This window comes from Bacillus rugosus, assembly GCF_023238245.1.
Classification (GTDB): Bacteria; Bacillota; Bacilli; order Bacillales; family Bacillaceae; genus Bacillus; species Bacillus rugosus.
This window is the reverse complement of record NZ_CP096590.1, coordinates 1794945-1852615: the sequence shown is the minus strand read 5'-3', so window position 1 is coordinate 1852615 and position 57671 is coordinate 1794945. Positions and strand designations below refer to the sequence as shown.

The 57671-nt window shown below is 45.3% G+C and carries 21 protein-coding genes and 1 pseudogene (2 of these 22 cut by a window edge); 2 read left to right on the top strand and 20 right to left on the bottom strand.

Going from position 1 to position 57671, the window contains the following annotated elements; translation table 11 throughout:
- From M0696_RS09280 to M0696_RS09215, 14 genes and pseudogenes are all read right to left on the bottom strand, one after another.
- Positions 1 to 7861 carry the 5' portion of a type I polyketide synthase gene (locus M0696_RS09280; RefSeq protein ID WP_248602709.1) on the bottom strand. Its footprint begins 4916 nt before the window's first position, so only the first 7861 of its 12777 coding nucleotides appear in the window; it begins with the start codon at positions 7859 to 7861; the stop codon falls past the left edge of the window.
- Positions 7862 to 7876: 15 nt separating this feature from the next.
- Positions 7877 to 21556: a type I polyketide synthase gene (locus M0696_RS09275; protein WP_248602708.1), complete on the bottom strand. Its 13680-nt coding sequence runs from the start codon at positions 21554 to 21556 to the stop codon at positions 7877 to 7879.
- Positions 21540 to 36674 carry a non-ribosomal peptide synthetase gene (locus M0696_RS09270; protein ID WP_248602707.1) on the bottom strand — a complete coding sequence of 5045 codons (15135 nt, stop codon included), beginning with the start codon at positions 36672 to 36674 and terminating at the stop codon, positions 21540 to 21542. Before M0696_RS09270 ends, M0696_RS09275 begins: the two co-directional genes overlap by 17 nt.
- Positions 36675 to 36719: 45 nt before the next feature.
- A complete protein-coding gene (locus tag M0696_RS09265; protein ID WP_166852772.1) occupies positions 36720 to 37469 on the bottom strand; it encodes a polyketide synthase in 750 nt (249 codons plus the stop codon).
- 38 nt (positions 37470 to 37507) lie between these two features.
- Positions 37508 to 38287 (bottom strand): enoyl-CoA hydratase/isomerase, encoded by a 780-nt coding sequence (locus tag M0696_RS09260; RefSeq protein ID WP_166852775.1) that lies wholly within the window; start codon positions 38285 to 38287, stop codon positions 37508 to 37510.
- Positions 38275 to 39537: a polyketide biosynthesis 3-hydroxy-3-methylglutaryl-ACP synthase PksG gene (gene pksG / locus M0696_RS09255; protein ID WP_166852778.1), complete on the bottom strand. Its 1263-nt coding sequence runs from the start codon at positions 39535 to 39537 to the stop codon at positions 38275 to 38277. Before pksG ends, M0696_RS09260 begins: the two co-directional genes overlap by 13 nt.
- Positions 39538 to 40785: a beta-ketoacyl synthase N-terminal-like domain-containing protein gene (locus M0696_RS09250; RefSeq protein WP_166852781.1), complete on the bottom strand. Its 1248-nt coding sequence runs from the start codon at positions 40783 to 40785 to the stop codon at positions 39538 to 39540.
- Positions 40763 to 41011, bottom strand: coding sequence for an acyl carrier protein (locus M0696_RS09245; RefSeq protein ID WP_166852784.1), 249 nt, complete (start codon positions 41009 to 41011; stop codon positions 40763 to 40765). The genes M0696_RS09250 and M0696_RS09245 overlap by 23 nt, the downstream gene beginning before the upstream one ends.
- 78 nt (positions 41012 to 41089) lie before the next feature.
- Positions 41090 to 43372, bottom strand: coding sequence for an ACP S-malonyltransferase (gene fabD, locus M0696_RS09240; RefSeq protein WP_248602706.1), 2283 nt, complete (start codon positions 43370 to 43372; stop codon positions 41090 to 41092).
- Positions 43369 to 44343 (bottom strand): acyltransferase domain-containing protein, encoded by a 975-nt coding sequence (locus M0696_RS09235; RefSeq protein ID WP_222142859.1) that lies wholly within the window; start codon positions 44341 to 44343, stop codon positions 43369 to 43371. The genes fabD (M0696_RS09240) and M0696_RS09235 overlap by 4 nt, the downstream gene beginning before the upstream one ends.
- A gap of 518 nt (positions 44344 to 44861) precedes the next feature.
- On the bottom strand, positions 44862 to 45728 hold the full coding sequence (gene fabD, locus M0696_RS09230) for an ACP S-malonyltransferase (RefSeq protein ID WP_222142858.1): 867 nt from the start codon (positions 45726 to 45728) through the stop codon (positions 44862 to 44864).
- Positions 45725 to 45996 (bottom strand): annotated as a pseudogene (locus tag M0696_RS09225) (hypothetical protein). Before M0696_RS09225 ends, fabD (M0696_RS09230) begins: the two are co-directional and overlap by 4 nt.
- 111 nt (positions 45997 to 46107) lie before the next feature.
- Complete coding sequence (locus M0696_RS09220; RefSeq protein ID WP_222142857.1) at positions 46108 to 46785, bottom strand: MBL fold metallo-hydrolase; 678 nt, start codon at positions 46783 to 46785, stop codon at positions 46108 to 46110.
- Positions 46786 to 46970: 185 nt separating this feature from the next.
- Positions 46971 to 47588 carry a TetR/AcrR family transcriptional regulator gene (locus tag M0696_RS09215; RefSeq protein WP_222142856.1) on the bottom strand — a complete coding sequence of 206 codons (618 nt, stop codon included), beginning with the start codon at positions 47586 to 47588 and terminating at the stop codon, positions 46971 to 46973.
- 120 nt (positions 47589 to 47708) lie between these two features.
- Between M0696_RS09215 and M0696_RS09210 the strand changes: the two genes are divergently transcribed.
- Positions 47709 to 48266, top strand: a complete 558-nt coding sequence (locus M0696_RS09210; protein ID WP_222142855.1) for a hypothetical protein — start codon at positions 47709 to 47711, stop codon at positions 48264 to 48266.
- Positions 48267 to 48412: 146 nt separating this feature from the next.
- The gene (locus M0696_RS09205) at positions 48413 to 48868 is read left to right on the top strand and encodes a regulatory YrvL family protein (protein ID WP_222142854.1); all 456 of its coding nucleotides are present in this window, start codon (positions 48413 to 48415) and stop codon (positions 48866 to 48868) included.
- A gap of 494 nt (positions 48869 to 49362) precedes the next feature.
- Here M0696_RS09205 and mutL read toward each other — a convergent pair whose 3' ends face one another.
- The 6 genes from mutL to M0696_RS09175 form a co-directional block, all read right to left on the bottom strand.
- Positions 49363 to 51249 (bottom strand): DNA mismatch repair endonuclease MutL, encoded by a 1887-nt coding sequence (gene mutL / locus M0696_RS09200; RefSeq protein ID WP_248602705.1) that lies wholly within the window; start codon positions 51247 to 51249, stop codon positions 49363 to 49365.
- 15 nt (positions 51250 to 51264) lie between these two features.
- On the bottom strand, positions 51265 to 53841 hold the full coding sequence (gene mutS, locus M0696_RS09195; RefSeq protein WP_166852812.1) for a DNA mismatch repair protein MutS: 2577 nt from the start codon (positions 53839 to 53841) through the stop codon (positions 51265 to 51267).
- A 132-nt stretch (positions 53842 to 53973) separates the two neighbouring features.
- Positions 53974 to 54519 carry an outer spore coat protein CotE gene (gene cotE, locus M0696_RS09190; RefSeq protein ID WP_003221022.1) on the bottom strand — a complete coding sequence of 182 codons (546 nt, stop codon included), beginning with the start codon at positions 54517 to 54519 and terminating at the stop codon, positions 53974 to 53976.
- Positions 54520 to 54780: 261 nt separating this feature from the next.
- Entirely contained in the window at positions 54781 to 55212 is a 432-nt protein-coding gene (ricA, locus tag M0696_RS09185; protein WP_166852830.1) for a regulatory iron-sulfur-containing complex subunit RicA, read from the bottom strand.
- Between the two features lies 1 nt (position 55213).
- The gene (gene miaB, locus M0696_RS09180) at positions 55214 to 56743 is read right to left on the bottom strand and encodes a tRNA (N6-isopentenyl adenosine(37)-C2)-methylthiotransferase MiaB (protein WP_248602704.1); all 1530 of its coding nucleotides are present in this window, start codon (positions 56741 to 56743) and stop codon (positions 55214 to 55216) included.
- 144 nt (positions 56744 to 56887) lie between these two features.
- On the bottom strand, positions 56888 to 57671 hold the 3' portion of the coding sequence (locus tag M0696_RS09175) for a glycine C-acetyltransferase (protein ID WP_222142851.1). Its footprint extends 395 nt past the window's final position; the window shows 784 of its 1179 coding nt (coding positions 396-1179); its start codon lies beyond the right edge, outside the window; its stop codon occupies positions 56888 to 56890.

The window sequence follows — 57671 nt, the reverse complement described above, 5'->3', positions numbered from 1 at the left end:
CCGCGATCTCAATCGGATCTCCTAATGCGGTGCCTGTTCCGTGCGCCTCCAAATAACTGATAGTTCGAGCAGGAATGTTGGCGCGCTCAATCGCTTCTTTAATCAGCTGTGCCTGTGCATGAGGATTAGGAACGGTATATCCATTTGTTTTCCCTCCGCTGTTAATCGCACTGGCCTTTATCACCCCGTAAATATGGTCGCCGTCTGCTATAGCTTGCTGCAACGGTTTTAACACAATGGCTCCTACGCCTTCTCCATCGACAAATCCATCTGCGTCATCGCCGAATGATTTACAAGTATCACTTGCAGAGAGCATATTCATGACAGATAAGTTCTGATAATGGACCGGGTCGACAACTAAATTGACACCGCCGGCAATGGCGCAATCGCTCGATCCGCTATAAATGCTTTCCAGCGCTAAATGAATCGCTGTCAGAGAAGATGAGCAGGCAGTATCGACTGCAAGGCTCGGGCCTTGGAAATTCAGCAAATAAGATATTCTATTTGCGATTGACCAATAACCGTAGCCGGTCGGATAATTTTTGTTCATGACTCCGGCAAATACACCGATTTTTCTGCTTGTACAGAGCGTGTTAGGTGTGTATCCCGCATCTTCAATGCTTGCATAAGCGGTTTGCAGAAATAATCGCTCCTGAGGGTCCATTCTTTCTGCTTCGAGCGGAGAAATTTGAAAGAATAATGGATCAAACTTGTCCATATCCTTGATAAATCCGCCCCATTTCGTATAAATCGACCCTTCCTTTCCTTTTTCTTTATCGTAATAGGTTTTCCAATCCCAGCGTTCTTTCGGGATTTCCTCAATACAATTTCTTCCTTCTTTTAGGTTGTTCCAAAAGTCTTCTGCTGTTTCTGCCTGAGGATAACGTCCGGAAATGCCGATAATGGCAACGTCACGGCTGGCAATAGCGTGTGCTGGCGTTTCTTTCTCCCTGCTGAAGCCAAACTTGCGATAGCGCCTCTTTCCTTTAGCCGCATGTCCAGACTTCTGTGAAGATTCATTCTTGCTTGTGACCGGTGTCTGTTGTTGAACTTGACGGTCAAGACCTGTCAGTTTCATCAGCGCTTCTGTTTTTGTTTGGATTAGATGCTCCACTAATGCGTCAATGGTCTGGTACTCGAAAAATAAAGTACTGCTTACATGGTCGAATTCTTTACGCAAGGTATTTGTCAGCTGGACAACAACGATAGAATCAATCCCGTACTTTTCAAGCGGTTCAGATGACTCAATCTTGCTTGCAGGGATTTTCAATGTTTCTCCGATTAGTTTTTTCATATATTCTGTGCTTTTTTCTCTGAGGAGAGTATGATTTGATTGTCCGGTTTTCTCCGAATCTATGGTTTGTATATAGGCTGGCTCCTTATCAGACGCTGGAGACACATCCTTCTCTGGCAGGATCACATTTTTCATCATTATACGGCGAACCAGCCCGTTGCTTGACGCTCCGACAATCTGGTGACTGAGATCATGGTCCGCTTCGGCCGGGAAGAATACAGATTCAAAGCCTTCACTTTCTAGTGCCTCTTTCCAGTTATCGGGATATAATCCTGGGCAGCCAGGAATCCGTACTGCAGGATCTTCGTACAGCCACCATCCTTCCAGGAGACCAAAGGTGATGTGAGGGAACAGGCTGTTTCCCGCCATTTCATTCAGCAGCAGCATTCCGTTGTTTTTCATCACAGCTTTTGTATGCCGCAGGGTTTGACGGATATTTTTTGTCGCATGAAGGACATTAGCGGCAATGACGACATCATATCCGCCAGCCTCGATTTCCTGCTGGTCAATCGGTTTTTCCACGTCAAAAAGCTGATACGTCAGGTACGGATTCTCCGCCCCATATTCCTTTTCTGCATGCAGCAAAAATGCTTTAGACAGATCTGTATAACAGTATTCTTTGATATGGTTTTGATAAGGTTTCAGTTTTTGAAAGATTCCGGCACTCGTACCGCCTGTGCCCGCGCCTATTTCCAGAATGCGAATCGATGCCTCAGGATCGTGTGTCAGCCGTTCATCCAGATAAGCGATTAATGTATCGGCAAGCACTTTATTAAAATAGTCTGCCACTTGGTTATGCTTATAAATGCCTTCCACCAATTCCATTGAGGAATGCGGGAACATGATATCTGTGGCAGGCACTTCCCCTGTCAAAATATCCGGTAATGCTTTCAGCATGGTTTCTGCTAATACAACCATCGCCTTTGTATCGCTGTCTTTGAGCCATTTTTCTCTTTTCGCATTCCATTCTTGCCAAAGCAGCCCGATATCCTCTGCTTGATCCTTCCTTATCAATGAATCTCCATCTTTCTCAAGGTAATCATGCTGCAGAAGGAATTCACTGCTTTGCTGAAGCCATTTTTCATAAAATTCGCGAGTCTTGTATTGTTGAAGGCGTTCAACTGATAATCTATGACCATCAAACAGCCCGGCCGTTTGAAGCTGGCCTAATAACAGCCTGTAAAGAAGATCGTCCAGCTCTTCATGTGTAACTCTTTGTACTTGTCCTGTTTTCGGCAATCGTTCCTTCAAGCTTTCAGTGTCTGCTGACGGGTGCTCGGGATAAAGGGTGATGAATTCATTCTGATTCACGCCTTCGACTGCTACAGGTTTTGTCGTATGAATGAAAGCCGTTTGGCTGACTGGCCCAGAAAGCAGTGCTTCCAGCGCCTTCATGCCTTCCGCAGGCTCAATTAATCCTAGGCCAATTTGATTCATAAGCTGTACATACTGTTCATCCTCGGCCGCTTCACTGTTTCCCCAATATCCCCAGTTCATGACTTTTACAGGACAAGCCCAGCTTTGGGAAAGCTGGTGAGCAAATGCATCTGCAAATGCGCAGCCAGAGGCATAATGGCTTTGCTTTACGTTTTTGATATGAGCTACAAGCGAAGAGAAGAATAGAACAAAATCCAAACGTTCATATTGAAATACTTGGGCCATACGGACACTGACATCCACCTTGGCCGTCAGTCCGGATTTAAACTCTTCCACCGTCATTTTTTCCAGGCTTTGTTCAGATAAAACCATTGCAGAGTGAACGATCCCATGAATATGAGGATGACGCTTTTTCACTTGATCATAAGCCTGCTGCAATGAATGCATATCCGCTGCATCGGTAGCAATATAGTAAGGTTCAGGGCCAAGCGCGGAAAGACGGTCTACTTTTGCCTGGATGACATCATTGATCTGACTGCGTCCAATCCAAACAATTTGCGCCTGATAACGGCGGATCATGTACTCGCTCCATGCCTCCCCGATGTACCCGGCACCTCCGATGACCACATACACTCCGCCTTTTCGATATAGCGTGTCATCTGACGGTGAATGGCGGTATGGGATCAATTGCTGCTGATGCCATTGCTGATTCCGATAGGCCCAAGTGTGGCCGAGGCGATCAGCAGGGAGCGTAAACATTTGTTTTACTGGCCATGTGCAGCCTTCTTCGAGATCAAGAAGACGGATTTTCCAATTTGGATATTCCTTTGCAATTGTGCCGGCGAGTCCATGAATGCTTGCATGAGCTGGATGGATAGTTTCATGTTGCGTAACCGGCTGCGCTTGGACGGTCACAAGAGACCATTCTAGCTGATTCTCACCATAGCCTAATTGAAGACATGCCTTCACAAGCTTAAATGCCAGAAGAACAGCCTTTTCTTGTCCCTCACTAAACATATTCTCCGAGTATGACGGAGCAATCCACAATACATGGTCAATGTTGCCGCACGCTTGCAGTTTATCTGCTATTGCATCAATGTCATCTGCAGACCGGATATCGATAAAGGAAACCTGAGGATGATACTGCTTTATTAACGCCCGTTCACCTTCTGTACCACCGCATAAAACAGCACGCGTACCGATAAATGAGACATCGCTCTCCTTATTTGGAGAAACCGATTCCCAGACAGGGATCATCATCGTATGCCCTGTCAGCGAAGAATCAGCTGCTGTTTGAGGCTTGGTCAGCTGCTCTCTATCAAGTGCCCGCATCGAAGCGCCCTTCATTCGAACACAAACGTTCCCGTTCTCATCGCATAAATCAATATCATACTTTCTGACTTTGTCCTCTGCTTTGCTGTCTGGGCTGTATCGAATATAAGACCATATCTCCTCTGGACATGGGCTGAAAATGTCTAGCTCCTGCAATGCAAACGGGAGAGACAGCTGATGAGCTTGTATGTCAGCATTAACTGAGCTGACGATAAAACCGACTGTGGCATGGAAGGCAGAATCCATCAAACTCGGGTGAAGCATAAAATGCTGCTTGCCGTCTTTTAGAGAATCGGGCAAAGAGATTTTGGCAAGCAAATGATCTTGTCCGACAAGCACTTTTTCAATCCCTTGATAACCCTCGCCATAGTCAAGCCCAATCTTTCGAAACACCGTATAGCATTGTTCTGACATCACTGTATCCAGACTGCATGCTGCCTGGATTGATGCAAGGTCTACATCAGGAATGGCCGCTTCAGCTGAAATGACCGCACGTCCTTGACTGTGTATTATCGGGGTTTCTTCTTTATTTTCTGAATTGCTATAAATGTCAAAAGAAATGTCCCCATTATCCTCAGGATAGAGGCCAATATGTATTTCTTGTGGTTCACTTCCTATCGTGAAAGGACGAATCCAGACGATGTCCTTAAGCGACACAACTCTTTGTTCACCTTCCAAATCACCTGCAGCTTTTTCTGCTGCTTCCCTTGCCATTTCTAAGTAGGCAACGCCTGGCAGGGTTTTCTGCCCCTGCACAACATGATCAGATAGGAAAAATTCCTTGCCTGTAAAAATTGAGCTAAAGCGCTGCTCAGTGAAGTCTGACGTATTGCGGTGCACCAGCGGATGTAAGGTATGATCTACAGTGCACGTTTTTGTTTCAGGGGTCGGTATCCAGTAGCGTTCCTTGGCAAACGGATAGGTCGGAACACTGATTTTAATCGGCTTGCGATCGCCGTACAGCTCGTCCCAGATAATCCGATTTCCTTGAACCCATGATTCAGCCATTTTCTTCAATTCGCTGTCTGTTGATGTTGGCCCGATGGCCTCCTGATTCTCCTTGGCTTGTCCGGACCAGCAGCCGTCGATCTCTTCTTCACCATTTGCAAACGCCCGAAGTTTAGCCGTTAAATCCTTTATGTCCTTTACGATGAAGGCTGCCCGTTCCTCCATTTCCATCCGGCCTGTTTGTAATGTATAAGCTAACGCTACAAGATTGACGTCCTCGCTAAGAAAATCAAGGAGTTTAAGAGCGTAAGCCTGCAGCCTGTCTTTGTTTCTCGCAGACAATGGAATCATTACTTCTTTATTTTCCGCTAAAACCGGCTCTGAATGGCTCTCTGCCGGAATATATTCCTCCAAAATAAGATGTGCATTTGATCCTGAAGCGCCAAACGAACTTAAACCGGCGCGGCGGGGATATGTGACGTCCATGCCGTTTTCTGTCAATGAAGGCTGCTCCCATTTTTTCGTTTCATGCTGGACAAAAAACGGGGTTTGATCGAGCTGTAAATACGGATTTAGCTCTTCAGAATGCAATGACGGTACCAATGTTTTATGATGCAGCTGCAGGACAGTCTTAGTTAAGCCGCTGATGCCTGCTGCAGATTCGGCATGGCCAATATTTGATTTCACAGAACCGATTGAGCAGAATTGCTTGTCTTGTGTATTGCGGCTTAAAGCCTTCACCAATCCTTGTATTTCAATCGGATCCCCTAATGAGGTGCCAGTGCCATGGGCTTCAACATAGCTGATGGTGCGTGGATCAATTCCTGTTTTCTCCAAACACGCTTCGATAACATCAGCTTGAGCGACCGGGCTTGGAACTGTAATTCCGCTTACTTTTCCTACATGATTAATGGCACTGCCTTTGATAACAGCATAGATCCGGTCGCCGTCCTGTTCAGCTTTTCGGAGCGGCTTTAACAATACTGTTCCGACACCTTCTCCAGATACGTAGCCATCCCCGCCTTTGCCGAATGTATGGCAATAGCCGTCACTCGAATGCATCCCCACACTGCCGTAGCTGATATATTTAGCCGGATGCAGTGACAAATTGACGCCTCCGGCAAGCGCGGCCTCGCATTCTCCATTCCGGATGCTCTCTATAGCAAGATGAACCGCAGTTAATGAGGAAGAGCAGACCGTGTCCACCGCCATGCTTGGGCCGTGGAAATTACAATAGTAAGAGACCCTGTTGGCAATTTGCGCATAATTGAGCGATAAAGGAAATGGATTGTGCTCTGATAGAGCCTCCGCTCCTATAAGGGAGTAGTCTTTATGCATAACACCTGCAAATACGCCGACATGCTGCCTATTATTTTCCCCCTGCCGTGAAGAAATTGTTTCTGGTGTATATCCCGCATCTTCAATAGCTTCCCAGCACGTCTCTAAAAATAAGCGTTCCTGAGGGTCCATGGTTTCCGCTTCACGTGGTGAGATCCTGAAAAATTGAGGATCAAAGCAATCAGCATCCTCGATAAACCCGCCCCATTTCGACATTGGCTTGCCTGAAGGTGAATCCAGCCCATTGTTTTCCTTCCATTCCCAGCGTGAGTTGGGGATCTCTGTGATGCAGTCGGTACCTGCCTTAAGATGTTCCCAAAATTCCTGTATGTTTTTTGCCTTAGGGTAACGTCCAGCCATTCCGATAATCGCAATATCCTCCCCAATCTTTGGTGAAGTGGGAGAGACGGCTGAAGAATCCCGCATTGGAGCAGGAGACTGGCGGACTGCATCGTCCGCCTCTCCCATTGAATAGTGATCAGAAAGATGCGAAGCTAGTTCTGCAATTGTTGTATATTCAAACAGCAGCGTTGGAGAGAGATCTGCTCCTATCTTAGCCCCTATCTCCTGAACCACATTAAGCAAGGATGGTGAATCCAGCCCAAGCTCATAGTATCCGGCGTGGATATCCATCTGTTCTGCAGGCCTATCAAGCTGTTCAGCAAGCAATTGACGCAAATACGTTTCAATTGCGGTATAGTCCCGGCCGGGATTCTGTAAGACAGCTTGTCTTTCTTCTTGAATTTCTTTTGCAGAATGAAAGGCTGCCGTATCCCGTACAGACTTGCCTGCAAACTGTTTTAGCTCGGCCACTTTTTGTCCTGATGAATTAAAATATTCAATCGTCATATAAGTGAGTTCTTTCTTCTGGCACAAAGATGAAGAGAGGATCCGCGCTGTACATCCTTTTTGCAATCGTTCTGAAGCTGAAAACGATTCATAACACAATGGCAGATACATCGTTTGATCTGAGAGCAGGCAGCTTGAACTTATGCCGCTGCCGTCAATGAGAGTCGGATGAAACAGAAACGCTTCGGAATGAATCAGCGCTTCTTGTCCGACTGCTAAATCAATCAAAGCACCCTCCTTGTTTTCAAAAATCTGCCCTTCCGCCTTCATCATGCCGGTATGCACTAATTGTTGAGAGCGGCATTGTTCATATATTTCATCCAAATTCAGGATCCTGTCAGCTGTACGTTTCCACTGATTAAGGTCTATTGTTTCCGCAAAAGCAGTCCGCTCTTTACGATACATGTCAGCTGTCACATATTGTTTTTTGTCCGATAGCAACTCGCCATGCTGTTTTTGTCCGTCGATGATGATGGACCATGTCCCTTTCTTGCTTTCAGACACGTGAATGGTCAGCGCAATGTCATATGATTCATCTGCGATCAAAGGATAATAAATGGTCAGGTTTTTCAATTCAAGCTCTTGATATGCATAACCATGTTCTTGGAATACTTGGTAGATCAAATCTATATAAGCAAGGCCGGGTAATAACGCTTGTCCATATACCTTATGGTTGGACATGATAGGATTATTTAATGAAATGGTCAGTTGTTCAGTTATCATTTTCCCACTCCTCTCTTATTTGAAAGTTTTCCAAAACATTTCTTTAGGAGCTCCCATGCCTGAAAGCATTGTTTTCTGCACGGTCTGAGCTGATGGTTCTAATAAAACGGGCTGCCGATTTAATTCCGGCAAAGGCAGAGGTTTTCTTCTGATTGCACGCTCAACCGAGTCTTTCCAGGCTTCTACAATCAGATGGGCATTCGTTCCGCCATCGGCAAAGCAATTGATTGCCGCAGCTGGCATTGTCTCCTTCCACTCGGCTTGCGATTTACAGAAATACAAATCTGTCTCTTCTATATCAAAATGCGGCATGTTTTCGTCGCCTGACAGGAATGGAACCAGTTGTCTATGTTTCAGCATTAAAGCGACTTTAATCAGGCTCGCTATTCCTTCTGCACATAAAGGGTGGCCGATGTTAGGTTTCACTGATCCCAGCCCTAATGGCGCCTTTAATCCAGAGCGGTAAATGGCTTGAATCGCCTTTAGTTCAAGTAAATCTGTTACTGCTGATCCCGAGCCATTCGCTTCGAGATAACTGACCTCTTCAGGCTTTTTGCCGCTTTTTTCAAGCGCTGTATGCATGACATCCTTTTGCGCCTCGAGATTCGGTGAAGACGGGCCTGCCGTTCTTCCGTCATTGTTAATAGCGGCGGCTTTAATGACTGCATATATGGAATCTCCGTCTTCCAGTGCTTGGCTGACGGTTTTGACGAGAACCATGCCCACACCTTCTCCTAAAATGACACCGTCTGCCCGCTTATCAAAAATATGAAATGACGGTTTTTTACTTAAAAGTCCTCGCTCCTGAAACATTTGATGCGCATCAGCGTCAAGCAAGCTGACACCGCCCACAACTGCTGCCTCAATATCTCCGCTCCGCAGAGCCTGAATGGCCATATTCAGCCCAACCAGCGCAGAGGAACAAGCAGTATCCAGCACAATACTCGGTCCCCTTAAGTCAAAAAATTGTGAAATGTTAGCTGCTAAATAGTTTTGTCCGCCAGCCACAATCGGATTTTTTGCTTTTGAAAGACTGGACGGATCAGGCTTGTGCTGGCTGCGGCCTCCTATATAAACACCAGCGCTCATGCCTTTCACTTCTTTCTCTGTATAACCGGCGTGATACCACAGTTTCAGACTTTCCTCCAATACGGCCAAAGCTTGAGGGTCCATCGCTCTGACATCGTTCTCTGACATCATGAAGAAATCATGATCAAATCGGTTCATTTCATCAATGAGACCTGCGTAATTTGAACTGGAGTGCCCGAATCGCTCAAGCGGTACAGGTTTAATCGCAGACCGTCCATCACGTATTAAATCCCAGTATGCCTCAAGCGTTTCCGCACCAGGGAACCTGCAAGTAAGACCGATGATGGCAATATCTTCTTCAAGACCCGCCGTTTTCACATGACTTATCTGTTCTGGCATTGGCGTCTGTTTCATTGCTGATTGCGCCTTGACAGGTGTCTGTTTCTCAGGAACAGATCGATGTAAAACAGCTGATACGTCATATTTCGATATAAGCCAGTTTGCAAAAGATTCTATTGTCGGATATTCAAACAATATTGACGGATCAATATCTCCATTTAATGTTTGGTTCATCTGCTGTACCAGCTGAGCCAATATAATCGAGTCGATTCCGTATTCTTGGAATGGCTCATCCGTTTCAAAGTCTTCAGGCGCTATCTTCAGTTCATCTGAAAAAAGAGTTACAAGCCAGTCGACTGTTTCAAGGTACAGGTTGTGAGTGTCTGCTTGCTCTTTCGTCTCAGGATCAGAGAGAGCTTCAACAGGCAGTGACGGCTGTATAAGCTTGTCCGGCTTCCATACATTTGTATCTGGGATCGCTGGCAGCACAACAGCATGCTGTATATCATTTAGAATCTGATCCAGCAGCTGTAACCCCTCATCGTTTCTCAAGCTCATCAATCCCGTCTGTTCTAAAGCTTTGCTGCGAACCTCACCTAAACCGGTCTCCTTCCAGTTAGGCCACTGAATGCTGACAATTGGACATTCATCTTTATGGGCCTCTGCAAAATAATCCATAAAAGCATTCGCCATCGCATAATCAGCTTGTCCGGCTGCAAGAACAGAAATGGCCGCTGATACTGATGAAAACAAGGCAACAAACGCCAATGGTTCGTCTCTCAGCAGTTCAAACAACGTTTGCAGGCCTTCGACTTTCGGTTCAAGCACCTGTTCGATCTCTTCGAGTGATTTTCTGATAAATGCCGGATTATGTTTGTTCACCTTCCCGGCACAGTGGATGACTCCGCCAATCGCCCCCATTGTTTCGTGTATGGTCTTCAGGCTCTGTTCGACGGCAACCCTGTCGGTCAGGTCCAGTGAAAGCACGTGAACTTCCGCACCCATGGCTTCTAGCTCTTGAATGGCTTTTATTTTCTCCGCAAGCGAGGCAGTTTTTACTGAATTCCACTGGTCACGCGGCGGCAGTTCTTCACGGCCGATGAGCACCAGATGCTTAACGCCGTATGTTTTCACAAAATGCCGCGCACACAACGAACCGAGACCTCTTGTCCCGCCAGTAATGAGCAGGACCTTGTCTGCTGAAAACGATACTTGCTTTTGATAAGGGGCGGCAGCATCTGTTGGCTGCTCTGCCAAATACGCGCGATAACGCTTGCCGTCTCGATAACAGACTTCTGATTCTGTGCTATTGGCATAAAACTCGTCTGCAATCAGTTTGGCCAGTTCCTCACGAGAGGCTCCACAATCCATATCTGCGTGTCTTGATGTAAGGTGGCTGTACTCGCTTTGAAGCATGCGATATAAACCGGCCCGTGAAGCACCAGACAAATGAACAGTTTTATTTTCGAAAGACTCCAGCCCTTTCGTTACACCCAAGATCGTCAAATGATGCTTGCTTGTACGTCCTTGCTCGATCAGCTTTTGGAGCCAGTTTATCCAGCTTATAGACTGCTCATGGCTCGTTCCGCACCCGATCAGATCAACTGCTCCAGCAACATGTTCTTCGTCAGCAGCAGATACATGATCGAGCTCTTGACTGTCAAATATACGGTAGTTCGAAAAATATTTCGAAAGCTCTGCCGCCAATGCCATTGTCTCCTCGTTTGCTAATATGGCAACGGTTTGGTTCGTACGTGCTGCTGGTTCAATCGGACAATGCTGCCACTGTTTGTGCAAAAAGCAGCGCTTCGTAATCGGTTCGGAGTGAGACAATGCTGAACCAATGTATTCGGGCTTGTCTTCTTGATTTGGCAGCCAGTAATACTCTTTTGCAAACGGATAAGCAGGCAGACTGATTCGGCGAGGCATGTGATCTTCATAAAGTCCGTTCCAATCGATCTGCAGCCCTTTCACCCATAATTCCGCTACTTTCTCCAGCCTTTTCTTCTCTATCCATGTTTGCAGCAATGCTTTGGCATCGTAATCTGTTTCAAACAGCTTGATTTCGCTTTTCTTCGTTTTCACGTGAGCGGCAAATATGCTGCTGTGTGGCACGTCCGCTAAATAATCACCTAAAGCTTTGATAACCGCTTCTATCGAATCCGCTAAAAACGCCATCCGATAATCCATCGCTTCCCGGCCGGTCTGGAGTGTATATGCCATATCCTCCAGATCGATGTCTTCAAGCGAACTTGCGAAATCTTTCATTGCTTTTGCATAGGCCTTCAATTGCTGTTCTTTTTTCGCTGAGAGCACAAATAATGTTGAATGCTGCTTTGTTAATCGATCATTCCTTTTTTCAGGCTGATATTCTTCTATAACAATGTGGGCATTCGTCCCGCTATATCCGAAAGAGCTGACACAGGCTCTCCTCGGTTTTCCATCGGCCGATTCCCAAGGCTTAAGCTCCGTATTTACATATAAAGGAGAATGCTCAAATTGAAAATGCTCATTCGGTGTTGTGAAGTTCAAGGTTGGCACCAGTGTTTTGTGATTCATACACAATAACACTTTTTGAACACTGGCTACTCCGGCCGCCGCGGATGTATGTCCAATGTTGCTTTTAACTGAGCCGATTGCACAAAACTGTTTTTTGTCTGTTTTTTCTTGAAATACGGTGGACAAAGCCTCTAATTCAATTGGATCGCCTTGTTTTGTTCCGGTGCCATGCATTTCTGCATAACTGATACTCTCAGGATGTATGCCGTATGTTTCATATATGCCTCTTTCCAGATCCATTTGGCTTTTCGCACTCGGTGCCGTGATTCCGTTTGTTTTCCCGTCTTGATTAATGCCAGAGCCAATGATGATGCCATAAATATGGTCACGGTCCGCTTCCGCATCTTTCAGCCTTTTCAGTACCAGCGCACCCGCACCCTCGCCGGGCACAAAACCATTCGCGCCATTATCAAATGCTTTACATTGTCCATCAGGTGAGAGCATGCCAGCTTCACACATACTGATGTAAGATTCCGGCGACAGGTATAAGCTGACACCGCCAACCAGCGCCATATCAATTTCTTTGTTTATGAGTGCCTGTCGCGCTAAATGAGTGCCCACCAATGAAGATGAGCATGCGGTGTCAATAGGAATAGCAGGCCCTTTTAAATTAAGAAAATACGGAATACGCGCCGCGGCGATCGCAAAGCTGTTCCCGGTGGCGTTTGCTCTTGCCTGCCGATTCAGCATAACCCCATATTCATTGCTCATAATGCCGAGATATACGCCGCATTTTTTCTCATTTAATGTTCGGGCGTTATATCCAGCGTCCTCAAAGGCTTTATAGCCTTCCTGCAAAAATATCCGATGCTGCGGGTCCATCAGTTCAGCTTCTGACGGCGGAATATTAAAAAACAACGGATCAAAATGTTCAATATCATCAAGCATCCCCATTGATTTACAATAGACTTTCCCTTTTTTGTTCAGAGCAGGATCATAGTATTTGTCAACGTCCCAACGTGATGTTGGAATGTCCCGAACGGCATTTCTCGCATGAACCAGGTTATCCCAATACTCTCTTACATTACTGGCACCCGGGTACCTTCCCGACATCCCGACAATGGCTATCGCATCCTCCCGGTGATCTTGATGAATAGGAGCCAGTTTCTTCTCATGTTCTTTCTTTATTGGGGATTGAACAGACTGAAGCGGACGCTTTGCCGGCTCTGCCTCAGGCAGTGCGGCCGGCTGTTTATCAGCTGCAGAGGCCTCATGCTGCTCTGTCATTTCTTGTTTTCTATTAAGATGCGTTCCAAGCTTAGACTTTAGCATTTCGGCAAAGTCTTGTATCGTTGGATAATCATACACTTTGGTGACTGAAAAGGACGTGCCATATTGCTTATTCACCGCTTTTATCCATTCAAGCCCAGTAATCGAGTCCATTCCGATATCAATGAATGCTTCGTCAATATCCACCTCATGCGGCTCCATGAATAACACATCTGCTATGCTTTCCCTCAATTCTTCATGCAGCGATTCAATTGTCCCAGTATATTGGCTTGATGCAGATATTTCAGCTGCTGCATATTGAATGGTTGCTGAAGCTTCTTCCTGCAACGGCTGATGATGCTCTAACGGCTGCAGGGAGATATTGTCCGGTTTAGCAGCAGGTGCTGCTGTTTTCTGTTTCATCGGCGCGTACATCTCCGTTTGGTTCGGAGCATCGCTTTCTGATATTTTCTCTCCGGCTTGTGCACTTAACTCATGTGCTAAGTAAACAGCGAAATCACGTGTTGTCGGGTAATCATAAACCTTGGTGACATTTAGTGATGTGCCATACTGTTTGTTTATTGCTTTTATCCATTCAAGCCCGGTAATTGAATCCATTCCGATATCAATGAATGCTTCGTCTGGGTCAACCTCGTTTTGTTCCATGTACAGCACTTCCGCTAAGCTCGCCGTCAGCGCATTGCACAATTCTTCCGCCGAGATCGTCTCTGTTTCTGTATCTGATGGATGCTGAGATGCTGTACGCTGCAAACGCTCCTGATGGGCCGGTAAAGGCTGTAACGTGATATTGGCAGGCTTGCCGCTGGCTTCCCTTACTATAGATGGCTTTTGTATGACCGGCTGTACTGTAAGAGCTGGTTCCACTGTTCTTTTTTCCTCAGCCTTTGTTGCATTGACTTCTATCCAATAGCGATCTCTTGCAAAAGGATAGGCGGGCAGACTGATGCGCTGCGGTTTTTGATCCTGATAGAGCGTGTTCCAGTCGATACGCAAGCCTCTTACCCAAAGGTCTAAAACCTTCGCGTACTTTCCTTTTTTCATCCATGCCTCGATTGTTTTTGACATATCTTCATCAGCTGTAAAAGCAGCAATGGATTCTTTGTTGCGCTTCACTTGTCCTCGATAGACAGATTCACGATTTTCTGTTTCGGAGATACATTCATTCAACTTTTCTTCAAGCTCCTGCATCGTTTCAACAACGAACGCCAGGCGATCATTCATCGCTTCACGTCCAACTTGCAGCGTATAGGCGATTCGGTGCAAATCTGTTTCAGCATATCTTTGTTCACGAATGGCATGCAGCAATCGTTCCGCCCGTTTCTGAAGTTTTTCCTCATTTTTTGCTGAGAGCACAATGACAGCCGGCTGTTTCCCTGCTAGAGAACGTTCCTGCTCAGGTTCCGGAACATACTCTTCTATTAAAATATGGGCGTTAACTCCCCCAGCGCCGAATGAAGAGATGCCTGCGATTCTAGGATATTCAATGTCTTTACCATTGACAGAAATGATCGGCCTCTTCCATTCTTCTAGCTCTTGCGGAACTTTAAACGGTGAGTTAAGGAAATCGATATTCGGGTTCAGCACATTTGAATGCAGGGAAGGCGCCAGCTGCCTGTATTTCATTTGGAGCAATACCTTCGTTAATCCTGCGATACCTGCTGCACTCTCACAGTGCCCGATATTTGATTTGGCTGAACCTATTGCACAAAATTGTTTGTCATTCGTTTGTTGCGTAAACACTTTGGATAGCCCTGTGATTTCAATAGGATCTCCGAGAGACGTTCCCGTGCCGTGTGCTTCGATATAACTGACTGCCCGCGGGTCAACCTTTGCTTCCACAAACGCCTTTTTGATCACATCAGCTTGGGCATTCGGGTTTGGAACTGAGTACCCGTTTGTTTTTCCTCCGTGGTTAATGGCTGTCCCCTTAATGATTCCATAAATGTGATCGCCATCTTCTAGAGCTTTAGACAATGGCTTAAGAAGCACTGCTCCAACGCCTTCTCCCGGCACATAGCCGTCTCCGCCCTTTCCGAAGCTTTCACATCGGCCTTTGCTGGACATAAATTTGTTCTGCCCAAGCATCAAATATTTATTTGGGTGGATTGAAACATTCACGCCCCCCGCGAAAGCCGCCTCACACTCTCCGCGCTGCAAGCTTTGGCAGGCCAAATGAATCGCAGTTAAGGAAGAAGAACACATGGTATCCAAAGCAATACTCGGCCCATGAAAATCAAAATAATAAGATACCCGGTTCGCGATGGATGATGGATTCCCTGTTAAAGCCAGAGACCTGCCACGCACCTGCTCTTGCGCTCCGTACAGCTGGTATTCTTCGTACATGACACCTACGTACACCCCGACGCTTCCGCCAAGCTCTGAATCACGCTTACGGCCGAGATGCTCCCTTGTATATCCTGCGTCTTCCATCGTTTCATACACGCACTGCAAAAATAAACGCTCCTGAGGGTCCATTAATTTTGCTTCACGCGGCGAAATATGGAAAAACGTCGGATCAAATTTGTCTACATCCTTCATGAAGCCGCCCCACTTGCTGTAGGTTTTTCCAGGCTTGTCCTTATCTTCATCATAATAGAGACTATGATCCCAGCGATCTACAGGAATTTCCGTAATACAGTCTCGTCCATCCCTCAGGTTTTCCCACAATTCATAGATGTTGTCTGCCTGAGGATAGCGCCCTGAGATACCGATAATCGCAATTTCCTCTGCTTCCTTTTCTCTAGGCTGCTTCTTCCCTTGTTCTTGCAAAGGAAAGAATCCAGACTTTCTTGGGACAACAGAGATTTCTCTCTTTTCAGGCTCTGAGTCTGTTTTTCTATTTTCCGCAGCTGAAGGTTTGTCTGTTTCAATTTCCAAGATGTCCAGCAGCTTTTCTCGGTGGAAATCGGTAAAATACCGGGTTAAGGACCGAATATCCTGGTACTCAAAGAACAATGTTTTAGACAAAGATCCAAATACTTTTTCTAATTGACCCGTTACATGCATGATCATAATAGAATCGATCCCATAATCCTCAAGAGGAGCTTCAGCGTCAATCTGGCTGGCTGGCAGCTTGATAACCGAAGAAAGCACTTGTACCATATAATTCTCCGCTTTTTCTCTCAATGTCTCTTCATCGACTCCTAGGACAATGTCTGCTTTTTCTGTATCCTGAATGTCATTTCTATTTTTCCTAATGCGAGATTGGCCTTGACCATGTCCTGTTTCATCTAAAAATGCACGAATCTGATTGGCAACACCTGATGCCACCAACAGCTGCGGCTTTCCTGACGCCCAGCCATGGTATAATGCCTGGATCCCATGCCCTGTTTCCATGGCCACCATGCCTGTTTCTCTTGTCAGCACCCTCGCAGTTTCATCATCAATACGCATGCCCCCGTCTTTCCACAGCGGCCAGCACACCGAAAGAGTTTTCCCGTAACGTTTGTGCAGCGCTGCTTGGCCATTTCGATATTCGCTGAATGCATTCATAAATGCATTCGCCATTGCGTAATCAGCCTGTCCCGCACTTCCCACTGCCCCGGCACCAGAGGAGAAAAGGATAAAGAAGTCGAGCGGAATATCTTTTGTTGCTTCATCAAGATGAATCAGACCGGCTACCTTTGGAGCGAGCACGGTATGAACTTCTTCTTTCGTTTTCTTAATAATGAAATTATCTTTTATCATACCGGCGCTATGAATAATGCCGTCTAAGCCTCCGTAAACGTTCTGGATCTCTTCTAATAAGGCATCAACAGCTTGTTTCTCTGTCAGATCCGCTTGTCTGTAAACCGCTTGGACGTCAAGTTTCTGTAAGGCTTGAAGCTTCGCCTGCTTCCTTTCATCGAGCGGAGAGCGTCCTGTCAGGATCACGACAGCATCCTTCGTTTGGTTTGCGATTTCATTTGCAAAGATGAAGCCAAGACCGCCTGCACCGCCTGTAATCAGATAAACACCTTTATCCTTCCATGGCATGTCAGCACTCAGGTGCTCACCAGACATTTCTTTCCAATTGCTTACAAACCGTTTTCCTTGCCAGTAGCGGATATGCGTGTCACGAGGACAGCGTCTGTTTTCTTCCAATATTTCAAACAGCTCATTAGCAGACATCCCGGTGTCCAATTCAATCAGCTGCCCTGTCAGTTTTGGGTTTTCTAGTTCAGCCGTTTTGAGCAGTCCGGTTAAGCCGCTTAATAGCTGCGGCTCGTTTAATGCAGGCACCGCCACTTGAATGAATGTATGTCCCCCTGTTTTCGAGTGCAGCAGCTGCTTAACTTCTTCAAATAACTGTACGGCGTATGCTTCAAACCGTTCATCAATTGTCTCTGCATAATGCTGCAGTACTGTACAGTCAAGATCATTTCGGATGTTTTCTTCTCCAAAATCACAGATAACGATTTTATGTGTCTCGTATGCTGTAAAATCATTCTTCTCGGCAAGACCGTTTTCTTCCAATACGTGTTCAAATAGCAGCGTGTCAATTGTCTCAGAAGGATTTTTTGCATCTTCTATCACTCTTGCAGAATAACCCTTCATTCGCACGCAAATCTGCCCCTCTTCATTGCACAAATCGATATCAAGCTTCTGCATACGTTCCCCAGCTCCACTGCCCTCGCTGTATGTGATCCGCACCCACATAGACGCCTCGCAGCCTTTGAAAATTTGGACATCCTGTAATGCAAAAGGCAGCATGGCCTTTGTGTTTGCTAAACTCGAATCGTCTCCCAGTCTCAAACCGATAGATGCTTGAAATGCCGAATCTATCATGCTCGGATGCAGAACATAATGGTTTTGCGTACCGGAGATCACAGTCGGCATCGTCAATTTCGCAAGAACTCCGTTTTTGCCGGCATATATGCTGTCGATCGCTCTATGGCTATCACCATAATGAATGCCCATTTCTGCATAAGCCTCGTAGCAATCGGAAGGTGACAGAATCCGCTCATCATTATTTGCCTTCAGTTCTTCAATGTCTATGAGCGGAGATTCATCAGCCTCACAAGGCACTGCACTCCCTTGTCCGTATACAACCGGCGCTTTCTCTGCGCTTTCAGTCTCCTGGCAGATTTCGAATGCAATCTCACCATTGTCCTCAGGATATAAACGTATGTGTATGTCTACTTGCTGTTCTGTGACGGCAAACGGCCGAACCCAGACGATATTCCGGAGCCGGAATCCTGTTGGGAACTGATCTGCAGCTGCCTTTTCCACGGCTGCACGAACCATTTCCAATAAAGCTGCACCGGGTAAAACACGCTCGCCATTAATGACATGATCCTTTAAGAAAAATTCACGTCCGGTGAACGCTGAACGGAAGCGGACTCCCGACATGTCGGACACATTTTGATGCAGAAGAGGATGCAGGATGTGTCCTTCCTGCTTTGAACGATCTGCCGCCTCTGCTTTAGGCACCCAATAACGCACCTTCTCAAAAGGATATGTCGGCAAACTGATCCGTTTTGGTTTCTTTCTTTCATATAGAAGCTTCCAATCAACTGCAGATCCGTTCGCCCACTGCTCCGCAATCTGATAGAGTTTTCTTTGCTCCAGCAATTTATGTACCGTTTCTGCAGAAAGCGATAAATCGCTTCCTCTTGATAATCGTCCCATCCAGCAATTCTGAATGGATTCGTGCCCTTCTGCAAATGCCTTCAATTGACCTGCTAATTCTTGAATTCCGGCTGCAACAAAAGCAACTCGTTCTTCCATCGGTTCACGACCTACCTGCAATGTATAAGCCAAATCTCTAATCTGAATCCCTTCATGAAGAAAATCCAAGAGACGTTTTGCATATACACGAAGACGTTCTTGATTTCGAGCAGAAAGCGGGATAACAACAGGCATGTCAGAATCTGACGGCGTTGAAACGTCATGCTCATCTGTTTGAGGAATGTATTCCTCAAGGATAATATGGGCGTTTGAACCGGTCGCCCCGAAGGAACTGATACCCGCCCGGCGCGGATAAAGGATGTCTTCCTCTTTCTCCTTGATAACAGGCTGCTTCCACGTTTTTGTTTCATGCTGGACATAAAATGGAGACTTTGCAAAATCCACGTACGGATTCAGTTCTTCTGAATGCAAAGAAGGCACGAGTGTCTGATGGTGAAGCTGAAGGGCAACCTTGCTTAAACCGCTGATACCCGCGGCGGATTCAGCATGCCCGATGTTTGACTTAACAGAACCGATCGAACAGAACTGCCGATCCTCTGTATATTGACGGAATGCTTTCACCAACCCCTGTACTTCGATCGGATCTCCTAAGGACGTTCCGGTTCCATGCGCTTCCACATAACTGATCGTCCGCGGGTCAATTCCCGTTTTCTCCAAGCATGCCTCAATCAGATCAGCTTGAGAAACTGGACTCGGCACTGAAATGCCGCTTACAGTGCCCACATGGTTCACAGCACTTCCTTTAATCACAGCATAAATGCGATCTCCGTCTTCCTCCGCCTGGCGCAATGGCTTTAATAAAACCGCACCGATTCCTTCGGCCGGCACATAACCGTCTCCACCCTTGCCAAATGTACGGCAGTGCCCGTCAGTGGAAAACATATCCCAGACCCCGTATGTCATATATTTATTAGGATGCAGGGACAGGTTCACTCCGCCCGCTAACGCGACATCACACTCACCGTGCCGAATGCTTTCCAACGCCAGATGTACAGCAGTCAGAGAAGAGGAGCATACCGTATCGACCGCCATGCTCGGACCGTGGAAATTACAAAAGTAAGATACACGATTGGCAATTTGCGCATAGTTCAGCGAGAGAGGAAACACATTTTCCGCTGATGATTCTTCAGCGCCGACTAATGTATAATCCTTATGCATGACGCCCGCAAAAACTCCTACATGCTGCCTTTTGTTCCGTCCTTTAGGCTTGGCCAAAGTCTTTGGTGTGTAGCCTGCATCCTCAATCGTTTCCCAGCAGGTTTCTAAAAACAACCGCTCCTGAGGGTCCATGGTCTCTGCTTCTCTCGGCGTGATTCTGAAAAATTGAGGATCGAAGCAGTCTGGATCATCAATAAATCCGCCCCATTTGGAAATGTCCTTACCCGAAGGAGATGTGATTCCGTCAAAGCGCCGCCAATCCCAGCGCGACTCAGGAACCTCGCTAATGCAATCTTTGCCCTCTTTCAGATTGTTCCAGAATTCATGAATATTATTTGCCTTCGGATACCTGCCCGCCAAGCCGATAATGGCAATGTCGCCTGCTGTCTCAGAAGGTACACGAGAACATTCTTTACGTCCGCTTGTCTTCCGGCCTTCGGCAGCCTTATCGCCGATTATGCTATCGGAGGTGTGCTCTCTTTCATTTTGATCAAGGGAACCAGCGGCACTAAAATGCTCAGCATATTCCTCGGCAAGAAATGCTGACAACTCGGCAATGGTGGTATGCTCAAACAAGAGAGTCGGCGAAAGGCTCTCACCGATCTTGTCACTGATGGTTTCTACCACTTCAAGCAAGCCTGATGAATTCAGTCCCATTTGGTAATAGCCGACCTGCTTTTCAATCTGTTCGATCGGTTTATTTATTTTGTCTGCGATTAATTGGCTTACGAACTGTTCAGCCTCGCCATAGGCCCCCATACTGCCGGATGGAGATACCGTTTCAGCAGCTTGAGTATGCTCGGCTGTGTCCTTTCCCGTCTCTTGTTTCTCCTCTACATCCTGTTGCTTTCCGCTAATCAGCTCCGCTTCACGCACTAGTTTGCTTGTGAAGTTTTTCAGTTCAGCCACTTTTTCTCCGTAAGCATTGAAAAATTCAAGTGTTACATAAATCAGCTCTTTTTCCTGACGGACGGAGGAGCGCTTTATTCTCGTCATGCAATGTGTCTGTAAAAGTGCTGAAGCGGTAAAGGATTCATAGAACAGAGGCAAATACAGCCTCTGTTCTCCTTTAAGCAAAGATGTGAGCAAATTGTTGGCACCTACCCCGCTCCCGTCTATGAGAGTCGGATGAAACATAAAGCCTTCTGCGTGATGCATGGCTTCCAAGCCAAGAGAAAGATCAAGAAGGACGCCGTCTTCCTCTTCATAGATGTGACCGCTGGCTTTCATATATTCGCTGTGCACTAACTCCTGACGTCTGCATTGTTCATATACATCATCAAGCTTAACAACGTTTTGCGCAGCTGCTTTCATCTGATTAAGATCCAGTGTTTCTTCAAATACAGCCGGAGAGTGGGCGTGCATGTCAGCCTTCATATAGAGCTTTTCTTCTGAAGCTTTATTCCCATCACGTTTTTCAAAGCCTTTAGCTGTGATTTGCCACCTTCCTTCTTTTTTCTCCGTACATTGGACATTGAGAATGATCACCGCATTCTGTTGCACAGTCAGCGGCTGATAGATGGACAAATTCCGCAGCTGAAGCTCTGAGCAGGCGTAGCCGTTTTCTCTGAAAATCTGGTAGATCATATCAATATAAGCCAATCCCGGCAGGACATTTTGTCCGTAAACCACATGGTGATAAATAAACGGATTTTTTAACGATAATGTGAGTTGTTTCGTTATATTTTTCACGTTAGACCTCCACCTCATAAGTATCCCATATGTTTGCCGCATCCACTTTTAAGGTCTCCGCTTCCGGCTTTGACTCGCCAGGCGAAAACGCCCGTTTCTTTAATTGAGGAGGCGATATTGGACTGCGCTTGTTGGCACGTTTTTCATCTTCTTCCCACGCCTCTACGATGACATGAGCATTCGTCCCCCCATCGGCAAAACAGTTGATGGCCGCTGCTGGCCGCGAATCTGTCCATTTTTCCAGCGTTCGGGTGAACGTGATATTCGCTTTTTGTTGATCGAAATGCGCCATCTCTTTTTCACCTGATAAAAATGGAACAAATCGGCGCTCTTTCAGCATCAGCACAACCTTAATAAAGCTGGCGATCCCTTCAGCACATAGCGGATGCCCGATGTTCGGCTTGATTGAGCCGAGAGAAAGAGGCGATGAGTGACCGGAGCGGTACACCGATTGGATCGCTTTCAGTTCAAGTAGATCGGTTACCATTGAACCTGACCCGTTTGCTTCAAGATAGCTGATGTCCTCTGGTTTTTTTCCGCTTTTGGCAAGCGCGTCTTTCATGACTTCCTTTTGCGCCTCCAGATTAGGTGTGGCCGGCCCTGCCGTTCTTCCGTCGTTATTGACCGAGGCCGCTTTCACGACAGCATATATGGTATCCCCATCTTCCATCGCTTGTTTTACCGTTTTTAACATGACCATTCCGACACCTTCACCCAACACAACTCCATCAGCACGCTCATCAAACACATGGAAAGATGAATGCTTGCTTAAAATGCCGCGCCGGTCGAACAGTCTGTGAGAAGCATCTGAGCTTAGTAAGCTGACACCGCCGACTAAGGCAGATTGAATATCTCTGCTGCGAAGAGCTTGAATGGCCATATTCATGCCGACCAAAGCTGACGAACAGGCTGTATCTACTACAACACTCGGGCCGCGGACATCAAAAAATTGTGAAATATTAGCCGCTAAATAATTTTGGCCGACTGTCACGATCGGATTCTTAGCATGATCAAGACTCTCTTCATTAGGTTTGTGCTGGCTTCTGCCTCCAATATAAACGCCGACTGGCTTTCCCTTTATTTCCTCAGGTGTATACCCAGCGTGATACAAGAGTTTCAGACACTCTTCCAATACGAGTAATGCTTGCGGGTCCATCGCCCTTACATCATCTTCATGAAGCAGAAAGAAATCAGGATCAAAGTGGCTGGCGTCATGAATCACGCCGGCATAATATGGCGTTTTACAGCCCCAGCGCTCTGCCGGAACCGGACCGATTGACGAACGTCCCTCAGATAGTAACGACCAATAGGTTTCCAGCGTATCTGCTCCCGGAAAGCGGCAAGACAGCCCGACAACGGCTATATCTTCAGCATGAGAGTCCGGTGCAAGAGGCGCCGGCGCCTGTATCTGGGCGGCAGGAGCACGCTCCTTCGCAGTGGCAGATACGCCTGCCTCCATTTTGTTCTCCACAGCTGATGATGTATCCGATATCCTGCTCCCGAATAGAGCCGACAGCGTTTCGGAATATGAGCCGAGCAGCCAACCTGCAAATCTTTGAATTGTCGGGTATTCATATAGAATAGATGGATCGAGCGCTGCTTCTAATTTGCGGTTTATACGCTGAAGCACCTGCGTCAAAATGATCGAATCCACCCCATAATCTTGAAATAATCCGTCAATCTCAAAGTCTTCATGATCAATTCTCAGCTCTTCAGTAAACAAATCAACAAGCCAGGACTGTGTTTCAGATAATAGCTCCTCACTCTTGGAAATTGCATCGATCTCTTCGTTATCTTTCGCCTGCGGGCTTTGCAAATTCGATTCCCGCAAACCGTCCTCATGCCGCTTCCTCCGCTTCATCAGCAGCTCCGGCTCCCAATTTGTTTGATTCGCTATCGCAGGGAGAACAACTGGTTCGAGCGATTTCGATAAGATTTGATCTAGAAAACGTAAACCTTCTGTATTCGTAATGCTCAGCAAGCCACTTTCTCGATATGCATCATTTGTCACTTCACCCATACCAGTTTCTTTCCAGTTCGGCCACTGAACACTGATGATCGGGGTATTTCTCTGATGTGCTGCCGCAAAATAATCCATATAGCTATTCGCCATAGCATAGTCAGCTTGTCCTGCCGAAAGCTGCGGAATAATAGCTGAAACAGAAGAAAACAATACAAAAAACTGTAATGGCTCGTTGCACACGTGGCGATAAAGCGTTGTAAGACCTGATACTTTCGGCTCCAGCACCCGCTGAATATCATCGGCCGTTTTTCGGATGAACGCCAGCGTATCCATATCCGTCAGACCTGCACAATGAATGACACCGCCAATCGGCCCTAAAGTTTTCCTGATATGTTGCAGCGTTTGCTCAACATGAGCATCATCAGACAAAGTAAGGGACAGCATTTGCACTTGCACACCCTGCGCTTCCAGCTCCCGCACTGCCTGGATTTTCTCTGCCGCGGAAGCGTTTAATGTCTCAAAACGAGCCCACTCTTCTCGTAGAGGAAGCTGCTCTCGTCCGGTCAGCACCAGCTTTTTCACTCCATAGCGCTCCGCAAAATGCCGGGCGCATAATAATCCGATGCCTCGCGTCCCGCCTGTAATGAAAAGCACATGATCTTTAGGAAAGGTCATCCTTTGTTCGGCCCCCTGATCTGTTTCAGGATGCGCTTTTAGAAAAGCCTGATACCGCAAACCGTCTCTGTAGCAAACCTCCGAATCGTAAGAATCTGAATAAAACTCATCTGCGATCTGCTTCGCGAGACGATGATGATCAATGACCTCCTCTGCATCCATATGCCTTGATGTAAGGTGACTATACTCGCTTTGAAGCATCCGATACAAGCCAGCTCGTGAGGCGCCCGCCATCCGGACAGATGTGTTTTGAAACGATTCAAGCCCCTTCGTCACACAAAGCAGCCTAAGTCCCTCTTTATGTCCGAATTCAACCAGTCTTTGCACCCATTCAATCCAATCCAGCCTGTCTTCATCATGTTCACTGCAGCCGATGACATCCACAAGGCCGTCAAACTCTTTCCAATCGATGTCTGACTGATAACCGTCTATCCGGCTCACGTCTATTAAAAGATGGTTCGGAAAATACACAGATACTTTAGCTGCCAAATCTGCTGTCTCTCGATTGCTCAGGATGGCAACCGTTCGTGTCCCCGGCACTGTTGAGACAACCGGGCTCAGACTCCATTGTTTTGTCAAAAAACACGCGGTGCGCTTTTCTCTAGTAACTAGTTCTATCTTGTCCGGTTCTGAATGTTCCTTTGCCGGTACCCAATAGTGATCCTTCGCAAATGGATATGAAGGGAGACTGATCAGGCGCGGTTTGGTCTCACCGTATAATGTATTCCACTGGATCGCCACGCCTTTGACCCATAAATCTGCAAGTTTGGCGTATTTTCTTTTTCTGATCCAAGCATCAATTGCCATTGCCATATCCTCATCTGCGGTAAAAATGGCCTGGGTTTCTTTATTTCGATGAGACTGTCCCCGGAAGAATTCTTCAGTTTCTTCCTTACCGTCAACAAACGCCTGCAGTTTCTCTTCAAGTTCCTGAACCGTCCCCGTAATACACGCAAGACGTTCATCCATTTCTTCTCGCCCAACTTGCAGTGTGTAAGCGATGCGGGGCAAATCTTGATCTGTATATTTTTTCTTGCGGATCGCCTCCAGTAATTGCGAAGCACGATCCATGAGCCTGTTTTTATTTTTTGCCGACAGCACAATCACGTTTGGCTGTTCTGATGCCGTTTGTTCTGAATTGGCTTTTGGCACATATTCTTCAACCACAATATGTGCGTTTACGCCGCCAATCCCAAACGAACTGATTCCGGCGCGGCGCGGAAACTCGTTTCCGTCACGATCTGTGACAGTCTTCCAATCCTGTTTTTCCTGAACGATGTAAAACGGACTGTCAGCCAGCTGAAGATAAGGATTAAGCGTCTCGCAATGCAGGCTTTTCACTAACGTTTTATGTTTCATTTGCAGTAGCACTTTGATTAGGCCAGAGATACCTGCGGCAAGCTCTAAATGGCCGATATTACTTTTAACTGAGCCGATGCCGCAATGATGATTTGGAATGTCCAGCTCGCTGCTGTCTCTGTTATTGGTTAGTTCCTTAAAAGCCGCCTTCAGCCCGTTTATTTCAATCGGATCCCCCAATTCAGTCCCTGTTCCATGTGCTTCGATATATGTGACCGTGCTTGGGTCTATGCCTGCTTGGCGATATGCACGCACTAACAGATCAGCTTGGGCTTTTGGATTAGGCGATGTTAGGGTATTGGCTCTTCCGCCGTGATTTTCCGCCGTCCCCCGAATAACGCCATAAATGTGATTCCCAGCGCGCTCGGCATCTGACAGCTTTTTCAGCATGACCATTCCGACACCTTCGCCTCTGACATAACCATTCGCATCGGCGGAGAAAGTTTTACACCTGCCGTCTTTGCTGAGCATGCCCGCCTTGCTGTAGCTAATGTGCGCCTCTTCGGTCAGGATCGTGTTTACGCCTCCTGCAATTGCCATCTCACAATTGCCGCTTTGCATCGCAGTCACAGCACGGTGAATGGCTACAAGAGAGCTGGAACAAGCTGTTTCGATTGGCTCGCTCGGACCGTGGATGTTTAAAAAATAACTCATTCTATTCGGGCCGACCGAAGGAATCATATGACCTGTAGCCGCATGGCCTTCAATCGGAAGATTCGCTCTATGGAATAGATCTTTATAGCCTGTGTTGCCTGTGCCGATAAAGATACCCGTCCCTGTACCAGAAAGGCGTTGCGGCGAGCACCCCGCATCTTCGAGTGCCTTCCATACATATGTCATTAACAGACGCTGCTGCGGGTCGACATAATTGGCTTCTCGCGGCGATATACCAAAAAACAACGGATCAAACTCTGCTACACCATCAATAAACCCGCCCCATTTGATGTCGGTTTTATTGGCTTCTGTGTCAGGGTTTCCATAATGCTCACGCCAATCCCATCGGTCTTTTGGAACTTCTGTGATACAGTCTTTGCCTTCCTCAAGGTTTTTCCAAAATTCATCTATATCCAAAGCGCCAGGGAAGCAGCCGCTGATGCCGACAATCGCAATCGGCTCAAAATCGACAGTCTGTTTTTTGTTTCTTTCTTCTTTTGTAATGACAGGCTGTGTAAAGCGGTGCTTTCTTCGCGCTGTCATTTTCGGAACTTCAGAGGATATTGTCTGCAACTCTTCTTGCCCCGCTGATTTTTCGCGCTCCTGTGTAAAAGATTCCTTGTGTTCATCTATCAAATATTCAGCCAGGCTTTGAATGCTTCCATATTCAAAGAAAATGGTCGGCGTTAATTCCAATTGATATGCCTCGTTAATCTGATTTGTAAAGACCGTAAATGTAACCGAATCAAATCCGTATTCACTCAGATCTGTATTGACATCAATATCTTCACTATCTACTTTTAAAATCGCACTGACCATGTTGCTTAATGATGTACTCAGGCTGTTTAAACTGTGCAATGAGCTTGACCCTTCTTCTGTGTCATTAACAGCAGGATCTCGATTCCATTCACCCGGATACGTGGCAATTACATATTCAGCCAGGCTTTGGATGCTTCCATATTCGAAGAAAATGGTCGGCGTTAGTTCAAATTCGTATGCTTCATTGATCTTGTTCGTAAAGACAGTGAATGTAACCGAATCGAATCCGTACTCACTCAGCTCAGTATTGACATCGATATCATCAGTGTTTACTTTTAAAATCGCTCCAACCATTTGAATCAAAGACGCTTCTAATGTTTGAGTTTGACCGTGAGCCTGATCTGCGTTTTTCTGCCCCTTTCGTTTGGCTGTCGTTTCTGCAGAAAGCAGTTTTTGCTTCATTTTCGGAAGCTGTCCTTCCATCACAAACACTTGCGGCTTTTCAGATGCTATTCCTTGATAAAATGCCTCCAAAGCGCTATTTGTTGGCATCGGGACCATTCCCATTGTTTTCAGCATTCTCTGCTCAACTTCAGCGCCGACTTGCATACCGCCTTCTTTCCATAGCGGCCAGTTGAAGGAAATGGTTGAGCCGAATCGCTTCTTCGATACCACAAGAGAACGGCGGTATGCAGCAAATGCATCCATAAACGTATTGGCTGCCGCATAATCGGCTTGTCCAGCGTTTCCTAAACATCCGGAAACAGATGAGGATAAAATGAAAAAGTCCAATGGAAAATCCTTGCTGTATTCGTCTACATGTAACAACCCGCTCACTTTTGGCTGTAACACTTCTTGAAACTCTTCATTCGTCTTATGAACGATGAAGTGATCTTTAATGCTGCCTGCACCGTGAATGATTCCGTTAAGAGTGCCATGCTCTTCTTTGATTTCCTTCATAAGACGACGAACCGCCTGCTGATCACTTACATCAGCTTCCCGATAGACGACCTCTGCTCCCATGTCTCGAAGATCCTTCAGCTCGTTTTCCTTATGCTCACTCAAAACAGAGCGCCCCGTCAGAACGATGGTGGACCGAACGGTTCGATTGGCAATTTCCTTTGCAAATAGAAGGCCTAAGCTTCCTGCTCCGCCTGTAATCAGATAAACACCCTCGTCTCTCCACGGCATATGAAGCTCCTCAGCTGAAGGCAGCGCCGTTTCCCGCCAGCCTTTCACAAAACGGTTTCCATTCTCATATCGAATCTGTTTATCTCCAGGCCTCCAACTATCTTCTATCAGCTTGAGATGAAGGTCATTCATCTCTTCAGGTTTCTCGATCTCGATGACCTGAGCTGTAAGTTTGCTAAACTCTAATTCAGTTGTTTTAAGCAAACCGGAAACACCGGCAAACAATTGTTTCTCTTTTTCCAGCGGAACGAGGGCTTGAATGATGATACGGCCGGCAGAATGCTCACGGATCTTTCTTTTCATGAGCTCAAACACGTTCTGCGCGTATAACTGATAACGTTCTGCAATATGCCCTTCAGCTTCATTCAAAGTTATGACACGGGCATCCTTCATGTTTGATACAAGGCTGTCTTTAACACTTCGTTCAGTTTCAAAGAGAACAACGATATGCTCTGCGAATGAAAGATCATCGTCCACAAATCCGCCATTCTGTTCTCTCCATACCGGCTCGAGCATTAAGCGTTCATGCCGCGGTGAAGGCTTTGATGAATGAACCTCCCCTTCCAGCACTCTCGTGGAGAACCCTTTAATTCTGACACATACGTCTCCGCTCTCGTCAATGAGATCGATATCCGCTCTCTGAACAATATCCCCGGAGTGATGGCTGTCACTTAAGTGAGCATAAGCCCACATAGAAGACGAACATCCTTTGATTACCTCAAGCTCCTCAAGCGCAAACGGCAAAATCAGCTTTTGATCCGTCAATTCCTGCATGATGCATATTGTTGCCGTCTGCAAGGCGGAGTCCATGATACTTGGGTGCAGCACAAACTGTTCCTTCGTTCCAGAAACGATTTCTGGAAGCTGCAGCTGCGCCAAAACCTCTCTGTTTCCTATATCCACATTCTTAATTCCTTGAAAGGCCGGACCATGGAACATCCCTCTGCTTCTGCCTTCTTCGTAAAATTGATCAGGCGACATCTTTCCTTTGACGCAACGGCGTGATATTTCCGCGAGATCTGCGACCGGCGTTTCGGCTGCAGATACCAGCTCCGCACTGCCTTGACTATGAATAACCGGGTCGGCCCCGTCTTCCTGTGTACTGTAAATGTCAAAAGTGATTTTCCCATCTTCTTCTGGAAATAGACCAATATCCACTTGAGCCGATTGTTTATCAACCACAACAGGCTGAACCCAGACTGTATGATTCAATCTGATTCTGCCCCCTCGGCCAGTATTGCTTCCTGTCGCCTGCTTGATAGCCGCGTGCGCCATTTCAAGGTACGCAACACCTGGTAGCACCGGCTTTCCTCTTACCACATGGTCTCTCAGAAAGAATTCCTCACCAGTGAAAACCGAACTGAATTTCTGTTCAGAAAAATCAGATGTATTCTGATGGAGCAGCGGATGAATGGAACCGATCTCTGTCAGATTTGCGGATATGTGACGTGACGGCTTACGGTCATCCTGCGACGGCCAGTATCGTTCCTTTGCAAATGGATATGTCGGCAGACTCATTCTGTATGGGCGCTCACCTTTGTAAAGCTGCATCCAATCCATATGCGCCCCCTTGCTCCAAATTTCCGCAAGCTTGTTTACTTTTCCTTTGGCCATCCAATTTCGGATCAGTTCCGCACTATCCTCGTCCTCCGTCAGCCATGACATCTCCCTGTCATGGTTCTTACTTCCTTGAAAACAGCCTTCAATCGCTTTTTTTCCATTGATAAAATCTGTGAGCTTTTGTTTTAACTCATTCACATGATCGGCAGTAAAAGCAACGCGATGCTCCATCGCTTCCCGCCCGACCTGCAGGGTATACGCAAAATCAGGCAGCTGACCGTCCTCAAGCCCTCTTCTTTCCAAATAGGCCAGAATATCTTGCACATACTCTTGCAGCCTCTCTTTATTTTTGGCCGAGACCGGTATGATGCAGGTCCCGTCTACCTTTTTCTTGTCAGCATCCCTTTTGTATTGCTCGAAAATCGCATGCGTATTTGTCCCGCCAAGACCGAACGAGCTTAGTGCGGCCCTGTGTGTTTTACTATCACGGCTTAACGTTTTCTTTTGATCAACGACGTAAAAAGGAGAGCTGGCTAAGTCTGTATTTGGGTTCGGCTCCTTATAATTAAGGCTCGGTGCAAGCTCCTGATGGTAAAGACTCATCACGACCTTAATGCAGCCAGCCAGACCGGCGGCCGTATCTAAATGTCCGATATTGGTTTTCACCGACCCAATGCCGCAGAATTGCGTTTTATTTGTGTATTGCCTGTAAACGTTCGTTAAAGCTGCCAGCTCGATTGGATCGCCCAGCTTCGTTCCGGTTCCGTGCGCTTCCACATAGCAGATGGATTCAGGCTGTATCTTCGTTTGATTCATGACCTGTTGCACCACGTCAGCCTGCCCTTTGACACTCGGAGCATAAAAACCGACTTTGTCAGCGCCGTCGTTATTTACACCTATGCCTCTCAGCAAAGCATAGATATGATCCCCGTCCTTTACAGCATCAGCCGCTTTTTTCAGTAATACTACGGCAACACCCTCACCGCCTATCATTCCGTCAGCTGAGGCATCAAAAGCTTTAATATGTCCATCACTCGAAAAGTTCAGTCCCGGCTGATGCATATATCCGATATTTGACTCGGTGTGCAGTGTTGCACCGCCTACTAAAGCATAAGCAGATTCCCCTGACATCAGGCTTTTAAAAGCAGAATGCAAACCAATCAGGGACGATGAACAGTTGGCATGGACGAAATAGCTTGGCCCTTTCAGCCCGAGCTTATGAGAAATCATTGTTGGGATCGTCCCGCTCTGCGCAAGCACCCACGAGACATAGCCGTCAGGCGTTTCCAGACTCTCTGTTGTATCGGACGGCAGCAGCGCGCGGTAAGAATTATTGCTTGCCGACATAAAAACACTGGTTTGCGGAATCTGTTTCGCAGCATAACCCGCATCTTCTATTGCTTTCCATGAGTGAGTCAGCAGCATCCGAAGCTGCGGGTCCATAAATTCAGCGTCTTTAGGAGAGATTTGAAAGAAGCCTGGGTCAAACCTGTCTTTCCCGTCAATTGATGATTTAACCGGGACATAGCTGGCATTCTCCGCGATCTCCTCCGAAATACCAAAATGCTGAAGCTCTTCTTTACTGAAAAACGTGATGCTTTCCTTGCCGTCTCTGAGGTTCTCCCAAAACTCATCATGGTTTTTCGCCCCTGGAAATTCACATGATATGCCAATAATCGCCACACTATCCTCATAATAATCCGGGAGATCGCTCATCCGGGTGGACTGATCAATATGAGCTGCCGGCTCTGTCGTCATAGGGACACTTGTATCGGCTATCCGCTGTTCAACGATGTATTGGCTGATATTTTTGATCGTCGGGTACTCAAACAGGTCTGTGACAGAAAACTCACAGGATAGCTCTTGTTTGATGCGATCAGCCACAGTAACCGCGAGAAGCGAATCGCCACCAACATCAAAAAACCCGTCTTCCCATTCAATGTCACTCATTTTCAATACATCCTGCCAAATGGCGAAAACCGCTTCCTGAATGTTCAAAGGAGAGATCTCCCTTTGCTTTGGCTGCTTTGCAGTTAATTCGTTATTCTTAAGACTGTTTCTGTCTATCTTTCCGTTCGGTGTCAACGGCATATGGTCAAGCTGAATAAAATAAGAAGGCACCATATAGGCAGGCAAAACGTCTTTTATATAATGACGAAGCTCCCTCGCCGCAAGAGGTGCATTTGCATCTTTAGTTGTATAATAAGCAGCAAGCTTATCCATTCCATTCTCCTCAGCTGCGACAACGACGCAGTCCTGAACGCCGGGATGCTCACTGAGCCTGCTTTCAATATCGCCAAGTTCAATACGGAATCCGCGTATTTTCACCTGATTATCGATACGGCCTATATATTCAATTCGGCCTCCCGGAAGCCAGCGCGCCGTGTCTCCCGTTCTATAAAGCTTCGTTCCAGGCTCAAAAGGGCTGTCAATGAATCTCGAATTCGTTAATTCTCGCTTTTTGAAATAGCCCTTCGCCACGCCGTCTCCTGCTATGCAAAGCTCACCGGGAACGCCCACCGGTACTGGCGCAAGCTGAGAATCCGTAATATATATTTGTGTATTGGCGATAGGCCTTCCTATCGTGGCATGAGAGCATTCATCGTTTATACGCTGAACCGCTGACCAGATTGTTGTTTCGGTTGGCCCGAACATATTCCAGGCTTCGCTGCCCGTATGTAAGAAATATCGTTTTAATGTCTCCGGCAACGCTTCGCCTCCGCATAGAATTTTTACTCTTTCTTCATTTTCCCAGCCTGAATAAAAGAGCATCTTCCATGTAGCTGGGGTTGCCTGCATCACTGTCGGTTTGATCGTTTGGATGTCCCGTTTTAGTCTTTCAACGTCTTTTGTATGCTCCGTTTGACAAATATGGCAGTGTGCACCCTTTATCAATGGCAAATATAACTCCAGAGCTGCGATATCAAAACAATAGGTTGTGACAGCGAGCATTTTATCTTCTGGCGAAAGCCCCGGTGTTTCTCCCATTGAAACGAGAAAATTTGTCAAAGCTTTATGCGGTATCATGACGCCTTTTGGCTTTCCTGTGCTGCCGGATGTATAAATGACATATGCCAAGTGTTCCGGCGTGACAGTGCGTGTCAGCACTTTTCGATCAGAGGCTGTTTGTGCGATCTCATCCCAGTCTTGATCTACCAAAGCAGTCTTCACACCGTTCCAATTCAACGTATTTACTAATTCTGATGTCGTCAGTGCAATGGAAACTTCACTGTCCTCCAGCATGTATTCCAGTCGCTCAGCCGGATAGGACGGATCTAACGGTACATATGCTCCTCCTGCCTTGAGAATTGCCAATAATCCCACCAGCATATCCAGCGATCGATCCACATAGATTCCCGCCAGACGGTCAGGTCCCACTCCATGCGCCTGCAAATAAATGGCCAGCTGTGTACTTCTTTCATCGAGCTCCCGATACGTCAATGTGTGATTTTCATAGCTGACAGCCGCTCGATCAGGCGTCTTTTTCGCCTGCTGCTCAAATAATTCATGAAAACATGTATATGGGAACGTTTTGTCAGTCGTGTTCCATGTTTTGAGAATCATTTGCTCCTTAGCTTTAGGTAATAAAGAATACTCTTTTAAAGGCTGAGAAGGATTCAACATCACTTGTTCTGTCACACAAACAAAATGATCGAACATCGCAGTAATGGAAGCCGCATCAAACAGCGCAGTATCGTATTTGATGTTCAGCTCCATTTTTTCTTCTGTTTCCCACAGTTCAAATACTAGTTCGTATTCGCCCTCTTGATGAATACGCTCAACGAAATCGACAGAAAAGAAGTCAGCATAGCCGCTCAATAAGTTTTGATAGCTTCCAGATTGAAGAAAATTCTGATAGAAAAAAGCGGTTTGAAATATTGGTGAACCCGTTTGGCTGCGAGGAGCATTCAAATCCCTCACCATTTTCGGAAAAGGATAAGCTGCATGATCAAGCCCATCCAACATCGTTAATTGCAATTTTGAAATAAATTCAGAAAACGTGTCTGCCTGGTTCAGCTCACTTCGAATCGGGAGCATATTGAGAAAATGTCCAATAGAAGTATCAAATCTTTCTTCCGGTCTTACCATCGCCGGCATGCCGACAATCTGTTCCTTTTGGCCGGTATAACGGCCCAGCAGCATCATATAGCAGCTCAAGAATACCGTCGAAACATTCACAGAATGCTCTTCCGCAAACGTCCTGACCCGCCTCATGAAGCCGCTTGACAGCTGCCGGGTGTATGTATCCTCTTCAAACTCAGAATCAGCTGAACTTGTGCTGACCTTAGGCAGCTGAAGATTCGGCAAAGTTCCCGATAGCTGTTTCTGCCAGTATGAACGATGCTTCGCGCCGTCTTCTCCGGCTAATATGTTCTGCTCCCATGCCGCAAAATCATGATACATGGCAGGAGAAACTGACACTTCCGGCTGACGTCCTTCTAAAAGAAGCGTATAGCTGTCAAACAGACTTCGTATAAATGTTACAGATGAAACCCCGTCAAAAATCATATGGTGAATGACAACCAGTAACAAATGCTCTTGCTCAGATCTGGAAAAACTCATAACACGCATTAACGGGCTGTTTTCCTTTACATACGGTTCCTTAACTTTCTTTCTAAGAAAAGAAGGAATGGCAGACTCGTTCATTCCTGAGATGTCTTCTGTCTTGATTTCAAATGAAAGCGCTGGCTCATTTTTAAGAAATGGCACTCCGTCTTTCTCTTGGATGACGTGCTTTAAGATCGGATGCTGATTCATTACAAGGCTGAAAGCCTCTTGTAATGCTTCAAGGTGAAGCCCTGATGAAAATTTAAAACAGAGAGGTACGTGATATGCACTTTTTTCTGGTGACATTTTTTGCAATGTCCATAATCCTTTTTGAACCTCAGATAGGGGCTGAAAAGATGCCTGACTCTTTTCCGGTTCCGTTTTAGTGTCAGTACCCTCCCTGTCAGCAGACAAGCTGCTGATGTCTTCATGTTCAGATAGAAAGTGAGCCAAGCGTTCAATCGTAGGATACTTATGTATCTCTCTGGCTCTGAGTTTGATACGGTATTTTTTCTCGACCGACCGAATAAGTTTCATCATCTTGATAGAATTCACGCCAAGGCTCTGGATATTTGCTTTTGGCTCCACCCAATCGCGGGAAACGTACAGCTCCTCAATCAAACAGGTGAGCAGGTGCTCCTGTATCTCTTCTCTTAGTCTTTTCACATGGTCTGCTTGCTGAATCTCCCCGTCCTGAACCGTACCGTTCATCCGGTTGGATTTATGAAGCAAGTAGTCGAACTCACCATTTTCAAATGACGTTTTCAGCTGGGTGCGTTGAATCTTTCCGATAGCCGTTTTCGGAATCTCTTCTTTTTGGACCGGCAGCAAATATTCTGGGGTGACTCCGATCACCTGTGAGACATGGGATTGTATGTTTCTAAGAAGCTGAGACATCTGCTCGTCATTCATTTTTGCGGAAGCAACAAAGAAGATAGCCAGCTGATCCGTTGAATTCTGATCCACGCGGACTGCGCATGCAGCAGTATAAGAAGTTTCGATGTCCGGTAATTCTTCAACAGCAGACTCAATCGCATGACTGTAATAATTAATGCCATTAATGATAATTGCATCTTTCGTGCGCCCCGTTATGGTTAAGCGTCCGTTTCGCAAAAAGCCAAGATCTCCGGTTTCAAACCATCCATCTTCTGTAAACACACTCTCATTTAAATCTGGGCGCCGGTAATAACCGCTTGTAACGGAAAGACCGGAGACTTGAAAACGGCCAATCTCGCCTTCCTCAACCAATTCATTATGGTCATTCACAATTCTCATAGAGAAGCCAGGGATTGGGGAACCAATTTCGACAAAATGATCATCATCACTTGTTGAAGCCCGGGTAAACTCATGAGAAAAAATAACGCCCGATGAAGTTTCGGACATTCCCCACGCAGGTCGGATGGCATCAGCAGGCAGTCCATAAGGCTCTAAAAGCTCAAGCATTCTGCGGCCTACCTTGGCTACCATTGCTTCACCGCCATTGAGCATGTAACGCATTGAGGACAGATCCCATTTCCTGTTTTTCATTTCTTCTGCAAAATCAGTGACCAGACCGAACGCAAAATTCGGCGCCCACGTAACAGAAGCACGGTAATGATCAATCCAATCCAGCCATTTCAGCGGCTCCATTAAGATCGTTTCACTTGAGACGTTAATTTCTTGGCAGCCAAGATAGACATCCCGCAAATGCAGCATCCCGATGCCTCCGACATGATCAAACGGCATCCAGTTAAACGTGATATCCTCTCTGGTGAAGCCCTGCATTTGAATAATCCCTTTCACCATACTCATAATGTTTCGATGATTCAGCATAACTGCTTTGGGCGTTCCCGTACTGCCTGAAGTCAGCAATAATAGCGCTAAGTCTTCTGGACTGGATTGATGCCAATCCGTCTCTGCTTCAGCACTGATCAGATCCTCTAAAACAATTGCACGAAATCCTTCAAGGCTATGCTCTTTTGCCCAATCGAGCATTTCCTGGTGCATGTCCCGATCCGTAATCACCGCCGGCTTATCAAGAAGCGTCCATGCGTCTTTCAGCTTTTGAGTCCCGCTGCTCGATTCAGCATATGTTGGCGGAACGGCTAACGGAGCCGGAACAATTCCTGCTAAAACACACCCCCAGAATGCAGGGAGAAGCTGTGAATTGTCGCCAAGCTGCAAAATCACGTTTTGTTTTGCTTTCAGGCCTGATTGGCGGAGCCCCTTCACGATACGCAACGCATCATTCCACAATCGTCCATATGATTGGTACACTTCAGTTCCATCCGGCTGCAAATAAATGATTCCCTTTGCATCCCCAAGCTCCGCAGCCGTTCTGTATAAAACTTCAGGTATTGTTGCCGGCTGCTCTTCAGATAGATGTAAAGGCTCACCATAGCTGACAGAAGGATTAGCTAAAATGCGGGTATTATCATTATTTCTCATCGCGCTGCCTCCATTTCACCTGCAAATTTTTATGTAGACTCTTAGTTAATTTCCATACAAACCTTTGATTCTCGTTTTGACTTCGTCTTGATGAAATGTTTTCTCATGCATCATCAATTCCTGTTCTATGACGTGCGGCAGCTGCTCACGAAGCGGGGCCACCAAATGATTTTTTAATGTAATCAATGAGTTTCTCGGCTTTTCCGCCAGTTCATGCGCCAGCTCCACTGCATAATCCACTACTTCCGCACGGGGCAGCACTTTAAAAGGAATCCCTCTTTTTTCAAGATCTGCTCCGCGATAGCTGCCCGCATTCATTAATATTTCCTGGGCCAGGCTGAATCCCAGTTTTTTAGGAACGATAAAGGTAGCGCCCATTCCAGGCGTAAATCCGTATTTCATAAAATTAGCTGTATACACACTCTCTCTGCTCAGAATGACAATGTCAGCAAAGAGCCCCATGACAAAGCCGCCTCCAATTCCGTGGCCCTGCATAGCCGCAATAACCGGAATCTCGCAATCCAGCGCCAGAGAATAAAGATTGTCATCCGTGAACTTGGTCAATCCCTGCTGAATTCGAAGCAGTCCTTCTTGCGTTCCCCCTGAAGCAAAATAATTATCATACCCTGTCAAAATGACCGCTTTATAATTGGTTTTCTGCCGAATAAATTCAAACGCTTGAATTAAACCATCTGTCAGTTCTTGTGAAAACGCGTTTTTATGAGTGCGGTCATGCATCTTTACCTGAATAATGGCGGGCTCAATTTCGATGAGCTCTACAACAGAATGCGTCATGATGTCCTCCTAACGGTTCTGATTGACATCTTTTCAAATTACTGATTCTCCCATGGGAATTGCCCTGTTTCAACATACCTGATGATTCCCATTTGGTTTTGAGGATCTGAAAACATGTCTTGGTTTGCAGTCAAGGCGATGGATTTCGAACGGCTGACTTGATGATCAAGCGAGCTCATAAACTGTTTATAACGCGCGATTCCCTTTTTATTCAGCCTGCGCAAACGCAATAAATGCTTTCTCAGCAGCACCTCACTTTGAGCCTCAAAGGCATCTATTAACCCCCATTCACTGGCTTCCTGAACGGAAATCGGCTTTGTCATAAGTGTCATATAGTGTGCTTTCTGCCAGCCGATCCGGCGGACCAGAAACGGTAAAACACAAGCCGGATACAGACCGAATAGCAGCTCAGAGAGACTGAATGAAGCCGTTTCATCAGCAATGGCAATATCTGTGGCCGAAACGAATCCAAGGCCGCCGGCATTCACTTTTCCCCTGACATGCGAAATTGTGACATAAGGACCGGTCTGTAACTTTAGCCACAAATCATAGAGAGGCTCCTGGGAGCTTGCCTGTTTTCTGCCGCTTTTCATTTCCTGATAGATTTCATTAAAATCCGCACCGAAGCAAAATACCTCGGGAAGCCCTTCTAAAACGACAACCGTAACCGATGATGTCTCACATTGGTTTAACACTTGCAAACATTCTTCTATGAGTGTGTCATTAATCGTATTATTCGCTTCAGGGCGGTGAAATGTGATATAGCAAACCGACTCTTGAAAGCGGACCTTTATCGTTTGATAGGTCACGAGATCCACCTGTACTTCCGATGGAACTCAGAAATTTCTTCTAAAAACAAGCGCGGCTTCTCTTGAGTAAACTGCACGATGTCCGGTATCATCTCAAAATCTAGCTTTACATTCCGCGTCCCGAACCGCACCATCCCGTTTCCCTTAAACAGCAGCTCATACTCTTCCATGGAGAGCCGATACCTACGATCTAAATGCTTCTCAATGCCAAATGAACGCTGGCGTTCCTGACCTTCCGGAGTTGTAATTCCGCTGTAAAATTCAGAACAGCAGCCTGATCCGTAGGAAAAACAGCCGATTCGTTTAGGCGAATCAAACCGCCCTTGGTCTATCGTGCTGGCCAATGCCAGAAACAAGGCAGCTCCCATAATATTTCCAACTCGTTGACAGTAGTTTAAACCTGGCTTTACCCGATTTAAAAAATCCGTTTCAATCTCAGCAGTTTTCACCTTCGCCACCTTACGCATCATTGTTCGGTGTGCGCCTTTCACCATCCCCCCAAAAGGCGTATGGTAAGCAAGGTATTGAAACGTGTCCTGATAACTGGCACCGGGTACACGTTTTTGGTATTCCAGAAAGGTTTGTTCGCAGCAATCCAGATAGGACATTAAAGACAGGTCAGAATCTCCCGCTTCACTGTCGGGAATGGGACGGCAGGTATCCATCACTTCATAGCCGTAATAGCCATTTGCTCCGGGATCTATTTGAAACACCTCGGGATTTTCGCCTACTAAAATAGCCACCGCCCCAGCTCCAGCGCTCGGTTCGGCATAAGACCAGTCTTCACTTAAAGCGTCTCCGCCCTCAGCGATTAAAAAACGTGAAATATCACTGGCGATAACCAGTGCTTTGGCACCCGGAGAGGTCTGGGATAATATAAAATTCACTGCCATCTGAAATCCTGCCGTTCCTGAATAACATGCCTGCTTAATCTCAAACAAACGGCAGTTGCGGTTAAGCCCTAAATATTCATGGATATATGTACTTAACGATTTCCCAAAGTCAATCCCGGATTCAGAGCAAGTGATCAGTAATTCAATCCGGTCCTTTTCTGCTTCGGATAAAGCATCAATAATCGGCTTAGCAGCATTGACTCCAAAGGTCACCGGATCTTCATAAGGCAGTGCAACAGCTTTTTCTTTCATTAATAAGTTTTCAAATCTAGCAGTATCTAAGTGTCTATATTTGGCCAGTTCCATGACATCAAGGTATGCCGTTCCGCCAAAGACATTCATCGCTTCTATTCCGGCTGAAACCATTTATGATTCGCCTCCACATTTCTCAATGTTTTGTATACAAACCGCGGTGTTCATTCCGCCAAACCCCATACTTAAGCTCAGCGCATTTTTGATGCGGTATGAAATCGATTTCTTATTTACCCAAGGAAAGGAATCATCGATTGGATGATCCAAGTTCCGGCTCGGGTGAAGGGCAGATTCTCGCATTTGCAGCAGAACAGAAACAATCTCTACGATTCCCGCCGCGCTAAGGCCATGCCCGGTTATCGATTTTGTTGAGTTAATATAAGCATGGGATAGCCGGCATGCATGCAGCGCCTTTAATTCAATTTCATCACCAATAAAAGAACCTGTGCCATGGGGATTAATATAATCAATCTCTTCTGGTGAAAGGCCGGCACGCTCCAGCGTCTCCTGGATGACATGAATCTCACCTTCTAAAGAAGGATCGGGATTACGGTTCCCGTCTAGTTTGATTGACCATCCGGACAATGCTGCATAAGGTTTGACACGTCGGTGTACGGCCGTCTCTTTTCGTTCGATCACCAATGCGCCGCATGATTCTCCATAAATAAACCCGTCTCTGCTCTGATCGAAGGGACGGCACGCTTTTTCAGGCTCATCAGCATATTTGTCCGTTCCCATAGCGCCTAAAGCCCTTAGCGCCTCGCATTCCATATAAGAAAGATCCATTAGAGCACCGAGTGCTATGCAAATATCAACCTCGCCAGACAGGACTTGCTGAATCGCATGAATCACCGCTAACTGGCCGCTGGCGGAGGCTCCTCCCGCCGTATAAGCTAGGCCCGTGATGCCAAACTGATCTGTGCAAAGCCCGCAAAGGTCGCTATCCATAAAAGACAGGCCATACGCCGGCGAAATAAAGCCAGAGCGATCTTGATAACTTTCATAAAGCTGTAAGGTTTCTCTCTGCTGAAAATTTGATCCACCGACTACCAGTCCAATACGTGCGGAATCGGTATCGTCTAATTGAGCCTCCTCCCAAGCTTCTGAGAGAGTTACCAATGCAGCACGGCTGGAAAATGACGCTTTTCGCAACAATTTTTTAGAGAGGCGGTCGGGATAAGACAATGACGCAATTTCTGCTCCGATAAACCGGCTGTCTTTTTGTCTGCCCGGACGCTTCATGACATCAAAGGCATGCCTGCCGGAAAGCAGCGAAGAAACAAAGGCCTCTTTCCCTTGACCGATGGCTGCCGTGACGCCTACACCGGTCACCACCACCTCAGACAGATTGCACTTTGTCATAAAGCACCTCAGCTAATTCGCCGATGTTTTTCACCCCGGACAGCTCAATACGGGGAATTTTTAATGATAAATCCTCAAGCACCATTGTGATAATTTCTGCTCTGTCCACAGAGTCAGCTCCTAACTCGACTAACTGATCTTGAGGCTCAAAACTGTGTCCATCTAATTCAGGAAGTACCTCGCAAATATTGGTGACTAACACTTCAAAGATTCTCTGTTTATCCATAACGCGCTCTCTCCTTCAAGGGATCATTTTATAGGTATATTTTCACAATATTCTAACTATTGCTCTTCTGCTATCTGATTAATACGAAGGTTGATACATTGATTGCATCCGTTCATGAAGCAATGCTGCCGTTTCTGTCATTAATGTTCTTCCGATCTCATCCACATGGCGATTGCGCCAGTTTTCTAATTCCGATCCTTTGACCCATTGATTAAAAGCTCCTAAAGCTGGACCGCAGTGAATTTGATAATCGACCTTCGAATGTTCGTCTCCGCTTATTGCCAAGTTGGAGGTGTATCTGAAGTACCACCTGAAAATCAAAGCCATTTTATGCTTCGGATTTCGTTCGGCCTTCTCAATTTCTGCCGCGGGATAATGCCATGTAATATCTTTATATATGTCTTCTATACTGCGTTTGAAGTATTTCTCCTCAAGCTGGGTCAACATCTTTGCATCCAGCTCACGTATTGACCTATATCGCTGGTACAGTTCGTATAACTTGCTTGCCCGCGCTGGAAAGAATACGCCTTTCTTCAGCACTTGCACTTTGCTGCCCGCTTCAAACATATCACCCGCAGGCGCATAGGCTGTATCTTGTACATTCATCTGCTGAAGCAAATCCTTTACTTTATCACTTGTCGCCGCCTCAACCGTACATTGATTGATTGAGCCTGTCACAATAAAATCCGCACCAAGCATAAAAGCTGCCACTGCTGCATCAGGCGTTCCAATTCCTCCAGCTGCCCCAACTCTTATTTTTTTCGGATATTGATATTTTTTCATCATTTCATCTCTTAATGATGTCATTGCAGGCATCAGGCTGTATGCCACACCGCCATCTGTATGACCGCCCGAATCAGCTTCAACACAAATATCGTCAGCCACCGGAACGGACCGCAATAATTCAGCTTCACTCACTGTGATTTTATTTTCTCCTAAAAGCTTTTGCAGCATATTCTCAGGCGCAGGACTCAGAAATGATTCTGCAACTTCCGGCCGTGATAGTTTCGCAATGATACGATTTAAGCATATAATTTCACCATTGGGGTTTCGTTTCACTCCTTTTGCGCGATACCTTACCAATGCCGGAGTGACACTTAAAAACGCTGAAGCTTCCACATTTCTCACTTGATGCTTTAATAAAAGATCAATCATTTTTTCTTCTGATTCAGTATGTTTCATATTGTGGACGAGATTGATGCCATAGGCTTGTCCTTCCCCTAACTCTCCTTGAATGGTGAGGATCGCATCTTCAACCTCATTCAGACTCAGGCCGCCTGTGCCAAAGAACCCCATCATACCCGCTCTGGACAGCTTTACTACCATTTCTTTCGAAGCAATGCCGCGGTACATTCCTCCTGCAAGATAAGCATATGTAAGATGATAATCCCGTTTAAACTCAGCACTTCCTAAAGACTCTGCCGTAATCCCAGCTTGAACATTAGGCCGATGGACTGCAGATTCGGAATGACTTGAAGCAAGTTTCTTTTCGGGTGCATGTGTTAAGGGTTCTGCTTCATTTTTAATCCGATGGATGAGGCCGGTTAGAACAGTTCCAGGCCCGATCTCTTCAAACTCCATTTCTCCTCTTCCCATCAGAAAACGTATGCTGTCCGTCCATTTCACTGTACTGTCCATTTGTTCAGATAATGTCTCTTTTAATCTGTCCTGATGATACGGTTCTGCATAGACATTCGAGATAACCGGGATAGTCAAAGGCGAAAAATGGAATGAATCAATAAATTGCTTAAATTCCTGTTTTGCTTGTTTCATATATCTGGAATGAAAAGCTCCGCTTACGTTTAAAGGATGAAACAGCTTTACATCCTTGGTGTTTTCAAAAACCGTTCGGGCTTTTTCGATCTCTTTTTTCGGGCCGGAAATCACAATTTGCCGGGGCGTATTTTCATTTGCCACATCAATGTCATGGAGATGGTGCTCTTCTAAAACGGCCGTAGCTTCTTCCTTATTCAAGCCAATCACAGCAGCCATTCCGCCTCCTGTAATTCGTCCCATCAGTTCGCCTCTTTTTTTGACGAGTCTTAATCCGGTTCCAAAATCAAATGCACCCGCTGCAAACAGCGCATTGTATTCTCCTAAGCTATGACCGGCCGCAAAATCGGGTTTTCTGCCTGTCTCTTCCACTCTTTTCAAATAATTGAGTGCATTGACGACGTACAAAGCCGGCTGCGTGTACTGAGTATGGTTTAAATCCAAATAAGATTTTTCGATACAGAGCTTTTCTATTGAATAGCCCAATATTTGATCTGCTTGGTCAGTCAAATACTGATATTCTTCAAATAGCCCTTGACCCATCCCCTTTTGCTGGGAGCCTTGCCCTGGAAAAACATATGTAATCATCCTGTAAACTTCCTTTCTGGTTTACGGAAACACTCAACCGTATTCAGATTTTTCAGCTCCTGATGAAATGGTGTCATGATCGAGCAGCAGCGGTTAGCTGAATCTCCCGAGACCAACTGTTTCGCAAAAGCAGCTAAGGTGCCGGACGGACCTAAATCTATAAACCGGCATGTATGCTGGCTTTCCAAATATCGAATTGCATCGCGAAATCTCATTGGCTTTCTGACCGCATCCCAAAGGAAATGCTTGTCCATTTCGTGAAGGCAGCCTCCCGTTAAACTCGATACAACCGGTATTGACGGGTTTTTAAAAGAAATTGATCTTAAAAATTCTGCATACTCACTTTCTGCTGGATCAATAAGCGAAGAATGAAAGGCATAGGACACAGGCAGCAGTTGGCAAAGAATCTGTTTCTCTTTTAGAGCCTCCATGATCTGCTTTATGTTTTCTTCTTCACCAGAAATGACGAAGTGCGAATCATAATTGATAGAAATGAGTTCACTATTTCCAAACAGCTGCGGATAATCATTCAGTAATTGCGGTTTATCAAGAATGGCAAGCATTTTCCCTTTACCGCAAGATTTTTGGATGATTATAGCCTGTTCAAGTATACAATCCAGTATATTCTCTGCGTCTGATACACTTGAAACAGCGGCCGATGTGAATTCTCCCAGACTTGATCCCAATACATAATCAGGATAGATTCCCCTATCTTCCAACACTTTGTATAAGGAATACTCAACCATAAAAATGGCAGGGTGGGAAAAAAGAATGCTGTCGAACGGATCCGACACACGTTTAGCAGGATGATAAATTTCTTCAACAATGGATGTACCAATTCGCCGCGCTGCAATTGCATCCATTTCCAGCATCGATTGGCGAAACACAATACTTTCCTTAAATAATTCCTTCCCCATATGATAGTACTGGGAACCTTGTCCGGAAAACATAAAAACGAGCGGTTCATTCATATGCATAACCTACTTTTTTTATATTTATGACGGCTATTTTGATTGTTCATCTCAATATATGCTGTAAAAGATACACAGCAGCGAGTGAAATCAATTTATTTAATGAAAAGACATAATGCAAATAGAAATAAGAAGAATCAACTTTAGGAGGATTGCTTTTGATGCTCTGGATGCGGCTCTTTTATGAAGTGGATCGTAGATGTATGTTGATTTCTCAAAATTAATATAACTTGATGACAGGATCAGCAAAGAACATCGACTCTATGATTGCTTGGTGCGGTTAAATTGAGGCTATCTAGATGTGAGAGTGATGGTATGGCATACCGGCTGAAATAGTCCTAATGTCTAATAAGGTGCAAACATGTTTTACAGCCTCTTTATGTAACAGTATATAAAGTTATTCATTTAGAAACAGTGTCATTCGAACGATTGCATCTCTAAAGCTTAATACCTTAAATGTAAGGAAATCTGATCTTATCCCTGCTTTATGCGGTGCATGGCCATAGGAACAACCATTTTTAACGGGGCGTTGGTTCCGCATCTTTCTTTATGCGATGAATTAACCCTGTTAAAACATTTCCAGGTCCTATTTCCTCAAACTCCATTTGGCCTTTTTTCAGTAAGTAGCTTATGCTATCAGTCCATTTCACTGAATGATTGATTTGATCTGCCAGCGTCTGCTTTATGTATTCGTATGTATACGGTTTGGCATACACATTAGAAATAACCGGGATAGACGGAGGCGAAAAATGAAAGGTATGAAGGAACTGCTCGAATTCTTCTTTTGCTTTATTCATGTATCTGGAATGAAACGCGCCGCTTACGTTTAAGGGGAGTACCATTGTAACTTCAGTCATCGTTTCAAAAAGAGATGCGGCTTTTTCAATCTCATCTTTTTTTCCTGAAATCACAATTTGATATGGGGCGTTCACATTAGCGATATCAACAGCGTGTAAATGGTATTCTTTCAGAGCCTTTGCAACCTGCTCTTCATTTAATCCCATAATAGCGGCCATACCGCCATTGCTCACCATACTCATCAGCTCGCCTCTTTTTCTGACAAGTTTTAAACCTGTCTCAAAATTAAAGGCTCCAGCTGCAAATAACGCATTGTATTCACCCAAGCTGTGCCCGGCGACAAAGTCAGGCTTAGCTTCTGCTTCCCTGATTTTTTTCAGATAGCTTAATGCGTTTACCACATATAACGCCGGCTGGGTAAATTGCGTTTTGTTTAAATTGGAATACGGATTTTCCAGGCAAAGACGTTTGATTGAATATCCTAAGATCTCATCTGCCTGATCCGTCAGTTCTTTAAATTCATCGAATAGATCGCTTCCCATTCCCTGTTTCTGCGAACCCTGACCCGGAAAAACATATGTGATCATTCTCTCAAACCCACCTTTCGGATTAGTAGATGTGTTTTACTTCTGTATGATTTTATAAAAAATAGTGATGACCGGATAAATAGTAGCATGTTCATGTTGATGGTAACCTCTGTAAATATTATCCGTCAAGTTAATTTTTCCTACAGTTCACTCGATTGTTTTCCTGCTTTTTTCAATTGAGGCATAAAGGATCAGGGGATATAGCAGAACATAAGAAAAATGACCTGCATCACATATAGGGCGCGGATATGATCAGAATACGCTTCATCTTATCTCCTGAGCCTAGTTCGAAATAAATAAAATCGTTCTATATAACCATTTTAAAAATGACTAATCATTTAGATATTCGAAGGAAAATAGGAGAATAGATTCAGAAGGCTTATTTAAAATCAAAAATACCTTTTTGGTTTTTACGAGTGCGAAATTTCACAAAATATTCTTTCTTATCAATTTGAAAATAAATATTATACTGAAAAAGATCCTCTATCGTATGGCCGGGCGCTTTTCCAAACGAGTGACCAGGATAAACCCGTACATAGGGGGAAACCTCTGACTTAATCCTTTGAATGCTTCTGAACATCTCTTCTGCAGAACTGCCATCACCCTCACATATGCCGCACCCTTCTGTAAATACCGTATCTCCGGTAAACATACTTTCAGAAAACAAATAACACATTCCGCCGGCTGTATGCCCCGGTGTAAGGAGGCATTTTGCTCTTGTGTTTCCTATGCTGATCGTCTGATGATCATGCAGGCCAATTAAATTTCGGCAACGGAATTGATAATAATCAATTTCTTTTTTTGACATATAAACTTGGGCGTTAAACATCTTCGTCAGCGGCTCTACCAGGTTTACGTGATCATAATGAGAGTGTGTCAATGCAATTGCTGTTAATTCAACTTCCAGTTCGGAAAGTTTAGTTGTTATTTTATTCAGTTCCCATGAAGGATCAACAACTATCGCAGATCTGCTTACAATATCCTCAACGATATAGCAATAATTCGTCCAGCCCTGATACCTTGTTTTTATGGGATGTACCTTATAGGTAAGATTCATTTACACCATTCCTATCATGTAAAGTTCTTTAATGATGGGCAAACTGTTCCACCCACAGTCTGTCTTTCATTCCACTTTACCAAACAGCATCATCGTTTTCCATTTTTTTCAGAGATCCTTCTACATATAAAAAAGCTATTCTTTTGGAAGCATGTCCAACGAGAATAGCTTTTTAGCACTATATCTTAGGGATTTCTTTCTTCTGTCTCATATGTTTCTTCCACGCAAATTGATTTTACATGCTGCGTGATGACACGTTTGATCCTGTCTTTATTCACTCGCACAGGGTCAAGCATCGCATGTAAAGCCAAACCGTCAATAAGCGCGTAAAGTCTCTCAGCTTCAATGTCTTTATCAGCATTCTGCTTCAGTAAATCGAATTCTTCTAAATAGGCAATCAGATTCCGCATGCCGCTGTAAATACCGTCATGATTCGCATCAAACATACTTTTTTTATGTCTGGCGTAAACCGTAAAAGCAAACCACACCTCCATCTCTCTAATCGTTTCTTCATTCGTTGGGACAATTTCAAGCAAAATATGTAGCACTTTTTCCTTAGGAGGCAAATCCCTCATTGTAATGTCCTTAATTCGGGCCATCGCCTTTTCTTGAACGAGTTTCATTGCAAAAACAAGCAGTTCATCCTGAGTAGAAAAATAATGGCGCAGCGCACCTAATGACAATCCTGCTTCGTTTGCTATGTTTCTGGCTGAGGCTCCCTCCATCCCCCGTTCTAAAATCACACGCCACGTCGCTTCTGCAATTTGTTTTCTTCTTTTCTCATGGTCAATTTGTTTCGGCATAGCTTTATTGTAACAAGAAAAAAATAAGAGAGCAATTTTTATAGTACAGTTGTGTTGCAAAAACAAAGGTGGTAACATATAATTTAAATAATACAACTGTATTGAAAAGAGGGGGATGGATTGAACGGTATCGCATGGATGATTGTCTTCTGTGAAATTGCGTTTTGGGTTGTCATTGTTTTAGGGCTTGCTGTACGCTATCTATTCAAAAAACGTACATTAGGACTGCTATTCCTAGCATTAACCCCAGTTATCGATTTAATCTTATTAGCGGCAACTGCCGTAGACCTTTACCGCGGAGCCTCAGCGACTGCAGCCCACGGGATTGCGGCTGTTTACATCGGGATATCGATCGCCTATGGAAAACAAATGATTCAATGGGCGGATGAAAAATTTCAATATTATGTGACAAATCAAGGATCCAAACCGCTGAAGCGATATGGAATGGATCATGCCAAACACAATGCTAAAGGCTGGATAAAACACGTGCTTGCCTACCTTATCGGTGCGGGATTATTAGCAGGGATGATTTATTTCATCAATGATTCTGCCAGAACTGACGCATTAAGCGGCATTCTTAAAATGTGGACAGTCATCATAGGCATTGATTTTCTCTTTACCGCCAGCTATTTTATTTGGCCAAAAAAAGAGAAAACTTCGGCGAATCTCAGGAGTTAACATGACGAAAAAGGCCCTTCCCCCAGCGGAAAGGACCTTTTTCGGTTTTGTAAAAATATGTTATACTATTTTCGTTAGAAAACTGACTTATACAAATTTGGAGCTAATTCAAGGGTATGAGCAAGCAGATGAAGGGAGTTTCATACTTGAGCCAAAAAGAACAGAACGAGCACTCTAAAGATTTTAACCTGAAATCAAAATTAATCGGAATTGTATCTATCACTTTCATCGTTACCATTGCACTTGCAGTGATCTTCGGCGGGTATTTCTTTGGGATAAAAGGATTATTCTCCATACTAGGCGTCACATACGATTCCAATCAAACTTTAGTTTTATTTATTTTAGTCAGTTTTGCTGTTGGCTTGATCATAGACCCACTCACAAAGATTGTCTCTATGATTCTGGCAAAATCACTTTCATTGAAAAAGACTGCACTTTTTGCTTTTATACTGTACTTTGTGAGCAATTTCATAACGATCTGTTTTGCAGATTACTATATTCAGTCTATATATATTCCAGATGTCTTGCTTCTTGTGATATCAGCATTGATGGCTTTCATTGAACTTGCCTTTGATGACCAGCCAAACGGGGAAACTGCTTAAGATCGCCTGTGATGATGTAAGCGAGTTTTGCTATTATCATTCTTATCGTCTAATTTGGCCAATTAGACTACAAGAAAATGTAAATGATGAGTGGAATCATAGAAACGATAATGATAGATGATATGGCAGAAAACAAAGCACAATTCCATAACTCCTTATACGTTACCAGTTATAAAAGCGGACAAAAACAAGTATTTTCCTTTCATCGTTCAAAATAAAACTCCCTGTTTACACGAACAGGAAGCAAAATACAATGATGTAATTTAAATTCTGCATTCTGTAATTATTCTTACATTCGGATCATCAAGTTCATCCAAAACGATAACTATATTTGCACCACAAGACATGTTTCCACCCCCCTTGCCCCAAATATATATCAATTGCAATTATTTGTAAATAAAAGTTTATTATAAACTGTTACTTCAAACAAGTAAAAAAAGCATTGATCCATTCAAAGAATGTCTCAATGCCTAAATTCCCCATGACAAACCCCTCTACATCACGCGTTTGAACATCTTTTCCATCTCATACGTGGAATGGTGAATGATGATCGGACGGCCGTGCGGGCATGTAAATGGGTCTGATGTGCTTCGGAGGTCGTCCAGAAGCGCTTTGATCTCGTCATTTCTGAGGTGGCGGTTTGCTTTGATGGAGCCCTTGCAGCTCATCATAATCGCCGCTTCCTCACGCAGTTTTTTAATATCAATATTTTTGGAGTCGAGCACCTGCTGAATGATTTCTTCTATCAGCTCGGCTTCTTCTCCTTTCGGAAACCAGGCCGGGTGGCAGCGGACGATGTAGCTGTTTGAGCCGAATGACTCTAAAAAGACACCAACGCTTTCGAGTTCTTGTTTGTGCTGTTCAATAATCAATGCCTCGTTCGTGGAGTAGTGGAACGTCAGCGGCACGATCATATCCTGCACCTCAGGCTCAACCTCCCCGACCTTTTCACGGAAATATTCGTACTTAATACGTTCTTGGGCGGCGTGCTGGTCGATAATATACAGGCCGTTTTCGTTTTGTGCCAATATATAAGTTCCATGCATTTGGCCGATCGGGTACATAATCGGAACCCGCTCAGACGTTGGCTGCGGCTGTTCCTCATGGTATTCTTCCTGCTCAAATGTTGCAGGCTGTTCTTCAGAAACATCAGGCACCTTAATGCTTTGTTCCTGGTCAACGATAGGAGGCGTATCAAATTGGAGAGGAGGCAATTCTTCCTCCGCATCAACTGATTCTTTTACGACTGAGCTGAGTTTCATTGGTGAATAAGATGGCGCAGGCGCTTTTTCCGGAACTTTTCTTTCCGCAGGCTTTTCATCAAAGGTTATGAACTGCTGCTCATTTTTGATAACAGGCGCCGATTTTTTCGGAAGCTGGGCACTCGGGATCAGCTGCTGCTGTTTAAATACATCTTTAATTCCGTCACGAATTAAGTCATGAAGCTCTGTTTCCTTGCTGAGACGGACCTCAAGCTTCGATGGGTGTACGTTGACATCGACCAAAATCGGGTCCATCGTAATTTGTATAAAGGTAATTGGATGGCGTCCAATCGGCAGAAGCGTATGGTATCCTTCATGCACCGCTTTGACGAGCGGGAAATTCTTAATATAACGGCCATTGATCACAGACGACATATAGTTTCTCGACGCCCGTGTAATCTCTGGGAGGGCGATATATCCCTTAACTTCAAAATCCAATGAGCTCACATGCAGCGGAAGCATTTTTTTGGCGACAGCCGTGCCGTAAATCGCTGCCAGGACATGGCGCACATCTCCGTTTCCGTTCGTTTGAAGCAGGTTTTTCCCATGATGGCGCAGGCGGATCGATACCTCCGGATGGGCCAGAGCAATACGGTTGACCACATCTGTAATGTTCCCAAGCTCTGTATGAACGGTTTTCATATATTTCAAGCGGGCCGGTGTGTTAAAAAACAGATTGGAAACGACAATTTCGGTTCCCTTCCTGCTTGAGGAGCGCGATTCGGAAATCATATTTCCTCCTTGGAGTACAAGCTTCGTCCCTGCTCCTTCACCGGTGCTTGTCGTAATCTCCAGATGAGAGACTGACGCGATACTCGGCAGTGCTTCTCCCCTAAAACCAAGCGTTCTCACCCTGAATAAATCATTTTCATCTTTTATTTTACTCGTTGCGTGGCGGCGGAAAGCACGCTTGCAATCTTCATTTTCCATTCCTTCGCCGTTATCCAATACCCGAATGGATGCAAGACCCGCTTCCTCAATATCGATTTCAATGACTGTGCTGCCAGCGTCAATCGCATTTTCTACCAATTCTTTGACCACTGAGGCGGGGCGCTCGACAACCTCGCCCGCCGCTATTTTATTTGAAAGCTCATCTGACAGCTGGATGACTTTTGCCACATTCATCACCCCGTTTTAATGTAATTTCTTTTGCAGCTTGTACACTTCATTCATCGCTTCAAGCGGTGTCATATCCAATATATTAAGTGATTTGAAGGCATCGAGCACTTGCTTTTCTTTTTTTGAAAGCTTCGGCGCTTCTGCCGGCTTTTCCGCCTCATCAAAAAAGGATAACTGTGCCGGCTCTTCTTTGACCTGGGATTTTTGCACCGGCACTTCCGGTTTGTTCCCTGAATGCTCAAGCTCTTTTAAGATATCTTGAGCGCGCGAAATAAGATCTTCCGGCAGCTCGGCAAGCTGGGCTACATGGATACCGTAGCTTTTGTCAGCGGCCCCTTCTTTAATTTGATGAAGAAATACAACCGTTCCATTATATTCTTCAGCGCGAACATGAACATTTTTCAGCTGAGGCAGCTTGTCCTCAAGAACAGTCAGCTCGTGATAGTGTGTGCTGAACAGCGTTTTGGCGCCGATATGATCGTGAACATATTCGATAATCGCCTGTGCCAAAGCCATGCCATCATAAGTGGACGTTCCCCGTCCGATTTCGTCAAAGAGTATAAGACTGTTTTTCGTCGCATTGACAATCGCATTTTTAGCTTCAAGCATTTCCACCATAAATGTACTTTGTCCGGAAATCAAATCATCTGCAGCACCGATTCGCGTGAAAATTTGATCAAAAATCGGAAGCACCGCTTTCTTCGCAGGTACAAAGCAGCCGATTTGCGCCATAATGGAAATGAGCGCGATTTGTCTCATATACGTGCTTTTCCCTGACATGTTTGGGCCGGTAATAAGAAGCATTTGTCTGTTATCGCCCATCATACAATTGTTCGGGACATATTCCTGACTGTCCATGACTTTTTCAACGACCGGGTGTCTGCCTTCTACAACTTCAACTTCATCTTTAGAGAACTCCGGTTTCGTATAATGACGATTCTCACTGATTGTCGCAAAGCATTGCAGCGCGTCAAGCTCACTCATCTGTTTGGCAAGCTGCTGCAGCCGCGGAATATACATTTTCACTTTCTCACGCAGCTCGGTGAACAGCTCGTACTCCAGCTCGCAGATGTTATTTTCCGCTTCTAAAATGAGCGCTTCTTTTTCTTTTAATTCAGGTGTAATGTAGCGCTCTGCATTTGTTAACGTCTGCTTCCGCTCATAGCGCCCTTCCTCAAGCAGATGCAAGTTCGCTTTTGTCACTTCAATATAATAACCAAAAACTTTATTGAAGCCGACCTTTAAAGAGCGAATACCCGTGTATTCCCGCTCCTGCTGTTCCAGGCGGGCAATCCAGTCTTTTCCGTTTCTGCTTGCATCACGGTATTCATCAAGCTTTTGATTGTATCCGTCTTTAATCAGGTTCCCTTCTTTTAACGATAGAGGAGGGTTTGCGTACAGCGCTTCTTCCAGCAATTCAAGCACATCGCCGCAAGGATCAATCCGTTCCGCACGTTCCTTGGCCTTGTCATGAGCCAGTGAAGCAATCAGCTGTTTAATGCCAGGCACTTGCTTTAACGATTCCTTCAGCTGAATTAAATCCCGTGCATTGACATTTCCAAATGCGACGCGGCCTGCAAGGCGTTCTAAGTCATATACTTCTTTTAACCGTTCACGCAGGTCTTCCCGCTCGAAGAAATGGGACATCAATGTTTCCACCATTTCCTGACGCTCTTCAATTTGATTGACTCTGATGAGCGGCCGGTCAATCCACTGTTTAAGCAGCCTGCCTCCCATTGCAGTTTTTGTTTCATCCAGCAGCCACAAAAGAGAGCCTTTTTTATTTTTCGAGCGGATCGTTTCAGTCAGCTCCAGATTTCGCTTTGAGTACAAATCAATTTTCATTGCTTCCTCAAGCTCATACACCTGTACAGGCTGAAGATGATCGAGGCTGCGTTTTTGGGTTCTTTTCAGATACGTATACAAGCGCAAAAATGTTTTTGTTACATCTTCATTATTTAAGTGCTCAATGATCGTTACGTGCTCGTCTGTTTCACCATCTTCAATTGAGATCGTTGCACCGCACCGCTCTTTCAGCTGTGCGACCGTATCGGCATCCAAGCTGCCTGAAACGACGATTTCCCGTGCGCCGACTGAATAAATTTCTGAGATGACATCTTCCAGCCGTTCAATCAAGACAGCCAAATTTTCTCCCGTTGTTAAATCAGACAGCGCGAGCCCGTATCCGTTCGAACAGGCGGAAACAGACGCGATAAAGTTGTTTTCTGATTCATGGATGCCTTTGCCGTCCATTACAGTTCCGGGCGTAATAAGCTGAACCACTTCTCGTTTCACAACGCCCTTTGCGGCTTTCGGATCTTCCGTCTGTTCACAGATCGCTACTTTGTATCCTTTTTTAATCAGCTGCTCGATATACGCGGAAGCAGAATGATACGGCACACCGCACATCGGTATTTTTTCAGCCGCACCGCCGTCTCTGCTCGTTAACGTAATTTCCAGCTCTTGTGACGCTTTTTTGGCGTCGTCAAAAAACATTTCGTAAAAATCACCAAGGCGAAAAAATAAAAAGGCATCCTGGTGCTCTGCCTTTATTTTTAAATATTGCTGTATCATAGGCGTATAACCGGCCATTGTTTAATCCCTCACTATGTATCAACGTTTCTATTTTCCAACCTTCATTATAACACAAACAAAAAGTGATAAAAGAATGATATATCAATATAAAAAAGAGACTTGGGGGTGCTGTCTCCCCTAGTCCCTTTTTTATTCTTCAGGATCTCCCACTAAAAATTCCGGGTTGATGTCTTCCAGCTCTTCATCAAGCTCATCTTCCCAATCTTCTTCGTCTTCCTCTTCCCAGTCAGGATTGACCTCAACAACTACCTTTGTTTCTCCTACCACTTCCGCCAAAAACTCCCTTTCTGCCTGCACAACAATTTTGTTTCCATTCGGTGAAATGGTCACTTCAAGACAGTTAGGCTGCTGAAGGACTTTCGCAATCACTTCATGCTCATCATCTAAGTAATTGTTGTCTCTGTATCTGAGTTTAATGACATCTACGTATTTCACCCGTTCTGTGACAACCTCTGTTTTTGTGTTGTCCGCGTAAGAGTACCATACGTTTATATCATAATACCCTTCAATTTCTACTGTTTTCCCGATTTTTTCAGCGTCATACTTGTGGTTAATGATCCAACCGCCCAAAATGCTGCTCGGTTTTTTCTCAGGGGAGATGGTATTGGTGCACTGAGTGAATTTTCTGCCTTTCGCTACTACCGCCTTCGTAATAATTTCCCTGTATTCAGACATTCCGGCATGCCTCCTTGTTCTTCTTCGTGTTATCTTATGCTGGGCATTTGTCTAGTGTGCATTTTTATAAATAAAATATAAAAATACAAAGTTTCTGTTCCATTGTATGCAGGCGTGCCTAGAAACTTTACTTTTAAGTGCGATAAAGTTTACTTGCGGCTAAGCAAATAAAAACGAGTTGAACATTTGGTACATAGATTATTTAGTTCATTTTTAGCCGCATATAAATAAAAAAACACGGGCCTATAAAAGGCACCGTGTTTAGAGAGAACAGCTGTTATTTGAATGCTTCACCTTCGAACCGGTTTCCCCTTTTAGCAGGTCGCCCCCGGTTGACGTGATAATTTCATTTGTGACTTGGTTGGAAATGGTGTGTGCAACGAGCTGCAGAAGGTCATTTACCTCCGTCTGCGAGTCTCTGAATTCCTGGATGACAGGAATCTCTTCAAGCTCCTCTTGCAGCGCGTCAATTTTTGCTTCTACTTGTTTGAGCGCTTCATGCTTTTCATAATGCTTCAGATTGACAGCTTGCTTTTGCAGGGCTTTAATCTGATTAACAATTGTAGACACTTTGTCATTCTCATTGATTTGCGCTTCAGCCCGTTTGAAAAAATCAACCTCTTCTGTTTCAGAGATCATTTTTGCAAGGTTTCGTGCCTGCTGCACAATGTCTTTTTTTGAGTAGAGCGTCATCTTATTTCACCTCGATTGCTTCTCCTGCCATTTCTCCGTCAAGCGACCATGTTTTCGCTTGCTGGATTTTCACGCGGACGATTTTGCCGATGGCTTCCTTCGGCCCTTTGAAATTGACAAGCTTGCTTTTTTCAGTGTAGCCGGCAAGAATATCGGGATTATTTTTGCTTTCACCTTCAACTAATACTTCGACAACCTTGCCTTCGTATTCCTTCATTTTTTTAGCAGAAATTTCATTTACCAGTGCGTTTAGACGCTGCAGACGTTCTTTTTTCACACGCATTGGTACATTATCTTTCATTTTGGCAGCCGGAGTGCCTTCACGCGGAGAGTAAATGAACGTATAGGCGCTGTCAAACTCCACTTCACGGTATAGAGAAAGGGTTTCTTCAAACTGTTCGTCCGTTTCGTTCGGGAATCCGACGATAATGTCAGTTGTCAAAGATGCGTTCGGCATTGCTGCTTTAATTTTCCGAACCAGCTCCATGTAACGCTCTCTATCATATTTACGGGCCATCAGCTTCAGAACCTCTGAGCTTCCTGACTGAACCGGAAGATGAATGTGATCAAGCAAATTTCCGCCTTTTGCGAGCACTTCGATGAGGCGGTCGTCAAAGTCACGCGGGTGACTCGTTGTAAAACGGATTCTCGGAATATCGATTTTTCTCAGTTCATCCATCAAATCACCGAGGCCGTACGTCATATCTTCAAAGTCTTTTCCGTACGCGTTTACGTTTTGGCCTAATAGTGTAATTTCTTTATAGCCTTCACTTGCGAGCCTTCTTACTTCCTGAATGATCTCTTCAGGGCGGCGGCTTCTTTCTTTTCCGCGTGTGTAAGGCACAATGCAATACGTACAGAATTTGTCACAGCCGTACATGATATTGACCCAGCCCTTTATTTTTCCGTTCCGGACTTTTGGAAGGTTTTCAATAACGTCACCTTCCTTGGACCAAACTTCTATGACCATTTCTTTTGAAAGGTATGCTTCTGACAAAAGCTCTGGCAGGCGATGGATGTTATGCGTTCCGAAAATCAGATCGACAAACGGATGTTTTTTCAAGATCCGGTTCACGACTGATTCCTCCTGGGACATACATCCGCACACGCCTAAAATCAGATCAGGATTGTTTTTTTTCAGCGCTTTTAAGTGCCCCAGCTCACCAAACACCTTGTTCTCGGCATTTTCACGGATGGCACATGTGTTTAACAAAATGACATTGGCATCGTCAACAGAGTTTGTCGCTTCGTAACCAAGAGCCATAAAAATCCCTGCCATAACCTCTGTATCATGTTCATTCATTTGGCAGCCGTACGTACGGATATAAAACTTTCTTCCGTCTCCCAATCCTTTAAATTGTTCAGAAATTTTAAAGTCATTATGATAAGTAACGGCTTCCTTGCCTCGTTTTTTCGCATCTTTTAAGGAAGGCGGAATATAAACAGCTTCAAAGTACTTGCTGTAATCCTTTTCGGATTTTTTGTCCGATGGATTAACTTGTCCGCTCTCTAATTTTTGTTTTTCATTCATGTCATGATTTCTCCTTTCAAACCAAACTTCCACCCTTCAGTATAAAGGTTATTGAAGCTCTGCACAACTGGCAACCTATCATTGTACACTCATTGAGAATAATAATCAATAAGGAATCAAAAGAGGAAGAGTATCCTCTTCCTCTTACAATAGCTGGAGCTCCTTAGCCGTCTTTTCAATGACATCAAGCGCCTTATCCAGTTCTTCTTTAGTGTGCTCAGCGGTAATAATCGTGCGAATTCTCGCTTTTCCCTTTGCTACAGTCGGGAAAACGATGCTTTGGGCAAAAACGCCGCTAGAAAGGAGCTGATCAGAAAATTTCTTGGCCGCACCTTCGTCACCTATTAAAATAGGAAGAATTGGCGTCTCACTCTGCGTTAGCGTCAGACCCATTTTCACAAGCATTGATTTAAAATAGTTCGTATTCTCCCACAAGCGCTCCATATGCTCCGGCTCTTCCAGCAAGACATCAATCGCTTCCATACAAGCTGCGGTAACAGCCGGCGGATGGGACGTGCTGAATAAAAACGGACGGCCTTTATGGCGCAAATAATCGATCAGCACCTTTGAACCTGCAGCGTAGCCGCCGAGCACTCCGATTGCCTTGCTTAGTGTTCCGACCTGAATGTGGACTCTGCCGTCCAGACCGAAGTGATTCACCGTTCCCCTGCCGTTTTCACCAAGCACTCCCGATGCATGGGCGTCATCCACCATCACAAATGCGTCATATTTCTCAGCGAGCTCTACAATATCAGGCAAAGGAGCTATATTGCCATCCATGGAAAATACGCCGTCTGTCACAATCAGACGCATCCGATAATTCATTGACTTTCTCAGCACCCTCTCTAAATCACTCATATCGACGTGCTGATACACCTTTTTATCCGCCTTTGTCAGTCGGATTCCATCAATAATAGAGGCATGGTTC

Bases quoted from the DNA above. Each gene is read 5' to 3' on its own strand.
- pksG (WP_166852778.1), bottom strand. From the start codon at position 39,537: ATGGTTTCAGCCGGAATAGAAGCGATGAATGTCTTTGGCGGAACGGCA.
- ricA (WP_166852830.1), bottom strand. From the start codon at position 55,212: ATGACGCTCTACTCAAAAAAAGACATTGTGCAGCAGGCACGAAACCTT.
- fabD (WP_222142858.1), bottom strand. From the start codon at position 45,728: ATGATCACATATGTTTTTCCGGGTCAGGGTTCGCAGAAACAGGGAATG.
- M0696_RS09235 (WP_222142859.1), bottom strand. From the start codon at position 44,343: ATGAATGAACCGCTCGTTTTTATGTTTTCCGGACAAGGTTCCCAGTAC.
- M0696_RS09265 (WP_166852772.1), bottom strand. From the start codon at position 37,469: ATGACGCATTCTGTTGTAGAGCTCATCGAAATTGAGCCCGCCATTATT.
- M0696_RS09215 (WP_222142856.1), bottom strand. From the start codon at position 47,588: ATGCCGAAACAAATTGACCATGAGAAAAGAAGAAAACAAATTGCAGAA.
- M0696_RS09275 (WP_248602708.1), bottom strand. From the start codon at position 21,556: ATGAGGTGGAGGTCTAACGTGAAAAATATAACGAAACAACTCACATTA.
- miaB (WP_248602704.1), bottom strand. From the start codon at position 56,743: ATGAATGAAAAACAAAAATTAGAGAGCGGACAAGTTAATCCATCGGAC.
- mutS (WP_166852812.1), bottom strand. From the start codon at position 53,841: ATGGCCGGTTATACGCCTATGATACAGCAATATTTAAAAATAAAGGCA.
- M0696_RS09270 (WP_248602707.1), bottom strand. From the start codon at position 36,674: ATGAGAAATAATGATAATACCCGCATTTTAGCTAATCCTTCTGTCAGC.
- M0696_RS09245 (WP_166852784.1), bottom strand. From the start codon at position 41,011: ATGGATAAACAGAGAATCTTTGAAGTGTTAGTCACCAATATTTGCGAG.
- fabD (WP_248602706.1), bottom strand. From the start codon at position 43,372: ATGATTACATATGTTTTTCCAGGGCAAGGCTCCCAGCAAAAGGGGATG.
- cotE (WP_003221022.1), bottom strand. From the start codon at position 54,519: ATGTCTGAATACAGGGAAATTATTACGAAGGCGGTAGTAGCGAAAGGC.
- M0696_RS09250 (WP_166852781.1), bottom strand. From the start codon at position 40,785: ATGACAAAGTGCAATCTGTCTGAGGTGGTGGTGACCGGTGTAGGCGTC.
- M0696_RS09220 (WP_222142857.1), bottom strand. From the start codon at position 46,785: ATGAATCTTACCTATAAGGTACATCCCATAAAAACAAGGTATCAGGGC.